Here is a 55893-nt window from a genome sequence, read left to right as displayed (position 1 = left end):
TTTGAGAAAGGCGCCACGGGCGAGCAGGTCCTCAACAGCGCCTTCAGCCAATGGCAATAAAGCTTGCCACGTGAGGCAACAAAAAAGCCGCGCATCACAGCGCGGCTTTTTTCATGGACCGATCTGATGTTCAGGCCGAGGCATCCGCGGATGAAGTCTCGATCTGGGTGAGGTTTTTCTTCACTGCTTCCTGGATCTTCTCGAAGGCGCGCACCTCGATCTGGCGCACACGCTCGCGCGAAACGCCGAACTCGGTGGAGAGCTCTTCCAGCGTGATCGGATCGTCCGAGAGACGGCGCGCCTCGAAGATGCGGCGCTCGCGCGGATTGAGCACGGAGAGGGCGGTGCGCAGAGCGGTCAGCCTGTTCTGGCCTTCCTCCTCTTCCACCAGCACCTGCTCCTGGCTCTGGCCGCTGTCCAAGAGCCAATCCTGCCACTCGCCGCCGCCTTCGCCCTCGTCGCGAAGAGGCGCGTTGAGCGAAGAATCGCCACCGAGACGGCGGTTCATGTCCACCACGTCCTGCTCGGTCACGCCGAGCTGGGTTGCGATCTGCTTGACGTGGTCGGGACGAAGATCGCCTTCCTCGAAGGCGGAGATCCGGCCCTTGGCCTTGCGCAGGTTGAAGAACAGTTTCTTCTGGTTCGCGGTGGTGCCCATCTTCACGAGAGACCAGGACCGCAGAATGTACTCTTGAATCGCCGCTTTGATCCACCACATGGCATATGTGGCCAGGCGGAAGCCCTTGTCGGGTTCGAAGCGCTTGACGGCCTGCATGAGGCCGACATTGCCTTCGGAGACTACCTCGCCGATCGGCAGGCCATAGCCACGGTAGCCCATTGCGATCTTGGCGACGAGACGCAGGTGGGATGTTACGAGCTTGTGGGCAGCATCCCGGTCTCCATGCTCACGCCAGCTTTTGGCGAGCATAAACTCCTCATGCGGTTCTAGCATGGGGAATTTGCGGATCTCGTCGAGATAGCGGGACAAGCCCCCTTCATTGGCAAGCACTGGAAGCGCTGTAGCCATGTCTTTTCCTCCTTTGGCTCCCTCTAACGTGAGGCAAGCCTGAGGCGGCCCCCACAATGGCCGACCGCCCAACTTCCTTATATAAGCAGTTCGACCGTGTCCGAATAGAGGCGTCAGGCTTCAAGACGTGGTGAACGCACGAGACTCGCATGTGTGCCACCGTGACTGAATTTTGCGACGCAATGCCGCCGGTTTCAGTGTCGAAGTGCTTCCAGAAGCGCCGCCATATCGGCGGGGAGGGAACTCTCGAACCGCAGGAATTGGCCTGTTCTCGGGTGTTCGAAGCCCAGAATGGCTGCATGTAGCGCCTGCCGTCCGAGGTTGCGCAGGGCCTCCTGCTGCGCCTCCGTCAGGCGATTGGCCTTGGTCTTGAAACCTGAGCCGTAGGTGAGATCCCCGAGAAGGGGATGGCCGATATGCGCCATGTGCACGCGGATCTGATGCGTGCGGCCGGTCTCCAGCTCGCATTGAACGAGGCTTGCCATGGGCGCCGCCGGCGGCAGGCCTTCCAGCAACTGGTAATGGGTGATTGCGTAGCGCCCACGCTCGTTCTCGTCCGAGACGATGGCGATCTTCTCCCGGTTATGCTGGCTGCGGGCCAGCGCCGCCTCCACCGTGCCCCGGCGCCGGTCGGGCACGCCCCACACGATGGCCAGATAGCTACGCTCGAGCGGGCCTGTTCGCCCATGGTCTGCGAACTGCTCGGCCAGCCCCTGGTGCGCCAGATCGTTCTTGGCGACAACCAGCAGGCCGGAGGTATCCTTGTCGAGCCGGTGCACGATGCCGGGGCGCTTCACGCCGCCGATCCCAGAGAGGCTGTCTCCGCAATGGGCGATGAGCGCGTTGACGAGGGTGCCTGAATCGTGGCCCGCCGCCGGGTGGACCACCAGCCCTGGCGGCTTGTCGATGACGATCACGTCGTCGTCCTCGTAGACGATCACGAGGTCCATCGCCTCGCCGACAGGCTCCGCCGCGACAGGCGGCGGCACGATCAGTCCGATCCGCGCCCCGCCGCCGACCTTTCGGCCGGGATCGAGCACCGGAGCCCCATCGAGGGTCACCTGTCCCGCCTTGATGAGCGCCTGGAGGCGGCTTCGCGACAGGTCGCTCTGGAGCCTGGCAAGCACCCGGTCCAGCCGTTCCGCCGGCAATCCCTCGTCCAGAATCCATTCCTGCTGGGTCGATGCGTCCACAATGTCCTCATTTTGGCCGAGTCCTTCGCTTTTTTCAGCGAAAAGACTTGATGCGATTCAGAAGGGTGGTTATACGAGCGGCCTCCACCTTGCTAGCTCCCTTCGTCTAGCGGTCTAGGACGTCGCCCTCTCACGGCGAAAACAGGGGTTCGATTCCCCTAGGGAGCGCCATCCCTTCCGGATGGTCTTTGATACTGTCGGGCTTTATGGCCCATTTGTCCCAGCTTCTGAACTCCAGAACGAAAATTGGGATGATGGATGTTCAAGCGTTCTCCTCGATCAACTTCGACATTGCACTAACAGCAAGCTCTGGCTTTTGCGCTGCGCAGGTATGGCGCTCGACCTCTTCAAAGGTTCGATGGACGGTAATGGCCATGATCTCGTGAGGGACAGCGCCCAGTTCAGCCAACGGCGCCACCAGCTTCTCATCATACTGCCTCGCACCGGCTGCCGACCTGGGTGCTGTGATCGATGCGTCTGAACTTGGCGTTGCTGTAGCAAACGATGCAGAGCGCCCGGGAAGTCGTGCTGCGACTTCGGCTCCGAGGGCTTCATCTCTAAAGCCCAGATCCACTCTGGCACAGCACATGCCGCTACCACGCATCTAACCGTCTTGATCCCTTCAATCTCGTATTGCTCTTCGCGAAAAGGAGATCCACTTTTTCTCAGGACACGCTAGGCTTTGCGGAGTTCACGATGATCGAGGGATCCTTATGACCGGCTATGGAGATACCTACTACGCACGGACGCTTGCGGACACGTCACAACGCGCTTCGCTTGAGGGCGTGGTGAGTGCCGATGTCGCTGTTGTCGGCGGTGGGCTTGCAGGCCTCACGGCCGCCCTCGATCTGGCGCGGGCAGGTCGCTCGGTCGTGATCCTCGAGGCTGAGCGGGTCGGGTGGGGAGCATCAGGCCGCAATGGAGGATTTGTCGGACCGGGTTACGCAACCAGCCACACCAATATTACCCGCATGGTAGGTTCCGAGAGAGCGCAGGCGTTGCACCGGCTTTCGATCGAGGGCGTGAGCATCGTCGAAGGGAATATCGATAGTCTCGGCATGACCGATAACCCGCGCGTCTACGGCAAGATGAGCGTGCTCCGATACCATGATCCCGACAGCCTTGCCCGCCAGTGCGAAACGATGAAGAGGGAGTTCGATTACGGCCTCGAAGTGATGCCAACTGAAGCGGTAAGAAATGTTCTGCGCTCGCAGAAATATCATCAGGCGATCTATGACCCCGCCTCCTTTCACTTTCATCCCCTCAACTATGCCCGATCCCTGGCAAAGGCGATCGAGTCCCTGAACGGCAGGATCTTCGAAAAGTCGCGGGTGACAGGCTGCGATGTCGAGGGAGCGGAAAAGATCGTCCGAACAGAACGCGGTGAAGTCAGGGTACGCGATGTGATTCTGGCAGGCGGCGGCTATACGGACGATCTGGTGCCCCGCCTACGGCGCAGCATGCTGCCGATTGCTACCTACGTGCTTCTGACGGAGGCGGCACCGGAGAGGATTGCCGAGGCGGTGCGCACGCCGTTGGCAATCAGCGACAATCGGCGCGCTGGTGATTACTATCGCCTCGTCGACGGGGGATCGCGGCTCCTTTGGGGAGGGCGGATCACGACACGCACGACGGAGCCGCGCCGTCTCGCAGACATGATGCAGAGGACGATGATCTCCACATATCCAAAGCTCAAGGGCATGCGTGTGGAGACTGCTTGGTCGGGGCTCATGGCTTATGCGCGCCACCTCATGCCACTCATCGGGCAGCTCCGGCCGGGTGTCTGGTACGTGTTAGGGTTCGGTGGACGCGGCATGAACACAACCGCCATCGGAGGCCGGGTCATCGCAGAGGGCATCCTCGGCACAAGCGATCGATACCGCCTCTACGAACCCTTCGGGCTCGTGTGGAACGGAGGGCCTTTCGGAGTTGCTGCGGCTCAACTCACCTACTGGACCTATCAAGCCATGGATCTTGCAAAGGAGCGGCAGGCGGCTCGCACCGCCTGATCGGTGCTCCCACTGATGCTCAGTCGTGCCCAAGGCGCATGCGGCGTTCCAGGAAGCGGCTGTAGGCGCCCATCCCGTAGGAGAACACCAGGTACACGACGGCCGCGAAGACGTAGCCTTCCAGAACCGCTATGCCCACCCAGTTCGGGTCCGTCATCGCCGTGCGAACGGTGGAGAGGAAATCCAGAAGGCCGATGATCGTGACGAGCGTCGTGTCCTGAAAGAAGCCGATGGAAATGTTCACCAGCGGCGGGATGGCGATCTTCAGGGCTTGAGGCAATACGACAAGGCGCATGGCCTGCCAGTAATGCAGTCCCATCGCGCTGGAGGCCTCGTGCTGCCCTCGTGGGATCGCCTGCAAACCGCCACGGACCGCCTCTGCGATGTAGGCGGCTGCGAAGATGATGATGGCGATCTGCGCGCGGAGCAGCTTGTCCACCGTCATGCCGCTCGGCATGAAGAGCGGCAGCATGACGGATGCCATGAACAGGATGCTGATGAGCGGCACGCCTCGGATCACTTCGATGAAAACGATGGCGATGACGCGAATGGCGGGAAGCTTCGATGAGCGTGCCAGAGCGAGAACCACGCCGAGAGGAAAGCCGAAGGCCAGCCCGACCGCCGAGAGCAGGAAGGAGAGGGGCAGGCCGCTCCACTGGGTTGTCGGCACATAGGACAGGCCGAAGATGCCGCCCCAGAGAAGGATTGCCGTCGATACGATCGTGATGCCCCAGAGAACGAGCAGGTTCCTGTTCCAGAAGCGCGGGATCATCGTGATGCCGATGGCGCCCAGGAAGAGCACCATGGCGAGCAGCACGCGCCAATGCTCAGCGTAAGGGTAGACCCCGAAAACCATGAAACGGAGCTTCGCTTCGTAGAAAGGCCAACAGGCGCCGTTCCCTACCTTACAGGCCTGGGCCCCGCCTTCCGTCACGGCGCGAGTCACGAGCCAGCCGTAAGCCCCTTTCACGCCAAGCCACAGAACCCACAGACAGGCCAGCGTAATGACGGCATTGACAGGCGTTCCGATGAGAGGCTTCAGCGTGCGGCGGAGGAACCGACGCTCCACATCGGTCTCTCTCTTCAAAGGCATCTTCACCTGGGCCTCGGCAATGTCAGTCGCTGTCGTCATCGCCTAGCGCTCCTTCAATGCAACGCGGCTGTTGTACCAGTTCATGAACAGCGAAATGAGGATCGACAGACCCAGATAGACCAGCATGAAGATCGCGATTCCCTCGATCGCCTGTCCCGTCTGGTTCATGGTGGTGTTCGAAACCATGACAAGATCGGGATAGCCGATGGCAATGGCGAGTGACGAGTTCTTGAAGATGCTCAGGTAGCTGCTGGTGAGCGGAGGAATGATGACCCGAAGGCCCTGAGGCAGGATGATGAGGCGCATGTTGAGACCGTCCCTCAGCCCCAATGCGCGCGCCGCTTCCCATTGCCCTTTGCGCACCGACAGGATGCCGCTTCGCACGATTTCGGCGATGCCTGCCGATGCGGAGAGTGAAAGGCCGACGAGAAGCGCGGTGAATTCCGGCGTGAGCTGCGAGCCGCCCGTCAGGCGGAAGCGCCCCTTTTCCGGAATGCTGACCGTCAGATCGGGCTGCAGGATCAGCGCGGCGAGGATAGGCGGTCCCAGAAGCGCGAGGAGAATGAAAGGCCAGTTGGTCCGGGCTCTCCCTGTCCTGATGCGCTCGGCCATTGCGCGGCGATGCAGAAGAAGCGCAAGCGCACCTCCGAAAATCAGCGCCGCGAGAATGAGCATATGGGCGCTCTTCCACACCAGGGACGGCACGGTCAGACCGCTGTTGCTCAAGAAGACGTGAGGCAGAATCTCCCAAGCTTCGCGCACGGCTGGTAGGCTCGTGACGATCAGGGCGTACCAGAGAAAGAGGTAGAGCAGGAGAGGGACGTTGCGGAGCGCCTCGACATAGAGAAAGGCCAGAAAGGCGAGAAGCGGATTGCGCGAAAGGCGGGCGATGCCGACGATCAATCCGAGGATGGTGGCGAGCGCAACGCTCCAGGCAGAAACCCAGATCGTATTGACGATGCCGACCAGAATGGCACGGCCGTATGTATCGGTGGGTTTGTAATCGATCATCGCCTGGCTGATGACGAAGCCGGCTTCACGGCTCAGGTAGCCGAAGCCTGTGGCGATATTCTGCTCGGCCAGTTTTTCCGATACGTTCGAAAACAGATACAGCCCCAGAAGGACGATGCTTCCGATGGCGATTGCTTGATAGAGGATGGCTCGAAAGCGAAGATTGTAAAGGAGCCTTGTCCCGCTCAACGCATCGGCGCGCATGATGACCCTTTCCGGAGACCGCTGAGGGTGAAACGGGCGGACTTTCGTCCGCCCGTCGATCTCAGATTACCGGAACGGCGGCGCATAAAGCAGGCCGCCCTTGGTCCAAAGCTCGTTCGGGCCGCGGGTTAGGCCCAGACGGGTTTCAGGGCCGAGATTGCGGTTGAAGACTTCGCCGTAGTTTCCAAGGGATTTGATGATGTTGTAGGCCCACTTGTTGTCGAGGCCGAGCATCTTTCCGAAATCGCCGTTCACGCCGAGCATTCGCTGAATCTCGGGATCCTCGCTCTTGAGCTGCTCATCGACATTGGCCTGGGTGACACCCTTTTCCTCGGCGCCGATGAGAGCGTAAACCGACCAGTTCAGGATATCGCGCCAGTTCGGATCATTCTGGCGGATCGTCGGGGCGAGCGGCTCCTTCGAGATGGTCTCGGGCAGCACGACGTACAGCGACGGATCATTCGCGATGGCGCGAACCGACGCCAGGTCCGAGCGGTCGGTGGTGATGGCGTCGCAGCGTCCGTTGAAGAAGGCATTGCGCCACTCATCGGAATTCTCGAACACCACGGATTCGTACTTGATGTTTTTCGGACGGAAGAAGTCTTCCAGATTCTGAAGCGTTGTCGTGCCGGGCAGCAGGCAGATCGCCGCATCTGCGAGTTCGCTTGCGCTCTTCACGTTGAGCTTGGAGGGCGCCATCAGGCCCTGGCCATCGTAGAACACCGTCGGTCCGAAATCGAGGCCGAGCGACGCGTCGCGGGAGAAGCTCCAAGTGTTCTGGCGAGAGAGAATGTCCACTTCGCCGGATTGAACCGCCTGGAAGCGCACATTGGTGTTGAGCGGAACATATTCGACCTTGTCGGGATCGGCGAAGATCGCAGCCGACATGGCACGGCAGATATCGACGTCGAAGCCGCGTCGAACGCCCTTGTCATCGGCATAAGAGAAGCCGGGGGCGACCGGTGACACGCCGCAAAGAATCTTGCCGCGCTTCTTGACCGTGTCCAGCGTTGCCTGGGCGGAGGCGGGCGCCGCCGAAAGGGCGGTAACACCAGCGACGAGGCCCATCGCAAGCCAACGGGCCATAGTTTTGGATTGCATCATCTCACTCCCTCTTTCCGTGCGCCTTATCTGGTCGCTAACTCGTTAAGCTAGACCTGAAACAACCGAGGTTTCAAGGACAGATTTTCCCAACGTCATGTGCCTCATATCTTGCAGGTTGACTAAAAGGTATGCAAACTCGACTTTCCTCAACTGCAGCTGATGCTGCACCTGCTTCCTGCTGCGCGAGTGGCCTATGCCCATCCTTCCCAAAGCCGATATCGTCCTTACAAACGGCCGCGTCTTTCGCGGAATTTCAGAACAGGTCACCGAAGCAATCGCCTTGTGGGCGGGGCAGGTGCTCGCGGCAGGATCGTCGGCCGACATGCAGCCTCTGATCGGCCCATCGACACGGGTGATCGATCTCGCCGGCCGTCTTGCCACGCCGGGCCTTTGCGATTCTCACATGCACCTGCTTCCTTACGGGGTAATCATGGGGCATGTGGACGTGCGCGCTTCATCCGCGCCGACCCTCGCCGGGCTTTTGGAAAAGGTCAGGCAGCGCGCCGCCGTCACACCTCCCGGTCAATGGATACAAGGGCGGGGATACGATCAGTTCGAGCTCGATGTCGGACGCCATCCCCTGCGTGAGGAGCTTGATGCCGCCGCGCCGGATCATCCTGTCGCGATCGTGCGGGCTTGCGGACATGTGACGATTTGTAACTCGAGAGCGCTTGAACTGGCGGGCATCGACGAGACGACGCCTGTTCCACAAGGTGGCGCCATCGAACAGCGGGACGGGCGATTGACGGGCCTTCTGGCGGAGACCGGGCGTGACCGTCTCAAGGCCGTCTTGCCGGAGCCTACCGATCAGGAGCTTGTTCAGGCCATCGACGATGCAGGCCAGGCCTGTCTGTCCTATGGCATCACCAGCGTCATGGATGCAGGCGTCGGCATGAGGGCGGGCTACCGTGAGGTCGCGGCCTATCGCACGGCCCAGCGCCTCGGTCGGCTGCCTGTGCGGACGACGCAATGTCTGCTCGGTGGGCCGGGCGGAGTTGTCGAGCAGGCCTATGCTGATGGCGTCGTGACGGGCGTGGGAGATTCCATGCTGCGTGTCGGCCCTGTGAAGATTTTCACCGATGGCAGTGCCGGAGGGCGGACGGCCGCGATGAGCGAGCCCTATCTCGGCGATCCCAGGACCACCGGCCTGATGCTGCTGCACGACAACGAGATGAACGACCTCGTGCATGATTACCATGCCAAGGGTTACCAGCTCGCCGTTCATGCGATTGGCGATGCCGCCATCGAGCAGACGCTTAACGCGTTCGAACGCGCTCTCGAGGCCATGCCGGATCCGGACCGCCGTCACAGGATCGAGCATGCCGGCTATGCCAGGGCGGACCAGAACGCCCGCATGAAGCGCCTCGGCGTTCAGCCGGTGCCGCAGCCTGTGTTCATCTATGATTTCGGCGACCTTTACATTTCCGTCCTGGGTGGGGAGAGAGCAAAACCTTCCTATCCCCTGAAGACCTGGATCGATCTCGGCTTCAAGCCCGCAGCCGGCAGCGATGCTCCCGTCTGCGATATCAATCCATTCCCGAACTTCTTCTCGATGCTGACCCGCATGACCTCGCATGGAACCGTCATGGACGCGCGGGAGATCGTGTCCATCGAAGAGGCGATCACCGCGTTCACGGAATTCGGCGCTTATGTGAACAAAGCCGAACACGAATGGGGCCGGCTCGTTCCCGGCCTTGCGGCGGATGTCGCGGTCTTCTCGCGCGACCTTCTATCGGCGTCGCCCCAGGATATCCTGAACGATACCCGATGCGATCTGACGATCCGTGGCGGAGAGATCGTGTTCGACCGTCACGGAGAGACGGCGCGTTAGCTCAATCCGCTTCAATAGGCACTCGCGATCGATAGGCCCCGAGATTGCCCGGGGCCTTTCGCGTTTGGCGCAACCTCCAAGTTATCCGTTGCGTGTCGGGAACACGCGCGGGCTCAATTCCTCGAGGCCGCGGCCGGCCCAATCGCGCTGAGGCGCGGCCGCAATGGCCTCTGCTTGGCCACGACGCAGCATGTCGAGATCCTCGTCGATGTCGAAATTCAGAACCTCTCCGTTGCGCACGACCTGAAGGCCGTCGACATAGACGTCCTTGATAGCCCTGTCATTCGCCGAATAGACGAGGCTGCGGATCGGTTCATAGTCGGGCTGCATGTAGGGGTTGTTCATGTCGACGACAGAGAAATCCGCCTTGCAGCCTGGTGCGAGGCGCCCCAGATCGGGTCGTCGGATCATGTCGGCGCCGACGGCGGTCGCGGCCATGAAAGCATCCCGCGTCGTGGAAGCGGTGAAGCTGCCCGCAACGATGCGGCCTGCATAGCAAGCCATGCGAAGCTCATCGAGCATGTTGTGCGGAAAGCTGTCCGTGCCGATGCCACAGCGGATGCCGGCCTTCACGTAGCGGCTCAAAGTGTTGAGAGCGATGCCGCGCCGGGCGAACACGACCGGGCAGTGTGCCACCTGGGCGCCGCTGTCGCGTAGCCGCTCGAAATCGTTGGCGTGAGGCCAGTGCAGCCAGGGATGATCATTCAGGAAGATGCAATGGCCGATGATCGTGTCGGGGCCGAGCGCTCCAATCTTGTCCAGCCACTCGATGGGCGTGGAGCCGTAGCGACGCATGATCTCCTGGAACTCCACGATGCTCTGCGCAGCGTGAATCTGGATCGGCTGGTTGCGCTCGCGTGCGGCATCGAGTGCGTCGCGGATCTGCCCTTCCGTGCAGGTGTCGATCTGCGCCGGACCGATAAAGCCCGTGATGCGCCCACTCGGGTGCTTTGAGGCGGCATCCGCGATGTCAATGGCTTCCCGCAGCAATCGGTCGCCCGTGGCAGGATCGAGATCGTATTCCACCGAGTGACCATTCGTGGTTTTCCAGGGGCCCGACCGGAACATCCCCCAAAGCACCGCGCGGATGCCGGTTTCCGCATATTCGTCGGCCCATGTCTCACGGGGCCTGCCGAGATCGCAGATCGTCGTCACGCCGCTCTTCAAGAGTTCCGATGCCGCAACTCGTAGGGCCGGGCGCGTGTATTCAGGGCCGATCTGGAATACCGGCATGAACTCGTAGAGCGAACTCTGGCCGAGGCGCGGGCTGCCGAGTTCTTCCAGCATGCCTTTCCAACCCGGTTCATGACCAGGATGACTATGTACGTTGACGAAGCCCGGAATGATCATCATGCGGCTCGCATCGACTTCATCATCGACCGGGCCGGAATAGCCTTCGCCGACATGGACGATATCAGCGCCCTGGATCACGAAATCCGCATTGCGGAGATAGGTGTGGGATTGAGCGGCTTCATCCCAGGCGACGATCCAGTCGCAGTTCCGGAAAAGGGTCGTCTTGGCGACGCCATCGGTCATTTCAGGCTCCATGAGAGTAGGCAGGGCGCGGTGCAGAATATCTTCGGTCAACTCAGCGGATACGATAAGCGGACATGGCCGACAGCCATGGCGACGGCAGCTTGCGTCGGCTCGACGACGGGAATGCCGACAGCCTCTTCCAGATCCGCGCGAAATCGGGCCATGCCTGCGCAACCCATGACGAGAACATCGGCGCCATGCGTATCTTTCAGCGTGCGCCCGACCTCGATCATCCGGCCGAGAGCCCGATCTTCGTCGGAAAGCTCCGCAACACCCAATCCGATCGGGAGGTCAGCGGCAAATCGATCCATGACACCCATGGCGCCGAAATAACGAAGATGCCGTGGGATAGAGGTCGGCAGGATGGCGATAACGCCGAAGCGCTGGCCGAGAGTGAGCGCATTCACCACTCCGCATTCAGCGATGCCGAAGACGCGGCGGCGGCTTTGTTCGCGCAAGGCGTGAAGACCCGGATCGGAGAAGCATGCGATGACGAAGGCTCCTGCGCTGCCCTCCAACTCGGACGCCTTGCACAACATGGGGCCAATAACACTATCGACATCCCGCTGCGACTGGATGCCAGGCGGTCCATCAGCCAGGGAAAGGCACACGACGTCCGGCCCATCGGCGCTTCTCAAGGGAGCCACTGCCTGATCGATGGCAGAGGTGACGGCTTGCGACGAATTCGGATTGATAACGTAGACCGAAGCGCTCATGGCGGCCTCAAGCTCGACGAGCGAGCGGCAGGGAATAGGGAGCGAGAACGGAGAGGGGACGGCCCTGTGGGTCGTTCTGCGCAGCCCGTCTGCTGGCGCGCTTCTGCGCATCCTGCAATTCACGCACCGCCCCGCCGTAATCCAAGTTGACGACGAGCCTGTCCTTCACGACCGCTTCGCCGTCCACATAGACATCGCGAATGGCGCGCTCGGCTGCACAATGGATCAGGTTGCGCAACGGATCATGGACCGGCTGCATGGCTGGATGGCTCAGATCCACCAGGGCGAGGTCCGCCTTGGCGTCGGATGCCAATCGTCCGATGTCGCTGCGTCCAAGAGCTTTCGCTCCGCCCGTCGTTGCCGCGGAAAACAGGCCGCGGGTATCGAGATCGAAGACGCTGCGGCCTGAAACGCGCGAGCAGATCAGCGCCTCTCGCATCTCTTCCAGCATGTTGAACGGATAGCTGTCGGTGCCGATGCCGACATTGACGCCTGCACGCCGATAGGCGCCAAGACTCTCCAGCGTCATGCCGCTGCGGGCGAAGGTGACAGGACAATGGGCGACCGAAGTGCCGCTTCCAGCAAGCCGCGCGAGGTCGTCTCGGCTGCGCTGCCGGGTCCAGGAATGGTGATCGAGAAAAATGCAGTGCCCCAGGATCAGGTCCGGCCCGAGAACACCCAAACGCTCCAACTTGGCCGGGGCGGTTTCGCCAGTGCGCCGAAGCAGCTCCTCGTGCTCGGCCATGGTCTGCGCCGCATGGATGGTGATGCGCATCCCACGGCTGCGGGCTTCCGAAACCGCCTCCTGAATCAGCTCTTCGGAGCAAGTCTCGATCTGCGATGGCGCAACCACGCCGTCGATACGGCCGCTGGGATGCGTGCGGGCCTTGTCCACGAAAGCCAGCGCCTCGGCATAGCGTTCGCGTCCTTGTGCCGTGTTCCATTCATAGTCGAGGCGATGACTGCCGGCCATGCGCCACTGCGCTTCCCGGAAGCCCGGTGCGAGGTAGGAACGCAAACCGCTCTCGGCCGCCAGGGAAAGCCATTTCGGCGCGGGTGACGCGATATCGAGATGGGTCGTCACGCCGCTGCGCATCAGGTCGCCCAGCATCACCGTCTGGCACGCTGCCTTTGCATCTTCGTCAGCGTCGAGCAAAGCGGAATATTCATAAAGGGCGTTGCCCCAGAGGGCAGCGGTGCCGACATCCTCAAACAAGCCCTTCGCAATCGGTTCATCGCCGGAATGGCAATGGATATTGACGAGGCCCGGCATCACCATGAGGCCGGAACCGGGTATTTCCTCATCGGCACGCCCTTGATAAGACGCGCCTATATGCAGGATGCCTCCTTTGGAGAAGGCCACGTCCACATCCTGCATGTAGACATGCTGCGAGGCATCCTCATCCCATCCAACTACCCAAGCCGCGTTTCGTACAACCCGTATTGTTTCAGTCATGATTTACCGAGCCGGTGAGAGATGGGAGGCGTTGCTCATAAAAGCTTGGCGCCGAAATTGGTTTGAGGATCGAATTCGGGACTCAGCGTCCCGGTGGGCCGCATGGATGCCGAGCAATCCCGCAATTGCAGGCGTCCCGATCCCGGAGCGGCATGAAGCATTCCGTCGGAAACGAGCGTCTCGCCACGGCGCAGGACGGTTTCCGGCCAGCCTCTCAGTTTTGTTCCAGCGAAGGGATTGTAGCCGACATTGTCGTGCAGCCCATCATCGGTGAGCGTCACCTCCCGATCGGGATTCCAGATCGCGATGTCGGCATCGGCGCCGACCGCAACGGCGCCCTTTCGGGGATGGAGGCCGTATATCCTCGCCGGAGCCGTGGCCATCAGCTCCACGAACTTTTCGAGGTTCGAGCGTCCCCGGCTCACCATGGCATCGAAGAGCAGAGGCAGGCGCGTTTCGAGCCCGGGGAGCCCGTTCGCAATCTGCTTGAAATTCGCATTCGATCCAGCGGCGAGCTTGCCGCTCTCATCGAACCGGTATGGGGCATGGTCCGAGGAGACGATCTGAAGGTCTCCCAAATCAAGTGCCCGCCACAGTGCTTCCTGATCCGATACCGCGCGTGGGGGAGGGCTGCACATCCATTTCGCGCCTTCGAGGCCAGGCCGGTCCAGATCCTGCGCGGTCAGAAACAGGTATTGCGGACAGGTCTCTGCAAAGACCTTGATGCCCTCACCGCGCGCGCGACGAATGACGGCTGCGCCCTCGGCTGTGGAGACGTGGAACAGCATGATCGGCTGATCCAGCAACTGGGAGAAACGGATGAGGCGTTCGAACGCCTCGATCTCGCATGCGCGAGGATGACTCACGCCGTGAAATTTCGGCTCGCTATAACCCCGTGAAACAAGCCTGTCGGCCATCCACTTGATCATGCCGTGGTTCTCTGCGTGAGCGCAGACGAGAGCACCATGCTCGCGAGCCACCATCATCACGTCCAGGACCTGCTCATCAAGTAGGCGCACGCGATCATAGGTCATGAATATCTTGATCGACCGATGGCCGGCATCGATCAGCCGGGGGAGATCCTGCTGCAGCGTTTCAGGTGTCGGATCTGAAATCCAGAGATGGAAAGCATAATCCGTGATGGCGCCAGCCTGGGCAAGCCGCGCGTAATTCTCGACCACATCGCGTAACCTGTCTCCGCGATGTTGCGCGGCGAAAGAAATGACGGTGGTGGTTCCGCCGAAAGCGGCGGAGCGGGTTGCCGTTTCGAACGTATCGGCATTCATCAATCCACCGCCGGAGAGCTGCTCGATATGGCAGTGAGCATCCACGCCGCCTGGAAGAACGAGCTTGCCAGCCGCATCGATGGTTCGGCGTGCCTGAAGGTTACGGCCGAGTGCAGCAATCACGCCGCCCTCTATCGCCACATCCATCGTCGAGACACCTTCGGTAGTCGCGACGCGACCGCCTTTAAGGACCAGATCGTACTCAGCCAAGAGCGTTCCCAGAACTATAAGATTACAGTTTTCTTCTTATGATGTGCAGTCGCAATGTATGCGTATGAGTTGAGCCTAAGCAAGGAGAAGGTGGGAGAGATAAGAGGCTAAATCGCCTAACCGCGCTTTCACGTATATCTCAGTGGCTTCTTCTTCTTCGCAGCCTCAATTCTTTTGCACTGCAGCAGAGGCGAGAGGCACTGCCTGCCAAAAGCCGACCCTGTGATGAGATAAGACATGGTTTCCATCGGATCGACTATCGGTTTGTTGTAACTATAATGCATACTCTGACAGCGCTATCCGCTGATGGAACGCAGTCGCGAAGCTTTATTCAAAGGCTGGCAACTCGCGGCGGAAACCATGGTGCTCCCTGGATGGTTCGACAGCGCGCTCAGACGGCTGCGGCTTCAGAAGGATATTGGCGGATCCGAAGGGCCGGTATCGTCACATGGCGTAGCGGGGCGCTTCATTGCGAACGATCGTCCGCTTTAAGACTGGCTATTGTGGTTTTAAATGTCTATATCGCAGGTGTCAGGTTCGCCTGACTATGATCGTAGAGGCATAGTGAAATAGGCGTTTAGGACGCGGGTTCGATTCCCGCCGCCTCCACCACAAGCACACCGGCTGTCCATGTACCGCAAGGCGGATTTTGGGCGATTGGCCTTTCTTCGAGGTCTGACTGCTGACTCGGTGTGTTTGTGATGGGGGCGATATGGGTTCGACTAGGCGCGATAAAGGCTAGGCTGCGATCAGGCTGAGCTACGGCCTCGACAGTGCAAATTCATAAATGCCAACGACAACGTTGACATGGGTGCAGTGCGCCTCGCGGCGTAATCATCCGGGGCTCGGGAAAGCCTAGCAACAGAAGCGGCACCTTCGGGTGCCGTTCCCTTTTCAAACCATCTGCCATTTCAGCAGTTGATCCTAACACCACGAAAGAGAGACGAAGAACAGATGTCGCAGATTCAGGTGGATGGCTACATCCGGGTCCCCAAAGGAACAACGGTCTACCCGAAGGGTGATGGTGTTGAGGCTCCGTCTACACGCGAACAGGTGGTGAAGGTCACGAACATTTTCGATGTGGACGTGAAAAGCGATAACTTCTACCTGCTGCTTCCTGACGATATGCGGCTGCGCTACTTCGACTCCAATGGCGGCAAGCGCCCCATTGATCAGGATATTTTGGACTTTACGGATCGCCTGACCAAAGGCGATTATCGGGCGGTCGAGTGGTCGAGCAAATGGGCGCTGATCGCCGATGTTCAGCATGCCGAGCCTCCTGCCCGCGCGAAGGCGGCAAAGAAGGCGGACAAGCCCACAAAGCAGCCTGTCACGAAGCAGCAGAAGATGGTGACGGGTTCCGAATGGCGTTTCACCGAGGATGCAGAACTTAGCTATAAAGTCCGCAATCCGGCCTATGCCACCATGCGCGAGGATCTCGCGAGCGGCCTGAGGCATCTGCCATCCCATGAGCGGACGCAGGCTGTCGACGCCCGGTTGAACGAGCTTGGCATCAAGGATCATCTTGAAGAGCCATGGGGCATAGTGAAGGCAGGCGAGACCTTTACGGTCCGTGGCAAGCTGACTTCCGGCTTCGCAGGCGGGCAAGATGTTCCGATGCTGTTCCGGGGCGAGAAGTTTACGCTGCCCTATAGCAGCCTCGAGCCCTACATCGAACTGGTGGTCGCACAATAACAGTCGCGAGCCGGGCCAGCCCCATTTCGGCAAGTGGGGTCATGGACCCGGCGCGACACCGCTTTCGGACGCTGGATTTAAGCGGCCTGAGGCCACGAGGATTGTCTCTCCGCCTCGAGAAGTTGCTCCGCCCTGTGCGTGAACTCATGCCCGGACAGACCTGGGGCAATCGGATCGAGATAAGAAACCGAAATTGTCCCAGCTCGCTTATAGGGCCGGCCGGGTCCCCAGAAATGGCCCGAATTCAGAGCCACAGGAAGAACCGGTCTGCCGAGCCTGGTATAAAGCAACTCGACCCCACGCTTGAATTCGATCGGCTCTGAGACCGGCTTCCGAGTCCCCTGAGGGAAGATCAGCACGGAACGACCCTGAGCCAGCGCGGCTTGACTCTCCTCCACCATCTTCCGCACAGCCTTCGAGCCGCTCTCCCGGTCGATCAGGATCATCGGCGAGTTGCGTAGGAAGTAGGAGAAGACAGGAATCGTCAGCAGCTCCTCCTTGGCGACGATAGCCACATCCGGGAACAGTGCCAGGAATGCGAGCGTCTCCCAGGTGGACTGGTGATTGGCGATGATCAGGCAGGGGCCGTCAGGGATATTGTGTTGTCCACGCTCGGCGTAGGTCAATCCAACGAGCCACTTCAAGTTGACGAGGACACCGCGGGCCCACAATCGTGACGCCAGCCGAACACCCCGCTCCGGGGAACCGCACAGCCAGAGAATCGCCAGTACGGGCGCAAACAGTCCCGTCCAGATGGCCAGCACAAAGTCAAAGAATGTCGAGCGGATGCGCTGCACGGCGGATGAACCTTCCAAGGAGTCAGCGGTGAGAGGCTGCCGACGAGGGGACATCATGTCCGGAATCAACGGCGCGGATCTGCGATTCACCGGCAGCGCGTTCCGTCCCGCTTGCGGTGTTCTTGATCCTGTAGGTGAATTCAGAATTGCTCTCAGGCATCAGGCGAGTGACTTCATAAATGCCGCTTGTGCGGTCGGCAAAGTGCGTGCCGGCAGCATGGACCAACTGGCCGATGGAATATTTGTGGCTCAAAAGATGCCTCCTGTGATTAGTTGAGCGATGTCGGCCGAGGCGCTGTGTAAGCCCGGATTGGCCGATGATGCTCGACCTCAGCATCGCACGGCTTGTCGATGGTTCCGGACGGCACCATTCTGCCGTCGTCACGCATCATGTCAGCCGCACGATGAAATGCGCCGCATCATCGAGAATGTCGGCGAATTTTTAAGCCTAGGCTCCGGCTGAGGACCTGCTGAGCGGCGCGCGATACTCCGCGCGCTGCTCGCAAAGCTTGACCCAATACAATGCTTCAGATCGGAACCGATTAAACCTTCGGCTCTGCCGCCGAAGGGCGGGATCCGGGGCCGGAAGCTGCTCCCGGACGGCGTGCTCCGGCGGCAAAGCGAGGCTTGGGCTTGGGGGCAGCGATCAGCCCCTCTCGAATAGCCTGCTTACGAGCCACCTTGCGGCTGCGCCGCACGGCTTCCGCCTTCTCGCGCGCCTTACGCTCAGACGGCTTTTCGTAAGCCTTGCGCTGCTTCATCTCACGGAAGACGCCCTCACGCTGCATTTTCTTCTTGAGCACTCTGAGAGCCTGATCGACATTGTTGTCGCGTACCAAAACCTGCAAAGGATATCCTTTCTGTTCGTTGGGTTAATGCCGCTGCGGCATGTCTCCGATGGAAGTTAAATGAACGGTTCAGAAGACTACGTGCTACGAATTTCGCTCTCACGGACAGCCCGCTCGATCGCACCAGATTTGATTCGGTACGAAAGCTCGCCGGTCTGATCGGCCGGCATAAGCCGCGTGACTTCGTACACGCTGGCGGAACTCGTCTGGCCGTCAGAAAACCCGGGTTGCTTCAGCCGGACCAGTTGCCGGAGTTTGAACTTGTGAGACATCGGTCGATCTCCTTGCTGCTGAGTGAACTGAACTCGGCGCAAGCGCCGGGACGTGATCGGTAGGGGTCACTACTTTCGTGCTTTGCGGGCCGCATAGCGAGCATCACGGGCAGCCTTGCGCTCGGCCTCCAACCTGATGTCGTCTTCCGCCTTTTGGGCGGTTGCGCGTACTTCCTGCTCGGCTTGTTCTGCCGCAAGAGCCTCACTCTCTGCGGCCATGCGGGCGTTATCTGCAAGGCGCTGAGCTTTCCTCTCGGTAAGGCGGGTATCCCGCGCTTCGCTCATGGCAACCCGAGCGGCCCGCCGTTCCGCAACCGCAGGGTCATCAGGGCCGGGCTGCTGACGGAACTTTGCGACCATCGCCTGCTTCGCGTCCCTGGCGGCGTTCAGCCGTTCTCCAAAATCTTTCTGCTTCATTCCACTCATTGACCTTAACTCGTCTACGTTATCTGACTCAGGCCACCATCTACCGGACGCGCCGGATGCTGGTGATGGTGCCTTCCGGCAGCGATCCTTGCTCTTGCTGGGCCCGCGCAACCAAGCCAACGGCCCGCGTGTCGCCTGCCTGTGCAAGATTGTCGATCCACAGATAGGCCGTGCGACCATCGTCATAGCTCACCATGAACATGACCGATTTGGCAGGCGCAGCTCTTCGAAACGTGTTCATCACTTCCTCACTTGGCGACTATCGAATAGTAGAGTTTCCCAAAGAAAAAGCCGCTCCACCCGGGAGCGGCTTCGTGACGGCGCTTATGATGTGCGCCCAATCACCCTCAGGCCTTTTGGATATTGTTGACAGCGGTCTTGCCGGAGCGGCGATCCTCGGCCGTATCGAAAAAGACCTTCTGGCCTTCGACCAAGTCGCGCATGCCGGAGCGCTCCAGGGCGGTCGCATGGACGAACACGTCCTTGCTTCCGTCGTCAGGCTGGATGAAGCCGAAGCCCTTCATGTCGTTATAGAATTTCACGGTGCCCATGATCATGGGAGTACCCTTTTGCGGTCGATGCAGATGCACGTGAGCAAAGGCCCGCAGAGCGTGACCTCAACTCGGTTCGTCGATGGTTTGGAGAGAGTCCGAACGTGCGCCTGGCAGTACCAACAGCGAAACGGCCCGATTGTCCGGCCAAAGTCGATAATAGATATATAGAGAAAATTCAGAATTTTACAAGAGGGGCACCTGAAAACGGCCAAAGACCACGAGGTGGCTAGTAAAATTTACTCTGTTCTGGTGCCAAGAAAATTTCTGAGGGCCGCTGAAATTCAGTCCAGCATAGCGGTAATGACCATGATTGCAGGAAGATATTACTGTGGAGAGACTCATCCACGCTAGACGGGTGAGCGCGTAATCTTCTTGATCGGGATGCGCGGGCGGCCGGCTTTCTCGGCAATAGCATTGTCCTGCTCCTCGATGGTTTTCCGAGCGGGCTCATCGCCGTCAAGCCCGCCGAGAAGCGTACGTGGAACGCGCCGGTTCGAGCTGCGGGAGCCATCCTCGTAGAGAATGTCGAAGAGGGCATAGCCGCTCTCAACTGGCTTTGACTTCTTGCGGGCCAATGTTTGTGTTCCTTTTCCGGCTCGATACCGGAATGTAGTGTCGGCAAAAAAGCGCAGAGGCCGCCTCGGATGAGGCGACCTCTGTTGCAAAATTGGCGGTTAAAGGCCGAATTAAGCCGTTTTCAGGTTTCCAGCGGATTCCTTGCCGGTGCGGCGGTCGGATTCGACCTCATAGGAAATCTTCTGACCTTCAACCAAGCCACGCAGGCCGGCGCGCTCCAAAGCGGATGCGTGGACGAAGATGTCCTTGCCGCCGTTATCCGGCTGAATGAAGCCATAGCCCTTTGTTTCGTTGTACCATTTCACTGTGCCTGTCGCCATAACGAGTTCCTTTCCCTGTTATGATAAGATGAAGCCAAGGTGCAGTGATACCTTGGCTCAAAGTGTATCGATACTTGGGGAGATCGCCCGTGCAGGTGCACGATAAGGCGCAGCAGCTCAGTCGTCGGCCAGTTTCGATGTCGGGGACAATAGGCTGGCTCCGCAGCCGATTCAAGAGACTGACTCAATCTACTTCCACTTATCGCCGGCCTACACGATACCGAGAAGTCTACGCATGAAACCGTGCAGCCCGAGTTCGTGGTCCCATTGGTGCCTTGGGAAACCCTTATGTGGGCTCGTCTACGTTCCGCGTGGTTCGAGCAGCTTATGGTGGGATATCCTGCGCCTGGATCATCGATCGGCATCCACATAAGAATTTATCTCGTCACGCAAACGGCGTGGTCTGTCCCCTGCAGCTTGTATTGATGGGTTCCTTCTGTCGCCGCAGGAGTGTTGCCCTTAAGGAAATCGGCGCCCTAGAGACAAGTCTACATTGCAAACCCTTGCAAGGAATGCCGGATTTCAGCTCAAGCTGTCTCTAAGACATTGATGATGAAGGAAATGTAGCCGGATCTTCGGTTGCATTCAGGCGAAGCTATTCGCGCAAGCGTTGCAGTTTCCCGAAGTGGCGATTATCGTTTCAAGGGACTGAAACTGCGTCGTCAGGGCGATCCGAGGGAGAGGCTATGAATGTATCCGGTCATTGTCATCGGGCTGACGATTGTCTTGCCACTGGCCTCGATCATTGCCGAATCCCTGCTGGGCAGCTCCATCACTCCTGAAATCATTGCGAAATGGTTTGTGTTCTGGGCCGTAGGTGTGAGGTTGTTCGCGGCCGGGCTGCGTCAGGTTCTGCGGCCGTCATTCACGGCGAAAGCGATCTTCAAGATCGGTGATCCCACTGCTGAGAAGCTCGTCATCGAGATCGGCTTCGGCAATCTCTCGATGGGTTCGATTGCCGCGTTGTCGCTCGCATTTCCGAGCTGGGTTGTTCCAGCCGGGCTGACGGGTGTCGTTTATCTCGGTCTCGCGGGCCTCAAGCACATCGCGAACAAGGATCGCAATTCCACCGAGACTATGGCGATGATCACCGATCTGCTTGTGGCCATGATCGTTGCCGGCGCCATTCTCATGCGGTTGTGAGCAACGCGGCGAGAAACTCGGTGGCATCAAGCCTGCTTGGCCAGATGATCGCTGTCGAAATGAAGATAGGTGAGATCGAATTCGGCAGCTCCCTTGAGGCCTTCCCAATCGAGAATGTTGAGTGCGCCACCGCGCAGAACGATGAGGCCGTCGCTCCTGAGCTCCTGGAGAATACGGTTCACATGAACTGTCGATAGGCCGAGGGCGTCGCCGATCTCATTCTGCGTCAACGGCAAGTCATATCCGTTCTTCTCGGCAAGCCCCACGGCACGCAGGCGCATCTGGAGTTCGCATAGAAGATGCGCCATGCGCTGGTAGCCGGAGCGGCGTCCGAGACCCACCATCCATTCACGGAATATCGCCCCTTCGATGAGGCTGTCTCGCCAAAAGATTTCGGCGAGCCTCGGATGGCTACGAAACAGATTGCGCAGGAACGGGTGGGGAATCATGGCGACACGCGTTCTCACAAACGTGCCAAGGTTATTGTCCAGAGTGCGTAGGAAAAGGCTTTGTAGGTCGGGTATGTCGCCCGGGATATAAAACCCCATGATCTGCCGTTTACCGTCAGGCAGAAGCTTATAGCGGCAGGTGAAGCCTTCGAGGATCATGCAGCATTCGGTAGGGCTGTCACCGTCTCGTACTATATCGGTGTCCGCCTCGAAGATCCTGACATTGACAGGCAGATCGAGGATTGCCTGCTTATCTTCTTGGGTCAGGTCGGCGATGCTCTCCAGCTTTCGCAGAACGACGACATGCTCCGCCTGCTGTCTCAAGGGGAGGATCATCACGCCGCATCCTTTCTTACCGCATTGTCCTGTCGTCCGGGACTCAAGCCGACCTTACCCGTTCTTTCCGCCTTCCGCACAATCCAAATGCTCCAAAGACTGAATACGTACATTTGCCAGAGGTGAGGCGTCAGCCAAGCCGCAGGCGCTTCCAGACGATTTAGGGGGGCATTCCGACGTGGCGATATCGTGGATGTCCTTTTTTCGAATCCGGAACCACGTTGTGGAGCGCTGTTTCCAATCCGGGCTTCCGCATGAGGATCGTAGGAAAGAGTGAGCTGATCGGAACTGGAAGGACAGATGTTTTGATAATGCCGTATGAGATTACGTAGAGGATACGGGAAAGGTGTGATGATTTTCCTGAGATGACTATCTATTCGTATAGGATACGAGCCGAAATCGAAAAGTAAGCGAGTGAAAATATAACAATAAATCATGTTGGTCACGATTTTGCCCTATTCGGAATCGAAAAGGGATTCCAAGAGAGCGAACGACAAGTTTGGTTCGCCTTCAGTACTCTTGTTTAAGCATTGAGTTATCCCAAAATTTTCTGAATTTAGTTTGTGTATATTCTCATCGGTCTGACTAAGGTTTGTTCAAACATATAATGAAAGTGCCTGAGAAGACTTGATAAAGAGTCTCGATGGGCGCTCGGGGCAAAAATCATGACTTTGAAAGCCAATGTCGCGCCTAGCGGCAACTTTGACTTGAGTAATTGGAAACTCACTCTCCCGGTCGATTCCTCCGGCAAGATCAGCGGCACAGCCATCGAAGTTAAAGATCTAAGTGGCTACCAGAACAGCAAGTATTTCTACACTGCTGCTGATGGAGCCATGGTGTTCTACGCCGCCGCCGACGGCGCCACTACGAGCGGGTCGTCCTATGCACGCTCCGAACTGCGCGAGATGAGCGGCACGGCGAAGGCCGCCTGGAATCTCTCCACGGGCGGCTTCATGAGCGCGACGCTCGAAGTCGATGCCGCGCCGATGCGCGACGGCCAGGGCAAGAAGATCGTGGTCGGCCAGATTCACGGTGAGGATGACGAGCTGGTGCGTCTCTACTGGCACGACAACAAGCTCTATTTTGCCAATGACCTTTCGGGCTCCGACAACAAGGAACACACCTTCAACTTCAAGGCCGAGGACGGTTCCGCTCCCGATGTGTCGTTGAACGAGAAGTTCTCGTACACGATCAACGCAAAAGGCAATGTGCTCGACGTCGATATCCATGCCGACGGCAAGGTCTATCATTCGCACACGACCATCAACAGCGTGTGGCAGTCGGATAGCTTCTACTTCAAGGCAGGAGCTTACCTCGGTGCGAACGAGACCAATGGTTCGGGCTTTGGCCAGACATCGTTCTATGCGCTTACGTTCAATCACAACGGTGCAACGCCGGCGCCGACAAATCCGGTGCCGGCTGACCCGACGCCGATCCCGAAGCCCGATCCCAAGCCGACGGATCCGACTAATCCCGACACGCCTGTGCCTGAGGTTCCTGGCCGTCCGGTAACCACGAAGACGATCAATGGATCGAACAGCAACAACTACGTGACGGGTGCTGCAGCCAACGAATGGCTCAAGGGCAATGCGGGTCGCGACGTATTGTGGGGCAAGGCCGGCAGCGATGTGCTGACAGGCGGCACGCAGGAAGACACCTTCGTTTTCGATACCGCCATCGGCAAGGATGTCGATTACATCACCGACTTCAATGTAGCGGACGATTCGATCCGCCTGGACAACAAGATCTTCAGCAAGCTGACGAAGACCGGCACCTTGTCGTCGAGCTTCTTCAAGATTGCCGAGAAGGCCGGCGATGCCAATGACTACATCGTTTACAACAAGACCACCGGCACTCTGTCATACGATGCCGATGGCTCGGGTTCGGGTGCGGCAAAAGCCTTCGCTGTGATCGAGAACAAGGCGGCCCTCACCGCTGCCGATTTCATCGTGATCTAATTCACACCATTGCCAATGGCGGTCTCGGCACGCGCTGAGGCTGCTGCATACAAGCGGGCACCCATCCGTTTTCCGGCTCGGGCCGCCCGCTGATTCTGAACGATTGTGTATTTCGATAATCAGGATTTTTTATTTATTGCTCTTCGCAATTAATCCTAAGACCAACATTTCAAAGTAAGCCCCGCCTCACGGCGGGGCTTTTTTATTGCCGATTCCTAGACTCATTCCGCCGGCGTCATCCGCGCGGTGGGCGCAGGCGTCACTGAGTGCGCGGGGCGGAAGACGAAGTAGGCGAAGAGCAGCATGGCGGCGAGAACCATGATGGAGGAGATGCCGGCAATCGGATCGAAGGCATCGTACCCGAGATGAAGAGCGCCGACGGCAATGGTCAGAATGACCGTGCCGATGGTCCAAAGATAAACCTGGATCATGGCGAGGCGGCTCGTATCGAGGGCAGGGCGCCGCTCATAATAGATCCCGAACAGGAACAGCGACACCCAGCCGAGCAGGTTGAGATGCGCGTGTGCGGGCATGAGGGCGTGGTTCTGGGATGCGGCCATCCCGATCCCCATTCCCATTCCGGCGATGACACACAGAACGGCGAGCCTGAAGCTGAGAGCAGATGCGGTCATGGATACCCTCCTGAAGTGTTCCCTTGGCGTTATGCTTGTTTTAGCTTCAAACACACTGGCATCGTCCGATCTGTGAGTAAAATCACACCGCCGACTCTTTAGTATGATGGTGCGCAATACGTTATTTTGTGTCAAATTCTTTTGACTTGAAAACAGAACGGCCCGCGTGAGCGGGCCATTCGTGTTTTGGACAGGTCAGGGAAATAGACTGTTTGTCCGGGACGATTAGGGCTTCCTATTGCCGGATTCTTCCAAGTCTCTGCGTTGATCCTTCTCGCTCAATTGCCGACCGCCCGATGAACCATTGCCTTGGTCTTGAGGGTGGGGATCAGCCTCGGTCGGCGGGACGTTGCTTTGCTCCGCCAAGCCCTTGTCATCATGACCGGATTTCCCGCCCATGACTTCGCTCCAAAAAATCATGTCAAATCACTTGCCGCTATGCGAAGATCCCGCGCCCATGTTCTGTTTGTCCTGCAAGGCATGCTCGCAGCGTTCAACATGGTCGGCAGCCCGCTGATGCACCTGCTCGGTGCTGCGGCAGGGATTCTCGACGTCCAAGTGGCAGAATTGACACTTCATGGCAGCCTCCTTTTCCAAAATATCTGGAGGCCAACGTGAAGAGGCGCGCCGTGTTCCGATCAGCCGCGTGGCCACATAAAGCCGAGGATGGGCTCAGCCGTAAAGATAGGTGGGGAGCCAGAGGCCAAGCTGCGGAAAGATGTAGAACATCGCCATGGCAACGATCACGAGAAGGAGAAAGGGCATCACGCCGGCGAAGATCTCGTTGATCGTTACATGAGGCGGCGCGATGCCCTTCAGATAGAATGGCGCCATCGCCACCGGCGGTGACAGGAACGAGGTCTGGATGTTCAGCGCGATCAGCACTCCGAAGAAGATCGGATCGATGCCGAAATTGTCGAGCAGCGGCAGGAAGATCGGCACGAAGATCACCACGATCTCCGTCCATTCCAGCGGCCAGCCGAGAACGAAGATGATCGCCTGCGTCAGGATCAGGAACCAGAACGGCGAGAGGTTCAGATGCGTGACAAGATCCTCGATAGGCTGATGGCCGCCGAGGAAGGCGAAGATCGACGAGAAGATGAAGGAGCCCACGAAGAGCCAGCACACCATGGCGGATGTGCGTGCGGTGAGAATGACTGATTCCTTCAGTTTGGAGAATGTGAGCGAGCGATAGGCGGCGGCCAGAAGGAGGCTGCCGAGGGCGCCGACAGCGGCGGCTTCCGTCGGGGTCGCGATGCCGAAGAAGATGGCGCCGAGTACCGAGAGAATGAGAATTGCGAGGGGGAAGAACGATGTCGCCAACGACCAGACGACCTTCACAAGCGGCACTTTTCTCTGTTCCGCCGGAAGCTTGGGCGCGAGACTCGGATTGATCATGCAGCGGATGATCACGTAGAGCATGTAGAGACCGGCGAGCATCAGGCCGGGAAAGAGCGCGCCGGCATAGAGCTTCGGCACGGAAACTCCCGCCGTCGCGCCGTAGAGAATGAGCATAACGCTGGGCGGAATCAGAATGCCGAGGCAGCCGCCCGCGCAGACCACACCCGATGCGAGGCGCGTATCGTAACCTGCGCGCAGCATGGCGGGGAAGGCGAGCAGGCCCATGAGCGTCACGACCGCGCCGACGATGCCGGTCGCGGTTGCGAAAAGGGCGCAGGTGAGCAGCGTCGCGACCGCAAGCGAACCGGGAATGCCGCCGACCGCGATCTGGATGGAATGAAACAATCGGTCGAGAATGCTCGCTCGCTCGATCACATATCCCATGAAGACGAAGAGCGGGATGGCGACGAGCGTATCGTTCGTCATTGCCGAATAGGCGCGTTGCACCACGAGCGCGTATACGATGTCACCCATGGCCATGTAGCCGAAGCCGAAGCCTAAAGCCATCAGCGTGAAGGCGATGGGAAAGCCGAACATGATGAACACGATGAACAGGCCGAGCATCAACACGCCCAGCTCAGGATTCCCCAGCCCCCACGACGCCAGCATCAGATACTTCCTTCCTTAATGCCTTCTTGTTCGGCTTTTTCGAGAATGAGTTTTTCCGTTTCTTCGACATCGTGAAGGCGCGGCGGCCACTCGCCGCGACGCAGGCACTCGATGCATCTCAGGACCTCCGCCAGGCCCTGCACGGCCATGAGAACGCCGACGATGGGGATCAGCGCCTTAAAGGGATAGATCGGCGGCCCGTTCGGCGAGTTCATGGAATGCTCCCGCATCATCCAGGACATTTCCGTGAACGGGATGCCCGCATAGACGAGAGCGAAGATGCCTGGAAAGAAGAAGAGGAAATACAGAACGAGATCGAGGCCGGCCTGCCGGCGCGCCGACCAAGTGCGATAGAGAAAGTCGCCTCTCACATGGCTGTTGCGGGCCAGTGCATAAGGTCCTGCCACCATGAAGAGCAGCCCGTAGAGCATGTAGCTTGCGTCAAAAGCCCATTCGGTGGGCGCGCGCAGCACGTAGCGGGCGAAGACCTCATAGCAGACGGCGAAGGTGAGGACGACGATCGCCCAACTCACTGTCTTGCCGATGGACGTGTTGATGCGGTCGATGAAATAGACGAAGCGCATGCGGGAAGACCTTCCAGGTCATTCGGCGGGGCATGAATTGAGGACGGCGCAATCGGCGCCATCCTCATGAGTAAAAGACCTGCGGCGGAGAGCCCCTCAGAGCGTCTTGTAGAAGTGGTCGTAGGCCATCTCGCGCGAAGGCTCGTTCAGGCGCTCATAGGCATAGGTGCGCTGCACCCAGGCCTTCTGGCTGTCGATGACCTTCTTGAAGAACGGATCCTTGGAGAGTTCCTCGATCACCTTGTCCCATGCCTCGAGCTGCGTCTTCAGCACGGCATCGGGTGTCTTCTTCACGGTGACGCCACGGCTTTTGATGATCTCCAGATCCTTCGAGTAGCGGTCGAGAGCCTTCCAGGACATGTCGGCGGATTCCGCCTCGGCCCCGTATTTGAGAATGGCCTTCAACTCGGCGGACAGCGCGTCGTATTTCGCCTTGTTGAAAAGAAGCTCGAACGTCTCGCCGGATTGATGATAGCTCTGGAGCATCAGGTTCTTCGATACGTCGGGGAAGCCGAGCACGAGATCGGAGGAGGGGTTGTTGAATTCCGCTCCGTCGATCACACCACGTTCGAGCGCCGGCACGATCTCACCGCCGGCGAGAATGGTGACGGCCGCGCCGAGTTGGCGGTTGAGGTCGGCGGCAAGGCCTACGGTGCGATACTTCAATCCCTTGAACGCATCCGCCGATGTCACCTCGCTCTTGAACCAGCCGAGCGGCTGCGCCGGCATCGGACCCGAGAGGAAGCCGACGAGGTTGAGCTTGAGGATCTGCTGCTGCAGCTCGTTATAGAGATCGTAGCCGCCGCCGTAGTTCATCCAAGCCAGGAACGAATTGGCGTTCCAGCCGAAGGAAGGGCCGGTGCCGAACAGGGCATAAGCCTTGTTCTTTCCGTACCAATAGGCCGCCACGCCGTGGCCGCCATCCAGAATGCCGGCATGTACCGCGTCCTGAAGCTGGAAGGCGGGGACGACGGCACCGGAGGCGAGAACGTCGATCTTGAGACGCCCGCCCGACATTTCGTTTACGCGCTTGGCGAAGTCGTTGCAGAATTCGTGGAAGATGTCGCGATTGGGCCAGGTGGACTGGAACTTCCAGGTAAGGGTCTGAGCTCGCGAAACCTGGGGGGCGGCAATCGTTGCGGCGGTACCGAGACCGGCAACTTGCAGGAAATGACGACGGGAATGCTTGGACGATCCCGAAGGTATGACCTCTGGGGACTTGCCTTTCTTCATGCTTTCCTCCCTCACCCCCTGATTGTTGTGAAGGATCGCGCTTTTTTCTGAGCGGGCGCGTTAATCCTGAAAGGATGCTGCGGCACTTTGTCATTAAATTCAAGTGCCGCCCACCTAAGGTCTAAGGGATGTGTTAGGAGAGCGCGGTTTTTACTTAAGAGGATCCGCCACGTTGCTTGCAATAGCAGGATGAGGACTCCGCTATCACGCAAATGTGTTGAGGACTAATCCGAATTCCCCAAGGTACGATGCTCCCGGTCAAACATGCTCCAGTGCGGCTGTGAGATCCGCGAGCAGGTCTTCCCAATGTTCCAACCCGACTGACAGGCGCACGAGGCCATCCGAGATCCCCATCTCAGCACGCAGCTCCGTGGTGAAGCGCTGATGGGTCGTCGTCGAGGGATGCGTGACGAGGCTCTTGGCATCGCCGAGATTGTTGGAGATGCGGATCAGTTTGAGAGCGTTCATGAAGCGGAATGCCGCCTCCTTCCCGCCGCGAACTTCAAGCGCGATCATGGTGGATGCGCCCGTCATCTGCTTTCTGATCAGATCCGCTTGCGGATGGTCGGGCCGGCCGGGATAGATCAGGTTTTGAAGCTTGGGATGGTCGTGAAGAGCATCGGCCAGGAAGCCCGCATTGGCCGTCTGTCGTTCGACGCGCAATGACAAGGTCTCCAGCCCTTTCAAAAGCACCCAGGCATTGAACGGCGAGATCGAGGGGCCTGTCATGCGCAGGAATTGCTGCACCTTGGTCTCGATGAACTCCGTCGAGCCCAGGATCACGCCGCCGAGACATCGGCCCTGTCCGTCGATATGCTTGGTCGCTGAGTAGACCACGCAATCCGCGCCCATTGCGAGAGGTTTCTGGAAGAGAGGCGTGGCAAAGACGTTGTCGACGGTGAGCGTCGCGCCAGCCTCGTGGGCAATGGCGGCGACGGCGGCAATGTCAATGATCTGAAGGCTGGGGTTGGACGGCGTCTCCAGAAGGAAGGCCTTCGTTTCCGGGCGCACGGCATCGCGCCATGCCTTCAGGTCCAAGCCATCCACCAGCGTGCAGGCGACACCGAACCGGGGCAGCAGATCCTCGACCACCCAGCGGCAGGAGCCGAACAGACCGCGCGCCGCCACCACATGATCGCCCACTTGGACCTGGGACACCATGGCAGCCGTCACCGCCGCCATACCACTTGCCGTTGCCCGGGCAGTCTCAGCGCCTTCGAGGGCAGCGATGCGTTGCTCGAACATGTCGATAGTCGGGTTGGAATAGCGGCTGTAACTGTATCCGGCCTCTTCGTTGAGGAACCGCCGCTCCGCGCTTTCCGCGCTTTCATAGACGAAGCCTTGAGTGAGGAAGAGGGCTTCCGAGGTTTCGCCGAAGGGCGTGCGGAGCTGGCCTTCGTGGACGAGGAGAGTTTCCAGGCGGTAATTCGGGTCGTGTGGCGATGTCATGGGGTTACTTTAAAATCGTTCTTTAAAAAGAACAATCGTTTTATCTGGAGAAAGTGGCTCAGCTTTCTTCCGGACCCTGGAGCAATCGCTTTAAGCAGGCCGACAGGGATTCCCGCCATGGCGGCAGGTGAATGCCATAGATTTCCGCCAACTTCGTGCAGTCCAGGCGCGAATTGGCGGGCCGCTTGGCGGGAGTAGGATAGTCCGCCGTCATAATCGGGCGAACCTTGGCGGTAGGCCCGCCGAGCTGCGCGGAAGATGCGAAGATCTCCGTGGCGAACTCGGCCCAGCTGGCCGTGCCCGACCCCGCCATATGAAACAGGCCGCGCAGGCGCCGGTCCCCCGGGTTGTCCAGGAGCTTTCTCCCGACCTTCAGAATACCATCCGCGATATCGATGGCGCTGGTGGGCGAGCCGATTTGATCGGCGACGACGCCGATCTGCGCTCTCTCCGCGCCCAGCCGCAGCATGGTCTTTACGAAATTCTTGCCGAAGGGGCTGTAGACCCAGGCCGTGCGCAGGATCACGTGGTCTTCGGCCTCGGCGGCCACAGCCTGTTCGCCCATGAGCTTCGAGGCCCCATAGACCCCGGGCGGGTTGACCGGATCGCTCTCGCGATAGGGACGGTCGAGTGTCCCGTCGAACACGTAATCGGTCGAGATATGGATGACGGGAATCCCCATGGCTGCGGCAGCGCCCGCAACGACGCCGGGGCCGATGCCATTGATGGCCTGCGCCAGCTCCGGCTCCTTCTCGGCCTGGTCGACAGCCGTGTAGGCCGCCGCATTGACGATGAGGTCGCCGCCGGTCTCGCGCAGGATATCCTCGATCCCGGAAGGATCCGCGAGGTCGAGCTTAGGGCGCCCCAGCAGAACGGTTGTCGCGCCGTGAGCTGAAGCGCGCTCCGCCAGAGCGCGGGCAACCTGACCCTGCTGGCCTATGACGATGATGCGCATGAGGATCCTTCTTCTGCCATGCGGATACCGGGAAAAGACGGAAGTGAGCAACATTGCTGCTTCTGAAGAGGAATTTATTGCGATGCAGTATCACAGTCCTGTCACTCTTTGCCTGTAAAGGTCGATTCGTGGACAGAGAAAGATGAGGATGGAGGAGGGTATGTACGCTTACAACTTATTCCGAAGCACCCACCAAGACGGTCTCGTCTGCGCGGTTCCGGAGGAGCGTTCAGTACCATCCTTCGTGGTCGAGCCGCTTTGGCAATTCAGCGGCCGGGTCGACAATTGCGAGACCCCGCTCGGCTTCGACAGGCAAGCCGCCATGACAGGCGTGCGTTTCAATGGTTTCTATCTCTTCGCAAGCTTTCCCAAGGATCTCTCGCATTCGTAAGGATTTCATGAAATCGCCGGTCCGGCGCAGGGCTGCGCCGGACGCATGGAGACCATTTAAGCACTTGATCTTAAGCTTGGGCTGCCATCAATCTGGCTGACCCTGCGCTTGCCGCTTCACCATTCCTGTGTGAGCCGTGAATTCCTCCCTCGTTCTGATCTGGTCGGTCACGGCCGCGACGACCCTGCTCCAAGCCGGCAACGGCCTTCTGCAGGCCTTGATGCCGCTCCGTATGCAGGCCGAAGGCCTTTCCATCACTGCCATCGGCCTCGTCGCGGCGGCTTATGGACTGGGGTTCTCGACCGGCTGCTTCATCGCTCCGGCCTTTATCCGCCATGTGGGCCACATTCGTGCCTTCGCCAGCCTCGCGGCTGTGGCTTCAGTCGTCGTCCTTGCGATGACGCAGGCGCATTCCACCGGGGCCTGGATGATCCTGCGCGGACTTACCGGCGTGACATTCGCCTGCATCTTCACACTGACCGATGGATGGATCAGCGCCCGGGCGACATCGAGCCATCGTGGCCGCATTCTCTCGATCTACATGATCTGCACGAAAGTGACGCTGATGATCTCGCCGCTCGGCATCGGGCTCGGCGACATCAGGACGGACGGGCTGTTCATGGCGGTCAGCGCGGGATTGATCCTGTCGCTGCTTCCGATTGCAGCGACGACAACCAAGGAACCGCCGCCGCCCCAGGGCGTCAAGATCGATGTGCGAGGCCTATTCGCTGCGGCGCCATCGGCTGTGGTGGGGTCTTTCGTCGTCGGACTCGTCAATGGTCCCGTCATTGCCATCACGCCGGTTTTCGGCGTGAGCATCGGCCTGAGTCAGGAAGTCGCGGCGGCGCTTCTCGTGGCCCTTCAGGGCGGCAGCCTCGTGATGCAATGGCCGCTCGGCTGGCTGTCGGATCGAGCCGACAGGCGCATCGTCATTGCGGCCCTTGCAGCCGGCACCAGCGTCGTATCCCTCGCGATCCTTCTGGCCAGCTATATGAGCGCGCAGACGACGGTGATCTGGCTTTTCGCCGCCTGGGGCGGGCTGGCCCTGTGCATCTATTCGATCTGCGTGGCGCATGCCTGCGACATCGTCGATCCGGGCCGCATCATCTCGACCATCGGAACGCTGCTGTTCTCCTGGGCAGTCGGCGTGACCATCGGGCCGCTGCTCGGCGCTGCCGCCATGGAGCTGCTCGGGCCGCAGGGATTGTTCATCTACTCGGCCTTTGCGTCCCTGGGGCTTGCGGCCTTCATCGCCGTGCGCATTCTCCAGGTGCAGCGCCCGCGAGCGAAGGGCGGCTTCGTCGAAGTAGCGCCGACGAGCTCGGCCGCCAGCGTCGTGACCTCCCGTACGGAGGCCGCAGCGGATCAGAACGTGGCGTCCGCCGTCGTCCGCGAGGAAACATCCTCGTAGCGGTTGAGACGCTTGTCGATCATGTCGTCGATCTTGCTGTAGACCTCCGACACGCTGAGCTGACGGGTCTTCTTGCCGTCCTTGGCGAAGAACAGCGACTTGTTGGAACGGGCCGCCGCCGGAAACGCGCTTTTCGCGCTCTTCTTGGGCGTATCGTCCACGAGCGCGATGAAACGGCTCGCGCTGTCCACTCCGAAGAAGTGCGAGAGATAGAACTCGGAACGGCTGAGCTTGCGCTCCAGACGCTTCTCGATCTTGGCCTTGTCCCGCTGCATCATCTCCGCCGCCATGAGAGACGAGATGTAGGGGTTACGGCGCAGGCCGAGGATATGCTCCAGCTTGGCGGGATCGTTGACGGACAGCTTGCCCTGCGGACCCTCGATGGCTTGCGCTTCCATGATCAGGCCGTGCTTGGGTCCGAAGGACCGGACGGCCTCCAGCCACGTGCTCGAGATGAACTGGAACAGGCCGACGGCGGATGAGGTCGAAGCCTTGTTGCCGGGCAGGAAGCTCGATTCCTTGTCGGCCAGCGCCATCATGTAGACCGGGTCGGCCTCGGTGAGCTGCGACGCGCGCAGGATCGTGTCGACGATCCAGATCGGCACGCGCATTTCCTCGAATTCCATGTATTCGGTGATCGTCACGTCGATCTCGTCATCCGCCTCACCTTCCGATGCGGGAGGATTGGTTACGGGGAGAGAGACGACGAATTGCTCCAGGAGCTTGTCGTAGGTCAGGAAGTCGACAGGCTCGGTCGGATTGATGGCTTCGAGCGGATCGCTGGAATCCGTCCGATGCTCGACAGGAGCATTCGGATCGAAGGTACTGGTCGGGTGTGGTTGAAGCGCGAGTGCCTGCGCGGAGCCGGGATTGACTCCCAAGCTGATGAATGCGGTCAAACCCACCCCCGCAACCAGATTGAGGAATGTCTGCCACTTTTGTGACGGCGCATGGTTCAGCCGCGCTGATTGCGCCTCAAGGTCGAGAGTGTCGGTATCCGCACAACACAAAATCGATGACTGGCATGCGCCTTTCGGCGCTGTCAGAGCAACCTGCATTCGGTGTAGCCCCCTGAAATGGCCGCTTCCTGTCTGAGCCAGGTTCGCGGTCCTTCTTCATTGACGAGGGCGAGTATGTGCTAAGTCCATATGTCCAGAATAGGTCAGCTTGGCCTTTCGCTAAGAATTGGTTCCCTGGTGCGACGATGCGCCACCCGCTTACGTAAAGAGGAATTCAAATGAGTTTCTCTTTAATTTAGGGAAAAACGCGACAATTCTACGCAACTTCTATAGGGGCAACTTGCCGCAACGGAATAAAACTTATTGATGATCCAAAAGCGTCAAACAATACATTCCGTTGCGTAATATGGCTGGATAAAGGCAATCCAGAGCATGAAAAAGAGCCGGATGCCTCGGGCATCCGGCTCTTTAGCTTTGTTTCAGCCTTCGTGATCGCGGTTACCAGGTGGCGCGCAGTCCCGCATAGAAGGAGCGGCCCGCCGTGCCGTAATCATAGACCTCCTGATAGCGCGCATCGGTCAGGTTCTCCGCGCGGGCATAGATGCTGAAGGTATCGTTGATCTTGTAGTCGGCATAGACATCGAGCCGGGCGTAGGGAGCAAGCTCGTAGAGCTCTCCCGGCGACGAAAAGCGGCTTCCCACGAACACTACGGATGGCTCGATGGACAAGCCTTGAATGGGCGTCATCACGAAGCCGAGGCGTCCTTCGTCGCGTGGGCGGCGGGCAAGGCGAAGGTCCGTCTCCTCATCGAAGGCTTCGAGATACGTGTAGCTCGCCTTGATGTTCAACCACGAGGGGATGACCTGCATATCGGCGGACAATTCCAAGCCGCTGGTGCGCGCCCGGTTCACATTGATGAAGCAACCATAAGTCTGCTCAGGCTGGCACGTATCGGCGATGCCGTAACCGATCAGGTTTCGGAAACGGTTGGCGAAGAACGTCGCCGAGAGCAGCACGCGATCATCCGCCAAACGCTGATCCACGCCCACATCGAAACCGATGGAACGCTCGGATTCGAGATCAGCGGTGCCGGAGAAGGGATCGAATTTCTGATACAGCGTCGGAGCCTTCGCGCCGGTGCCGAGGCTCGCGCGCAACTTGGTGCCGGTCTCGACGAATTCGTAAGCGGCGGTTCCGCGCCACGTGCCGAAGGTGTCGCCATCTTGAATTGCATCGAGGCGGCCGCCGAGTGACAGATGCAGGTTCTCGAACAGGCTGAACTGGTGGAGAGCATAGAGCGAGCGCGTCGTCTGCGTGGCATCCACCGTTTCGCGTTCCGGCGTCTCGATGGGAAGCACGTTGCGCGTCGTGGAGATGAGCTGCTCCTGTTCCGCTTTCGCGCCGAAGGTGAGAAGTCCGAAGGTGCCGAGCTTCAGATCGCCCTGATATTCGGCGGAGAGCCGGCCGCCCTGATATCCGTAATCGTCCCAATAGAGGCTCGGCAGGCCGTAGGAACCAATGAGACGATAATCGCGATCCGTGCGACTGCCGGACACGAGGAACGTGTTCTTCAGCATTCCGTCGAAGGTATTGGCGGTCAGGCGCGAATGGCCTTCGTACAAGCGCTGCTGCGTCCGTGAAGGCGCGTCCGGCAGAAACTCGAAGGAGGACGAACTGTTGTCGATCTGAGCTCTGTTCGTGTTCGCATAGCCGCCGATTTCGAATTCCACGTCAGGCGAGATCGCAACCGTCACGCGTCCAGCCGCACCCAAGCGTTTTGCGCTGTCAGATTCGAGCGGCGAAGAAAGCGCATCCTCAATGCGGCCGATACGATAGCCGTAGCGCGAGAAGCCCGCCGTATCGAAGCCGGTGGCCGAAAAGGCGTAGGAGACCGCACCGTTGCTGCCTGAGATTGCGGCGCGTCCGGCCTTGGTGGCGTAGCTTCCGCCTTCCACGCCCACGCTGATGCGCGGCGCGCCTTTGCCCTTGCGGGTGATGATGTTGATGACGCCGCCCATGGCATCGGAGCCGTAAAGCGCCGATTGTGGACCGCGCAGAACCTCGATGCGCTCGATATCGACTGCCGACAGGTTGGAGAAGTCGAACTCGCCAGAATCCGAGGACGGATCGTTCACGCGGATGCCGTCGATGAGCACGAGCGTCTGGCCGGCTTCCGCACCGCGGATGCGCACGGTCGTCGTGCCGCCGGGTCCGCCCGTTTCCACGACCGTGACGCCGGGGACGCGGCGCAGCACCTCGACGGGCGTCTTGATGGATTCTTTCTCGATCTCTTCGCCCGTGATCACCGAGATGGCGCTGCCGGCCTGGGTGATCGCAAGGGGAGAGCGCGTGGCCGTGACCACGAAATCGGGAACGGGCGGAGCCTCATTGATGGATTGCGCATGGGCAGCACCGAGGAAGAGCGCGCAAAACGAGACGGATGCCGCAAGCATGCGGCGTGAAGGCAGAGTCATGGAGACCTCCTGCTCGCCCCACCGGCGAGCAAAATGGGTTTGCGTTTTCGACGCCGGCCGGTCTCCTGGCTTGCGGGTCATCGCGAAGCGATCCGCCTTCCCAAATTCTCTTGAGCTTTCGCGCTCAAAGATTCAGTGGCATGAAGGATCGCCGCTCGCCGCTTACAGTTGCGGGGGCAGCCACGGAATAGGACAAAGTCCGCACCGTGTTCCCGTTTCACCTCGATGGTCGAGGCACCAACGTCGGAAACTCTCTTACGGGCTTGTTCCTCATGCCGCAACTGCGCCTTGGCAGGTTTTTCAGATGGATGCCGATGCTCGGCGTCACATTTTTGCTGTCTGCCATTGCGGCGCAGGCCCAAAATCGGCCCCAGCGCATCGTGTCGCTCAACCTTTGCACCGACCAGATGCTGCTGGCCCTCGCCGACAGGGAGCAGATCGCTTCCCTCAGCCCGCTGGTGCGCGATGCCTCGATTTCCTTCATGGCAAAAGAGGCGGGAGGACTGCCCGTCAATGACGGCCGGGCTGAGACGATCCTGTTCAGCGGAGCCGATCTCGTTCTCGCCGGCACCTATACCAGCCAGAGCCAGAGCGCCCTGTTGCGGCGCCAGGGCCTCAATGTCCTCGCCTTCGGCTCGTGGACGAGCTTTGCAGAGGGACGAGAGCAGATTCGTGCCATCGCGCAGGCGGTTGGGCATCCGGAGCGAGGCGAGGCTCTTGTGAAGGAAATCGACGCCGCGCTGGAACGCACGAAGGGGATTGCAAAAACCAAAAGCAGCGTTCTGATTTACGACCGGGGAGGGTGGGTGCTGCCCGCGACCTCGCCCACGAGCGAACTCTTAGGTCATATGGGCCTCACGCCGCATCACGAAGCGCTCGGCCTTCCCCATGGCGGAATGGCGCGGTTAGAGACCATCGTCACCACGCCACCCGACTTTCTTCTCGTCGATGAAGCCGCCGGACGCACGATCGATAACGGCACGGCGCTGTTCGTTCATCCGGCACTCGTCCGGGCGGTACCGCCGGAGCGCCGTCTCGTCCTTCAGAGCAAGCTGACGATTTGCGACGGCCCTTCCACGCCCGCCGCCATCGACGCGCTGGCTTCAGAGATCCGCGCGAAGGTGCGCTGACGCTCGATTCATCGGAGCCGCAGGTTTAAGGGAGGGGATGGCTTGAGCAGCACCGGGCATCCTGCCGCCACGAACACCACGGCCTCGCAGGCTTGCGCGATGAGCTGATTGAGGCGTCCCTGCTCATCGCGGAACGCGCGGCCCAAAGGCGTCGCTGGCACGATGCCGTGGCCAACTTCGTTGGAGACGAGGATCAAAGGTCCTTTTGCGTCCCGCACCGCGGCGGTGAGCACATCCGCTTCGCGCTTCACATCCCGTTCCGCGAGCAGGATGTTCGACAGCCAGAGCGTCAGGCAATCCACCAGCACCGCCTGTCCTGGCACGGCATGCATCCTGATGGCCTGCGCCAATTCCAGAGGTGCTTCCACTGTCCGCCATGTTTCATCGCGCTCGCCCTGATGAAGAGCGATGCGGGCACGCATCTCCGCGTCGAAAGCCTGTGCGGTCGCGATGAGCGTGCGGGATGGAGCGGCGTCTTGCGCCCATTGCAGCGCCAGACGGCTCTTGCCCGAGCGTGCGCCGCCCAGAACGAGAGCGGACCGGTAAGTTGTCATGGGCTTGTTCCTCGGGATCGCGAGTGTCGTTAGCCCGTCAAGCGGTTCAGAGGCAAGGTCATGTGCACCCGCAGGCCCTCCACCAACCACTCCCTGTCCAGGGTGCCGCCCAATTGCCCGGCAATGCTTCTCTGGGAAAGCTGCGTGCCGAAACCTTCGAATTCGGGTTCGCCCTCGATGGCCGGGCCGCCCGTCTCGATCCACAGCAAATCAACCAGGTCGTCTTGGATGGTCCAGCGAAGGGATAAGTGTCCCTCCGATTGTGAGAGACAGCCGTATTTGCCGGCATTGGTTGCCAGTTCGTGCAGGACGAGCGCGAGGCTCGTGGTGGCGTTGGAGCCTACCGGCACGCTGGGTCCCTTGATGTCGATTCTGTTCTCGCCTCCCTGTCGGTATGGCTCGATCACGGCTTCGCACAACTGCACCAGATCGACCTCGGAGCCTATGCCGTGATGCGTGGCTGCCGGCTGCACCAATTCATGCGCGCGTGACAGGGCTCCCAGGCGGCCGCGAAGGGCGTTTGCCATCTCCTTTGGATCCTTCGCCGTCCGGGCGGTCATGGAAACCATGCCGTTGGCGATGGCGAACAGGTTCTTGACCCGATGGTTGAGTTCCCGCGTCAGCAGCTCCTGCGCCTCTTCCGTTCTCTGACGGTCTGTGATGTCGCTCAGAACGCCCGACAATCGGACGGCGCGGCGCTCTCGGCCTTCTTCAATGAAGGAGGTCTGCCCGACCGAGCGGAACCAACGTAATTGTCCGTCGAGCAGGTTGGCGCGGTATTCGCATTCGTAATGACCGTCCCCGTCGGGCCCGCATGCGTGCTCGATGCATCTTTGCACCCGCTCACGGTCGTCGGGATGGACGGCGGCATAGGCTTCATGAAGGCTTGTGGTGTAAAGGCCTTCGTGCGGGGTATGGTGCAGAGCGCAGGATCCTTCATCCCAGGTAACCACGCCCGTTTCCAGATCGATCTGCCAGGTGCCGAGATTGGCCGCCTCCAGGGCAAGGCGGTACTGGGTCTCGAGGCCACGCATGGCCTCTTCCGCCTTCTTCTGGGCGTTAACGTTGGTGCTGGTGCCGAACCAGCGCTCGATCTCGCCGGATGGGGCGTGGGTGGGCATGGCGCGGCTGAGCACCCACTCATACTCCCCGGCTGCATTCCTGACCCGGAACTCGTCCTCGTAGGGGGCACCCGAGATCGTGGCCTGCTTCCATATCTCCAGAACCTGGGGCAGATCCTGCGGATGGACCACGGCCAACCAGCCCTCGCCGAGGAAACGCTCGATCGAAACGCCTGTGAATTCCTGCCAGCGGCGGTTCACGTAATCGATGGTGCCGTCGGGGCGGGTCGACCAGACCAGCTGCGGCAAGGCTTCCGCGAGAACCGCAAACCTGTTTTCCGTTTCATTGAAAGTCACTCAAACTCCCCTGGTCGCTTCGGATGCCCGTTTTACACCAAGTAAACACCATTCTTGTGGCCCTTTTTGGTGCTGACAATCGAAATTGCTCTCAACCTAGGATTTTCGGCCCGAAAGAGTAGCCCCCGAGAGTGGAACGCATTAAGAAGCCGCTCACGTCTGGCGATCTCCGCCATGAGCGCATAGATGCAGGGCAGCCTTCGACCCCGAAGCGCCCCGTATCACGCCGAGGCTGATTGATTTTTGCATGAACGATATGAGCCCCCAGCCGGTTGCTCCGCCCGACATGGCATCCGCTGACGCCCTTCATCCCAGGGAGCGCCGCTCCCGTCGCTTTGCCTGGATCGGCATGGCGGCGAGCCTTCTCCTGTTCGGCGCATCCCTAGTCGTGCTCTGGCACATCGTCTCGGATATCGACATCAATGAGCTGAAATCGGCCTTCACGGCCGCGAGCCTGCGCCAGATCGGCCTCGCCATCCTCTTCACGATCATCAGCTACAGCCTCTTGACCTGCTACGACGCCATTGCGTTACGTCAGCTCAAGCTTCAGATTCCCTACCGCACGACGGCTCTCGCCTCTTTCACCAGTTACGCGGTCAGCTTCACCCTGGGATTCCCGCTGCTCACGGCGGGCACGGTGCGCTACTGGATCTATTCCCCCAGAGGCGTCAGCCCCGGGCGGGTGGCGAGCCTGACCGTCATCACAGGCGTAACCTTCTGGCTGGGCATGACACTCGTCCTGGGCTGGAGCATGATCCGCAAGGCGGACGAGCTGGCAAGCCTCGTCTACACCCATATCTGGATGAACCAGCTCGTCGGCCTCGGCGCGGCGGTTCTGGTCGTCGGATACCTCGTCTGGGTCTCGCTCAAGCGCAGAGCGGTCAAGATCCAGGGCTGGAAGCTGGAACTGCCGGGCTTCCGCCTGTCCCTGGTTCAGATGCTGATTGGAGCAGCGGACGTATGCGCGGGCAGCGCCGTTCTCTTCATTCTCCTGCCGGGAGGGCATAATCTCAACTTCGAGACTTTCCTAGCGGTTTATATCTTCGCCGTCATGCTAGGCGTGGCGAGCCATGCGCCGGGAGGCCTCGGCGTCTTCGAAGCCACAATTCTCCTGGCCCTGTCGAGCTATCCCCGCGAGCCGGTGCTCGGCGCTCTGCTGCTCTATCGCCTGTGCTATTACCTTGTGCCCTTCGTGGTGGCGTTGGCCTTCCTCGGCGGTTACGAGGTCCGTAACCGCATCCGCGCCTCCCGCAGCGCCTTCAAGCCGGACGAGGAGCCTGCCTGATCAAGCGTGGCAGGAGATGACTCTTAGGGTTTCGGGCTTTAGATAGACCCCGAACCCTCCGAGGCCTTCCATGAGCGCTCCCGAAGAGAACCCGATTGACGGCGCTCCCGCCACGGACGCGGTGCGCCGGGCCACGCTGCGAGGCGCCGTTTTGGCGATTTTGCTCGTATTTCTGGTCGCGCTGCTGCGGGGTTATGGCGATATCTGGCTCGTGCTCGCAGCGATTGCCGCTCTGGTGCTGAGCATTATGCTGGGCGGAACGCGACGCCAGCCGAACCAGGAACGTCAGGTCAAGTCGATTGCCGCCGCGCGAAGCAGCATCGCCGAGGCCCTGCTCGCCCATATTCCCGATCCCGTGATCCTCGTGGACAGACGCTCCCTGGTGGTCGAGGCCAATCGGGCGGCCCATGCCCTCCTGCCGGGCCTCAAGACGGGACACCCGCTCTCCTTCGCTCTCCGCAGCCCCGATGTGCTCGACGGGATCGACGAGGTCCTCGAGACCGGGGTGCCCCTGAAAATCGAATATTCCGAGCGCATTCCCACGGAGCGCACCTTCGAGGTCCATATCGGTCCCCTGCAAGGCGACACGGCGAGCATCGGCGTCCAGTCCGGCGTGGTACTGTTCTTCCGTGACCTGACCTCCGCGCGGCGTCTGGAGGTGATGCGGGCGGATTTCGTGGCCAATGCGAGCCATGAGCTGCGCACACCCCTGGCCTCGCTTCTCGGCTTCATCGAGACTATCCAGGGGCCGGCACGCAACGATCCCAAGGCTCAGGAGCGCTTCCTCGAGATCATGCGGGTGCAGGCGCAGCGCATGAAACGCCTCATCGACGATCTGCTCTCGCTCTCGCGTATCGAAATGCGCGCCCATGTCCTGCCCACGCAGCCGATCGACCTCGTGGCCCTGGCCAGGCAGATGGTGGAAACACACGCGACCATGGCGAAGGAACGGGGTGTCACCATTCGCGCGACCATGCCGCCTCAGCCGGTCCACGTGCTCGGCGACCGGGACGAGCTTCTCCGAATTCTCGAAAACCTGATTGAGAACGGCGTGAAATACGGGGAGAGCGGTGGCGCGGTCGATGTGACCATCGAGAGCCCTCCATCCGAGACCGGGCAGGGGGGAGGCCATGTGGTGCTGTCCGTGCAGGATTATGGCCCCGGTATCGCCCCGGAGCACCTGCCGCGCCTGACGGAAAGGTTCTATCGGGTCGATATGGTGCAGAGCCGAGACAAGGGCGGAACGGGCCTTGGGCTCGCCATCGTCAAGCATATCGTCAACCGCCATCGCGGCCATCTCGACATCGCGAGCGAGCCGGGCCAGGGCGCCCGTTTCACCGTCACGCTTCCCGAAGCTCCCTCGATCAAGTGACAGCGTGAATCCTAAAAGTCCCAAGGGGATCCTTTGGGGGTGTCATTTAATTGTCATCCAACTGTCGTAGAGGCGACATGCCTCGGGCCTAGCTGTCCCATCGCGCAGTCTGAACGGGTTTTTGAGCCAACGGCCGCGCTTGAATGAACAGGGAGATTACTCGTGAAGATCATGTCCTTCGCCCTCGCGGCCGGCCTTGCCGTCGCTAGCTTTACCACGGCGTCCGCTGCTGACATCACTGGCGCAGGCGCGACTTTCCCCTTCCCGGTCTATTCGAAGTGGGCTGAAGCCTACAAGAAAGAGACCGGCAACGGCATGAACTACCAGTCCATCGGCTCCGGCGGCGGCATCAAGCAGATCCAGGCCAAGACCGTCGATTTCGGCGCGACCGACGCTCCGATGAAGGGTGCCGACCTCGACAAGAACGGCCTGCTCCAGTTCCCGACCGTGATGGGCGCCGTCGTCCCCGTCGTGAACATCCAGGGCATCCAGCCCGGCCAGATCAAGCTGACGGGCCAGGTGCTCGCCGACATCTTCCACGGCAAGATCGCCAAGTGGAGCGATGCCAAGATCGCTCAGCTGAACCCCGGCGTGAACCTGCCGAATGCCAACATCACCCCGGTCTACCGCTCCGACTCCTCGGGCACGACCAGCGTGTTCACCACCTACCTGTCGCAGGTTTCCGAGGCTTGGAAGACCGAGCTCGGCGCGAACACCACGATCAGCTGGCCCATCGGCCAAGGCGGCAAGGGCAATGAAGGCGTTGCCGCGACGGTGAAGCAGGTTCCGAACTCGATCGGCTATGTCGAGTACGCCTACGCCAAGCAGAACAACATCCCGCACACGCTGATCCAGAACCAAGCCGGCAAGTATCCGCAGCCGGAGATCAAGTCGTTCCAGGCTGCCGCTGCCAGCGCCAACTGGTCGTCGGCTCCCGGCTTCGGCATCTCGCTGACCAACCAGTCGGGCGACGATGCTTGGCCGATCACGAATCCCACGTTCATCCTGGTCTACAAGACCGCCGACAAGCCGGAGCAGATGGCCGAAGTCCTGAAGTTCTTCGACTGGGCCTACAAGAACGGCGACAAGCTCGCCTCCGATCTCGACTACGTCCCGCTGCCGGACAACGTCGTCGAGCAGATCCGCGCCACTTGGACGAAGGACATCAAGGACGGCTCGGGCAAGGCTGTCTACCAGATGTAAGACTGACGACCTGAACAAGGTTTGTCTTTTAAGGAGTGAGGGCGGATGGCTGGCGTGTCTGATAAAATGACCATATCGAACATACAGGCTGTCCGTCGCCGCTCCTCTCCGACTTTCGATCAGGGCTTCCGCAGGGCTTCCTACGGCTCCGCCCTGCTCGTTCTCTCGGTCCTTGCCGGCATCATCGGCACGATGCTTTATGGCGGGTGGCCTGCCTTCAGAGAGTTCGGCTTCGGGTTTCTGACCTCCAGCGTGTGGAATGTCGGGCTCGATCAATATGGTGCTTGGGTCGCCATCTCGGGCACGCTGACCTCCGCGCTCATCGCCCTCGTGATCGGCGTACCGATCTCCATCGGCATCGCGATCTTCCTCACGCAGCTTTGCCCGGCCTGGCTGCGCCGTCCCGTCTCGACGATGATCGAACTTCTGGCCGCTGTGCCAAGCATCATCTACGGCATGTGGGGCCTCTTCGTCTTCGCGCCGCTCTTCGCTCAATATGTGCAAATTCCGTTGACGAACATCGTTGAGGGAATGCCGATCCTAGGCACGATCCTTTACGCTCGCGTGCCGTCGGGCGTCGGCATGCTGACGGCGGGCATCATCCTGGCGATCATGATCATTCCCTTCATCGCCTCGATCACCCGCGACATTATCGATCAGATCCCGACCGTGCTGCGCGAAAGCGCCTACGGCATCGGCTGCACCACATGGGAAGTCGTGCGCCATGTGCTTCTGCCGCAGGCTGGCGTCAGCATCATCGGTGCCGTCATGCTCGGCCTTGGACGTGCGTTGGGCGAAACAATGGCCGTGACTTTCGTGATCGGCAATGCAAACCGCCTGTCGCTCTCGCTCTTCGACCCCAGCTCGACCATTGCATCTCGCATCGCCAATGAATTCAACGAAGCGTCCGGCATGCAGATGAGCGCGCTGCTTGCGCTGGGCTGCGTGCTCTTCATCGTGACCTTCATTGTCCTTGCCCTTGCGCGCCTCCTGATCGCTCGCGTGAAGACCCACTAGAGAGATTGATGATGGATATCGCTCTTCCCCATCCCGCAACAGCGGCGACCGCACCGGCCCCATGGGGGCGCGTGCGCCGCAGCCGCCATATCGCGGATCGTGCGCTGAAGATCATCTGCACATTGTTCACGTGCCTCGGCGCCTTCGTGCTCGGCTGGATCCTCTTGATGCTGATCTATGAGGGCGTCGGCGGTCTCTCGCTCGCGGTCTTCACGCAGACGACGCCCGGTCCAGGCACGGAAGGCGGCGGCATCGCCAATGCCATCGTCGGCAGCCTGATCCTCACCGTTCTCGGCATCGTCGTGGCAACGCCCATCGGTGTGCTGGCCGGCACCTATCTTGCGGAATACGGCAAGACCTCCGTGCTTGCCATGATCATCCGCTTCGTCAACGACATCCTGCTCGCAGCACCCAGCATCCTCATCGGCCTCTTCGTCTACATGCTCATGGTGCAGCCCATGGGCGGCTATTCGGGCTGGGCCGGCGGCGTGGCGCTTGCCATCATCGCCGTTCCCGTGATCGTGCGCTCCACCGAGGACATGCTGCGCCTGGTGCCGGGTTCCTTACGCGAAGCGGGTGCCGCGCTCGGCGCGCCCATGTCTACGGTGATCGTCAAGATCAGTTGGAAGGCCGCCCGCGCAGGCATGGTCACCGGCGTCATTCTGGCGACCGCTCGCATCGCCGGTGAGACCGCGCCGCTGCTGTTCACCGCGCTCAACAATAATTTCTGGTTCAGCCCGACCCTCATGGGCGGCGTCTCGAACCTGCCGGTTACGATCTACCAATTCGCCCTGGCGCCTTATCAGAATTGGCGCGAACTGGCCTGGGCCGGCGCCCTCATCATCACCTTGTCGATCCTGGCGCTGTCAGTCGTCGCGCGCCTGCTCTTGAAGAAGGATAAAGTCCGATGAGCACGATTGCCGTAAACGCAAGCAGCGCCATCGGAAACGCTGCAATCGCCGATACGAGCGCGCCCGTTCGCATCGCCGTGCGCGACCTGAACTTCTACTATGGCGATTTCCGCAGCCTGAAGGACATCGCGCTCGACTTCCACGACCGGCAGGTGACGGCGCTCATCGGCCCGTCCGGATGCGGAAAATCGACGCTGCTGCGCACCTTCAACCGCATCTACAGCCTCTATCCGGAACAGCGCGCCGAAGGCCAAATCCTGCTCGACGGGCAGAACGTGCTTTCGCCCTCCATCGATGTGAACGAGCTGCGCGCCCGTGTCGGCATGGTGTTCCAGAAGCCGACGCCGTTCCCCATGTCGATCTACGACAACATTGCCTTCGGCATTCGCTTGTATGAGAAGCTGCCCAGGGGCGAACTCGACAGCCGCGTCGAGGAAGCTTTGCGCAAGGCGGCGTTGTGGGACGAGGTGAAGGACAAGCTGCGCCAGTCCGGCATGGGCCTGTCCGGCGGCCAGCAGCAGCGCCTATGCATCGCACGCACCATCGCGCAACGCCCCGAGGTGATCCTGCTCGACGAGCCGACCTCGGCGCTCGATCCCATCTCGACCGGCAAGATCGAGGAGCTGATCGAGCAGCTGCGCTCCGAGTTCACCATCGTCATCGTCACCCATAACATGCAGCAGGCCGCGCGCATCTCGCAGTTCACGGCCTTCATGTATCTCGGCGAGCTCATCGAGTTCGGGGACACGACGAAGATGTTCATGAACCCCACCAAGAAACAGACCCAGGACTACATCACGGGCCGCTTCGGCTGATCGAAGCTTCTCAAGGGAGACCTCCGATGGCGGAGCATATCGTCACTTCCTACGACAACGACCTGCAGGCCCTTCGTCGGCGTATCTCCGAGATGGGCGGCATCGCCGAGAAGATGCTCGTCGATGCGATCCAGGCTCTCGTGCGTCACGACACGCCCCTCGCTCAGACGGTGATCGCCGCCGACAAGCGCCTCGACATTCTCCAGCGCGAGGTGGAGGAGAACGCGATCCTCACCATCGCCCGCCGCCAACCGCTGGCCGTGGACCTGCGCGAGACGATCTCGGCGATCCGCGTCTCCGGTGACGTGGAGCGCATTGGCGATCTCGCGAAGAACATCGCCAAGCGCGCGCTCGTCATCGGCAGCGATTTCCAGCCCCAGAAGATCGTGCTCGGCCTTCAGCACATGAGCGACCTCGTTCTCGGTCAGCTCAAGGACGTGCTCGACGCCTATGCCCAGCAGGACACGGTGCGCGCGCTCGACGTGTGGAAGCGGGACGGAGCCATCGACGCGCTCTACACCTCGCTCTTCCGCGAGCTTCTGACCTACATGATGGAAGATCCGCGCAACATCTCCTTTTGCACGCATCTCCTGTTCTGCGCCAAGAACATCGAGCGCATCGGCGACCACACCACCAACATCGCTGAGACCGTGCATTATCTTGTCACCGGTGAGACACTGGCCATCGACCGGCCCAAGAACGACCGTTCCATCGATGCCGCGACCGAGGTGGGAGCCTGAGCATGAGGCCTCGCGTTCTGATCGTCGAGGACGAAGAGCCCTTGACGCTTCTCCTGCGTTACAATCTCGAATCCGAAGGCTATGAGGTGGACAGCGTCGCCCGTGGCGACGAGGCCGAGATCCGCCTGCGCGAACAGGTGCCGGATATCGTGCTCCTCGACTGGATGCTGCCGGGTCTCTCCGGCATCGAGCTGTGCCGCCGCATCCGCGTGCGGCCGGAAACCGAGCGCCTTCCCGTCATCATGCTGACGGCACGAGGTGAGGAGGGCGACCGCATCCGCGGCCTGGCCACCGGGGCGGACGATTATATCGTCAAGCCGTTCTCCGTGCCCGAGCTGCTGGCGCGCGTGCGCGCGCTCCTGCGCCGCACGAAGCCCGCCCATATCGCGACGCTGCTGCGTGCCGGCGACATGGAGCTCGATCGCGAGACCCATCGCGTGCGCCGCGCTGGCAAGGACCTGCATCTGGGGCCCACGGAATTCAAGCTGCTCGAATTTCTCATGCAGAGCCCCGGGCGGGTCTTTTCCCGAGAGCATCTGCTCAATGCGGTCTGGGGACACGACGTCTATATCGATGAACGGACCGTCGACGTGCATGTGGGCCGCCTGCGCAAGGCGATCAACCTGCCGAAGAGCCCGGACCCGATCCGCACCGTGCGAGGGGCGGGCTATTCCTTCGACGAGACCTTCGCCCGCTCGGATCAGACCATGGACGCTGAAGGCTGACAAAGCAAAAGGCCCGCCGAGATCATCGGCGGGCCTTTTGCTTAACGTGCTTTTCGCTTAGGCGCGCGCCAGCTTGCGCTCACGCTTGCGGTCGGCCACCGGCTGGTAGGCGATGCGGGCGTGATGGGTGCAATAGGGCAGGCCCGTGATGGAGCGGGCGCCGCAGAAACGGAATTCCGGCTTCGTGGGATCGCCCATGGGCCAGCGGCACATGGATTCCCGCAGATCCATGATCGTCACGCGCTCGGACATGGGAATGGCCACGTCGTCATCGCCCATATCGACCGGCTCCGGCCGCATGGGCTGAAGCGGGATGGGGGCGATCAACACATTGTTGTGGGCCTGTGGCGCGATGGGGGTAGGGGCGCTGGGCGTGCGGGTGGCCTTACGGACGCGCGGGGTCGCGGAAGCGGCCTTCACGTCCTTCGGGCGGCCCGAGAGGCCGAGGCGATGAACCTTGCCGATAACGGCATTGCGGGTCACGTTGCCGAGCTCGGCGGCAATTTGGCTCGCGCTCATGCCATCGGTCCAGAGCTTCTTGAGAAGCTCGACCCGTTCATCGGTCCAAGTTGCGCCCGCATCTGTCATTTTTAAACTTGCCTCCATCGCCGGCAGCTTCCTCAAAACTCAGAATCCCACTTACCTCGCGGACAGATATTAGTGTCCGACCGCGTTGTGAGGGTCACTCCTGAGGGTGAAAGCCGCCGCACGAAAGTTGTACTCGACTGCCCTGAAGTTACAGGATTGGTGGACTCGGGCGCAAGAGTCCCTGAACACCCCTTGTCGTTTTCCCCAGGGAACTCACCCGCGCATCGTGCGGATACAGAGAGCCAGGTCAGCAAATAGTGGCTCAGTTTCCGCATCTATTGATGTCCTGCTTAAAAAGTAAGCGCCGAATGAGTCCCAAAAATGAATTCCGCCTTTGGATCAGATGCTCTGGCCGAAAAGTCAGAGTGATCAATCGGATCATTTCTCTTGAATTGACAGGGTCTCGCGCCTCGTTAGAATCCCCTCCGTGCCGCCCCGCTTGGGCGGCGCTTTCTTTTTTCGGCCCGGTCGGCCTCTTCGGGTGCGACTTTGGGTCTCTTATATCAGGCGGAGAAGCCCCGTGACATCGCCATTGCTGCCGACCTACGCGCGCGCCGAACTATCCTTCGAGAAGGGGGAGGGCCCCTGGCTCTATGGCCGAGATGGGCAGCGATATCTCGATTTCGGGGCCGGAATTGCCGTGAATGCCTTGGGTCACGCCCATCCGCACCTCGTGAAGGCTCTGACGGAGCAAGCCTCTAAAGTCTGGCATACCTCCAATTTGTTTCAGATTCCGGAGGGTGAGCGCCTGGCGGGGCGGCTGGTGGAGAACACCTTCGCCGATGTGGTGTTTTTCTCCAATTCCGGCGCCGAGGCCAACGAGGCGGCCGTGAAGATGGCTCGCCGCTATCATTATGTGAACGGGAACCCCGAGCGCTTCCGCATCATCACCTTCGAGGGCGCCTTCCATGGCCGGACCCTCGGCACCATCGCGGCTGGCGGTCAGGCCAAGTATCTCGAAGGCTTCGGCCCGAAAGTCGAAGGGTTCGATCAGGTGCCCTTCGACGATCTCGATGCCCTGAAGGCCGCCATTGTTCCTGAGACGGCAGCTCTGCTGATCGAGCCTATCCAGGGCGAGAGCGGCATCCGGACCGCCTCGAACGCATATTTGCGCGAGCTGCGCGCCCTCTGCGACCAGCACGGCCTGCTGCTGATTTTCGACGAAGTGCAGACAGGCGTCGGGCGCACGGGCAAGTTGTTTGCTTATGAATGGACCGGCGTGACGCCGGATATCATGTCGGTGGCCAAGGGCATCGGCGGCGGCTTCCCGCTCGGCGCATGCCTGGCGACGGCCGAAGCCGCGAAGGGCATGACGGTCGGCACCCACGGCACCACCTTCGGCGGCAACCCGCTGGCCATGGCCGTGGGCAACGCGGTGCTCGACGTGATCCTGGAGCCCGGCTTCCTGCAGCATGTGGAGCGCATGGGCCTTCTGTTGAAGCAGCGCATGGCCGAGCTGAAGGATCGCCACCCCTCCGTCATTTCGGAGGTGAGGGGGCTTGGCCTGATGATGGGCCTTCGCACCGTCGTGCCCAATACCGAGTTCATCGCGGCGGCGCGGGGTCACAAGCTCCTCGCCATAGGCGCGGGCGACAATGTGGTCCGCCTTCTGCCGCCCCTTATCATCAACGATGCCGATATCACCGAAGCCTTCAACCGCATGGATGCGGCCTGCGCATCCATTGAAACTGAGCTGAACAAGAAAGCTCAGTCCGGAGCAGCCCAATGAGTACCCGTCACTTCCTTGATCTCAGCGACTTTTCCGGCGCCGAGATCCGCCACATCCTGAAGATCGGTTCGGACATCAAGGCCAAGCGCCGTCAGGGTGAACGCGCGAAGGAGCGTCCGCTCGAGGGCAAGACGCTCGCCATGGTGTTCGACAAGCCGTCCACCCGCACCCGCGTCTCCTTCGATGTGGGCATGCGCGAGCTTGGCGGCGAGACGCTGATGCTCACGGGCAAGGAAATGCAGCTCGGCCGTGGCGAGAGCATCGCCGACACGGCGCGGGTGCTCTCGCGCTACGTGGATGCTATCATGATCCGCACGCTCGATCATGCCATGGTGACCGAGCTTGCTCAGTACGCCTCGATCCCGGTGATCAACGGCCTGACGAAGTCCACCCATCCCTGCCAGATCATGGCGGATGTCATGACTTTCGAGGAGCATAACGGCTCCATCAAGGGCCGTACTGTGGCCTGGGTAGGCGACGCCAACAACGTGCTGGCCTCCTGGGTACATGCCGCGGCGCGCCTGGATTTCAGCCTCAAGATCGCCGCTCCGCCGGAACTTGCTCCCCGTCCGGAGCTTTTGTCCTGGGCAAAGCAGGAGGGAGCGGAGATCTCCGTGACGACCGATGCCTTTGAAGCGGCTGAGGGGGCAGACGCCATCGTGACCGATTGCTGGGTTTCCATGGGCGACGACGATGAGTTCCGCCGTCATAACCTGCTGAAGCCCTATCAGGTCAACAGCCGCCTGATGGGCGTGGCCGCCAAGGATGCCTTATTCATGCATTGCCTTCCCGCGCATCGCGGTGAGGAAGTGACGGACGAGGTCATGGACGGTCCGCAATCGGTGGTTTTCGATGAGGCCGAGAACCGGCTTCATGCACAAAAGGGCATCCTCGCGTGGTGCCTTGGAGCAGCAAACGAATGAGTCCAGCTTCGCTCGACGGACATGACGACGTTATCCTGCCATTCGCGGTCGAGCCTCTCGACGTGCGCGGGCGCGTGGTACGTCTCGGCTCCTCCATCGACACCATCCTTGCCCGTCACGGTTATCCCGACATCGTCGCGCGCGTGATCGGCGAGGCGGCGGCGCTCACCGCCATGCTCGGCGCATCGCTGAAACTGGAAGGCCGTTTCCAGCTTCAGACGAAAACCGATGGCATCATCGACATGGTGGTGGTCGATTTCAACGCGCCGGACAAGCTGCGCGCCACCGCCCGCTTCGACAAGGAGAAGCTCGAGGCTCTCGGTTCTGCAACTCCGAGCACAGGCGGGTTGCTCGGCAACGGCTATCTGGCCATGACTATCGACCAGGGCACGGAGCGCAGCCGCTATCAGGGCGTCGTCGCGCTTGAAGGCCAGGGCTTCGAGGAAGCGGCGCACCAGTATTTCCGCCAGTCCGAGCAGATCCCGACGCAGGTGCGTCTGGCGGTGGCCGAGCAGTTCGAAAACGGCCGCCACACCTATCGCGCCGGCGGCCTGATGATCCAGTTCCTGCCCTCGTCGCCTGAGCGCCTGCGTCAGGCCGATCTCGATCCCGGCGACATCCCGGAAGGACATGCATCGAAGGATCTCTCGACATCATCGGAGGACGATTCCTGGGTCGAGGCTAAGTCTCTGATTGCGACTGTCGAGGACCACGAACTCATCGATCCGGCCGTATCGAGCGAGCGCCTGCTCTACCGGCTCTTCCATGAGCGCGGCGTACGCGTGTTCGAAGGACAGCACGTGCACGAGGAATGCACCTGCTCGCATCAACGCATCATGGGCATGATGCGCCGATTCTCAACCGAGGATCGCCGCGACATGGTGGGCGACAACGGCCGCATCGGCATCACCTGCGAGTTCTGCTCGCGCTTCTACGATCTCGATCCCGCCGATGTGGAAGCCGAGATCGCGAAGTCGGAAGCCCCGCAGGGCTAAAGTGGCCGCTTCATTCACCACATGTCATCACCGGCCTCGTGCCGGTGATCCCGATTGATAAAGCGCCACGCCTTTCGGATCGTCATGGCCGGGACAAGCCCGGCCATGACGAAAGAGGGGTTTTAAAAAGCCTTATGAACTGGCGCAGGTCGCCGCCAAGCGGCGCATGAAGGCCGCGCCTGCTTCAAGCTGGTCAAGCGTGATGTATTCATCCGCCTGATGCGCCTGATCGATCGAGCCCGGTCCGCACACGACGGTCGGAATGCCCGCAGCCTGAAAGTGGCCGGCTTCCGTTCCGAACGGCACCGTCTGCGTGCGGTTCTTGCCCGCGAGACGTAAGGCCAGCGTTTCGGCAAACGAGCCGGGATCGGGTGCGAGGCCCGGCACATGCACATGCAGTTCGGTTTCGATCCTGCCGAAATCGCCGAAGCGATTGAGCCGCTTCAAGGCCACCTCTTCAGCGAACCGTGCGAGCTTGTCCGGGATCTCATGCGGGTCCTGGCTTGGAAGGCCACGAAACTCCCAATCGAACCGGCATGACTTCGAGATGATGTTGCGTGCCGTGCCACCGGAGATCACGCCCACATGCACCGTCGTATAGGGCGGATCGAAGCGCCCTGATGTGTCGCCGCGCTCAATCATCTCGTCACTGACGCGATTGAGTTCGGTGATCAGCTCGGCGGCCGTCATTACCGCGCTCGCGCCGAGATAAGGCTTGGACGAATGCGCCTCCAATCCGTGCACCGTCGTCGTAAAAGTCACGACGCTCTTGTGCGCGTCCACGACTTCCAGCATCGTCGGCTCTCCCACGATAGCCGCAATCGGCAAGGGCAAGTCATGACCGAGCTTGCGGATCGTATCGACGACGCCGAGGCAGGTGGTCTCCTCGTCATAGGAGAGCAGGATATGGATCGGCGTTTTCAGGTTCGCAGCCTGAAACTCAGGGATCAGCGCGAGCGCCAGTGCATCGAACGCCTTCATATCGACCGCGCCGCGCCCATAGGCGCGCCCGTTCTCGACGCGAAGCGTGAACGGGTCCGAGGTCCAGTTCTGGCCGGCCACCGGCACCACATCCGTATGCCCGGAGAGAACCACGCCGCCCTTGTCCTGCGGCCCGATGGTCGCATAGAGCGCCGCCTTGTCGCCGGTGGCATTCGGCACGCGCATGTAAGGCACGTTCCAGCTTTGGAGATAATCCTCGACGAAGGCGATGAGGGGCAGGTTCGATTTCGCGGTTTCCGTATCGAACGAAACCAGCTTCGCCAGCATCTCGAGCGGCGTCAGCCGCTGACCGTTTTGGGACATAAAAACCTCAGTGCAATATGCGCTTTTCGCGCGGCATATCGAGCGAGAAGGCAGGGATCTCGGCGTCGAAAGTCTCGCCGGTGCTGGTTTCCATCACATAGCTTCCCTGCATGGTGCCGCTCGGCGTCGTCAGGGGGCAGCCGCTCGTATAGCTGTAGCTCTCGCCGGGGCCAAGAACCGGCTCCTCGCCCACCACGCCCGCGCCGCGCACTTCCTGCATGCGGCCCTGCTCATCCATGATCCGCCAATAGCGCGAGCGCAGCTGAACCCGCTCCAGGCCCGTGTTGATGATCTCCACCGTATAGGCGAAGAAATAGCGATTGTTTTCCGGCGAGGATTCCTCAGGCATGTAGCGGGGTGTCACCGTCACGCTGATGCCGCGGGTTACGGCCTTGTACATGAGTGGTCCCTTGAAGCCGGTCGTGAAATTCGATCCTGTGGTGGTAAGGCTGCCCGAAGGTTCCGTCAATCGAGGGCAGGGAGAGGTCCGCCCGCTTGGGGCGCTTTCCGCGATGATGCGGATCTTTCCGAGCATGAGCTTTGAAATTCCGGCAAGATCTCTCTGCGCATCGGCCGAGAAGTGTTCCCGGTTTCCAGCACCAGCGATGCGCTGCTCTCAGTATTAAGCATCAGATGAGATCCCAAAAGTGGTTTCCACTTTTGGGTCTGATGCTCTAGAGATACGGTCAGGCTCAAGAACTCGAATGAGGGCCTTCGCCCTCGGAAGACAGACATGGTTGCGTTGAAGGACGGTATCCAATCGGCTGATGCCATCATGCGCCTCGCGGAAGCGGGCGTGATCAAACCGGAGACGCCCTTTGCCTCCGATCAGGTCCAGCCGGCGAGCCTCGACCTGCGGCTGGGCCACCGGGCCTACCGGGTCCGCGCCAGCTTCCTTCCGGGCCGAGGCCATACGGTCCAAGATCGCCTGAACCAGCTGAGCTTTCATGAGATTGACCTCTCCGCCGGCGCGATCCTCGAGACCGGCAGCGTCTACATTGCTGAGATTCAGGAAAGCCTGGCCCTGCCGGACGATCTCTCTGCCGCGGCCAATCCCAAGAGCTCCACGGGCCGCATCGACGTGTTCACCCGCGTCATCACCGACCGGAGCCAGGAATTCGATACCATCGGCGCAGGCTATAACGGCCGGCTCTATGCCGAGATTTCACCCCGCACCTTCCCTGTTCTGGTCCGGACCGGCACCCGCCTCTCCCAGCTTCGTCTCAGGAAAGGAGTGGTGCGCCTGAGCGATGCCGAGCTCCAGGCCCTGCACCAGCGCGAGCGCGTCGTGACCTCGACCGAGCCCTCGATTCAGGACGGCGTGGCCGTCAGCGTGGACTTGGCGGGCTTTGGCCCAGACAATCTCATCGGCTATCGGGCCAAGCGCCATACAGGCTTGGTCGATGTGGACAAGCCCGGCTCCTGCCGGGTCGCGGATTTCTGGGAGCCTCTCTACGCCGATGCCAGCCAGACCCTGATCCTCGATCCGGGCCAGTTCTATATCCTCGCCTCCAAGGAGGCTGTGCATGTACCGCCGGATTATGCCGCCGAGATGGTGCCCTTCGATCCGCTCGTGGGCGAGTTCCGTGTCCATTATGCCGGTTTCTTCGATCCGGGTTTCGGCCATGCCGGCGCAGGAGGGGAGGGGGCCCGCGCAGTCCTTGAGGTCCGCTCCCGCGACGTGCCCTTCATCCTGGAGGACGGCCAGATTGTCGGCCGCCTCGTCTATGAGCGCATGGCGGAGCGTCCGCAGGTGCTCTACGGCTCTGGCGCAGGCTCGAATTATCAGGCTCAAGGCCTGAAGCTCTCCAAGCACTTCCGCTGACCCCCTTGCGGAACGGCCGCCAAGGTCGATATGGTCAGCACGACGCGGGCGTAGTTCAGAGGTAGAACGTCAGCTTCCCAAGCTGAATGTCGTGGGTTCGATTCCCATCGCCCGCTCCATCTATCCCACCCCAAGGCTTTTCCGGGCTCTGCCGTCGAGGCCAACCCGTGGGTGAGGAGGCTTCCCGATGATGTGTAGAAGGCCATGGAAACCGTGAAGGCCCTTTGAACGTCAGGCGCATATGGCCCAATTTCGAAAAGCACTCATGATTAAGGCGGTTGGAACCGCAATCGCAGGCCTGGTGTTCGCGGGGTTCGGGTCTGCGCTGGCGGAGCCTGGTCCTCGGGACAGGCAGTGTATGGTGGGAGAGCGCCGTGTCGACGGCGAATGTCAGCCCATATCGCAAAGCTCGGGCGGCAGGGGAGACCAGGGAAACACGGGCAATCGCGGTGACAGCTCCAGATAACAGGGCAGTCTTTCACTCCGCTTGATCCGTCATCGTCCTGACCAAGAAGACGCCCGCTCTTTAACCTCTCCTTAAGCAAGCATCCCCAGCGCGGTCAAAAAAATATCGCACAGCTCCAAAGGGAGTTGACAAAGCGCCGGCTAATCGACATATCCGCAGCCCCGCCGGATTTTCAGATCCAGGCAGGCTTCATGTCACAGACCTCGGATTGAACGGGCTCCCAGTGGGCACCCTTCACATGCCGGGTCAGATCGGGGTCTCCAAAGTCCTGATCGACGCCACGAGCCGGGCAGTGCCAATCAAAGGTACGTATCCACGGCTCCTCTGACGGAAATTGAAAGACTTCACGTGCCACTAGGCGCTTAGGGTCAAGTAAACGTTGAAATTATTTCATTTCAGCGAACGGTGAAGCTTATCCTGAATACTGAAGCCTTTCGGGTGAAGTTCGAAACTGACGAAAAAACTTCAAAATTGTTGTTGACGTCAGAAACGAGTTTCGGTAGATACCCCTTCATCGACGGCGGCCATTTTGGTGGTTGGCCTGATGGAGACCTCGGGGGTCCTGGCGCTGCAAGGCGAGCGGGATGGCTTGAAGCTCTTTTTCTTGTCCGGGTCGGACGGGATTTGCTCTTTGACAAGTTGAGATGAGGAAGAGAAGCGTAGGCGGCGGTGTCCTTGCGATGACCTTAGGGTCATGGATAAGACAACGACCCGTTCTATGCTTTGGTGAGTACACCGCTTCG

55 protein-coding genes, 2 tRNA genes, 1 other RNA gene and 1 riboswitch (1 of these 59 only partly in view) are annotated in these 55893 nt (G+C 60.4%); of the genes, 26 read left to right on the top strand and 32 right to left on the bottom strand.

Annotated elements, in window-relative coordinates; translation table 11 throughout:
* On the top strand, nt 1–60 hold the end of the coding sequence (locus AB4Y85_RS11220; protein WP_441984979.1) for a histidine kinase. It extends 1137 nt beyond the left edge of the window; the window shows 60 of its 1197 coding nt (coding positions 1138–1197); its start codon lies off the left edge, out of view; the stop codon is at nt 58–60.
* A 70-nt stretch (nt 61–130) separates the two neighbouring features.
* Here AB4Y85_RS11220 and rpoH read toward each other — a convergent pair whose 3' ends face one another.
* Both rpoH and AB4Y85_RS11210 read right to left on the bottom strand, forming a co-directional pair.
* Nucleotides 131–1027, bottom strand: a complete 897-nt coding sequence (rpoH, locus tag AB4Y85_RS11215; RefSeq protein ID WP_441984978.1) for an RNA polymerase sigma factor RpoH — start codon at nt 1025–1027, stop codon at nt 131–133.
* Between the two features lie 194 nt (nt 1028–1221).
* On the bottom strand, nt 1222–2223 hold the full coding sequence (locus AB4Y85_RS11210) for an RluA family pseudouridine synthase (protein WP_441985140.1): 1002 nt from the start codon (nt 2221–2223) through the stop codon (nt 1222–1224).
* A 92-nt stretch (nt 2224–2315) separates the two neighbouring features.
* Between AB4Y85_RS11210 and AB4Y85_RS11205 the strand changes: the two genes are divergently transcribed.
* Nucleotides 2316–2391: transfer RNA gene (locus AB4Y85_RS11205), tRNA-Glu, on the top strand.
* Nucleotides 2392–2482: 91 nt separating this feature from the next.
* Here AB4Y85_RS11205 and AB4Y85_RS11200 read toward each other — a convergent pair.
* A complete protein-coding gene (locus tag AB4Y85_RS11200; RefSeq protein WP_441984977.1) occupies nt 2483–2824 on the bottom strand; it encodes a hypothetical protein in 342 nt (113 codons plus the stop codon).
* Nucleotides 2825–2933: 109 nt separating this feature from the next.
* Between AB4Y85_RS11200 and AB4Y85_RS11195 the strand changes: the two genes are divergently transcribed.
* Nucleotides 2934–4229, top strand: a complete 1296-nt coding sequence (locus AB4Y85_RS11195) for an NAD(P)/FAD-dependent oxidoreductase (RefSeq protein WP_441984976.1) — start codon at nt 2934–2936, stop codon at nt 4227–4229.
* 19 nt (nt 4230–4248) lie between these two features.
* Here the strand turns inward: AB4Y85_RS11195 and AB4Y85_RS11190 are convergent, their stop codons facing one another.
* The 3 genes from AB4Y85_RS11190 to AB4Y85_RS11180 form a co-directional block, all read right to left on the bottom strand.
* Nucleotides 4249–5361: an amino acid ABC transporter permease gene (locus AB4Y85_RS11190; RefSeq protein WP_441984975.1), complete on the bottom strand. Its 1113-nt coding sequence runs from the start codon at nt 5359–5361 to the stop codon at nt 4249–4251.
* A 3-nt stretch (nt 5362–5364) separates the two neighbouring features.
* Nucleotides 5365–6537, bottom strand: coding sequence for an amino acid ABC transporter permease (locus AB4Y85_RS11185; protein WP_441984974.1), 1173 nt, complete (start codon nt 6535–6537; stop codon nt 5365–5367).
* Nucleotides 6538–6603: 66 nt separating this feature from the next.
* A complete protein-coding gene (locus AB4Y85_RS11180; RefSeq protein ID WP_441984973.1) occupies nt 6604–7638 on the bottom strand; it encodes an amino acid ABC transporter substrate-binding protein in 1035 nt (344 codons plus the stop codon).
* A 196-nt stretch (nt 7639–7834) separates the two neighbouring features.
* Between AB4Y85_RS11180 and AB4Y85_RS11175 the strand changes: the two genes are divergently transcribed.
* Nucleotides 7835–9472 carry an amidohydrolase gene (locus AB4Y85_RS11175; protein WP_441984972.1) on the top strand — a complete coding sequence of 546 codons (1638 nt, stop codon included), beginning with the start codon at nt 7835–7837 and terminating at the stop codon, nt 9470–9472.
* An 81-nt stretch (nt 9473–9553) separates the two neighbouring features.
* On the opposite strand, the gene AB4Y85_RS11170 is transcribed toward AB4Y85_RS11175, so the two are convergent.
* Genes AB4Y85_RS11170 through hydA form a run of 4 tightly spaced genes read right to left on the bottom strand, consistent with a single transcriptional unit; the run spans nt 9554 to nt 14676 of the window.
* Nucleotides 9554–11008 (bottom strand): amidohydrolase family protein, encoded by a 1455-nt coding sequence (locus tag AB4Y85_RS11170; RefSeq protein WP_441984971.1) that lies wholly within the window; start codon nt 11006–11008, stop codon nt 9554–9556.
* A 47-nt stretch (nt 11009–11055) separates the two neighbouring features.
* Entirely contained in the window at nt 11056–11724 is a 669-nt protein-coding gene (locus tag AB4Y85_RS11165; RefSeq protein ID WP_441984970.1) for an aspartate/glutamate racemase family protein, read from the bottom strand.
* A gap of 7 nt (nt 11725–11731) precedes the next feature.
* Nucleotides 11732–13180 carry an amidohydrolase family protein gene (locus tag AB4Y85_RS11160; protein WP_441984969.1) on the bottom strand — a complete coding sequence of 483 codons (1449 nt, stop codon included), beginning with the start codon at nt 13178–13180 and terminating at the stop codon, nt 11732–11734.
* A 35-nt stretch (nt 13181–13215) separates the two neighbouring features.
* Nucleotides 13216–14676: a dihydropyrimidinase gene (gene hydA, locus AB4Y85_RS11155; protein ID WP_441984968.1), complete on the bottom strand. Its 1461-nt coding sequence runs from the start codon at nt 14674–14676 to the stop codon at nt 13216–13218.
* A 491-nt stretch (nt 14677–15167) separates the two neighbouring features.
* Between hydA and ssrA the strand changes: the two genes are divergently transcribed.
* Both ssrA and AB4Y85_RS11145 read left to right on the top strand, forming a co-directional pair.
* Nucleotides 15168–15552: a transfer-messenger RNA gene (gene ssrA / locus AB4Y85_RS11150) on the top strand.
* 78 nt (nt 15553–15630) lie between these two features.
* Nucleotides 15631–16371, top strand: coding sequence for a hypothetical protein (locus AB4Y85_RS11145; protein WP_441984967.1), 741 nt, complete (start codon nt 15631–15633; stop codon nt 16369–16371).
* Between the two features lie 77 nt (nt 16372–16448).
* Here AB4Y85_RS11145 and AB4Y85_RS11140 read toward each other — a convergent pair whose 3' ends face one another.
* Complete coding sequence (locus AB4Y85_RS11140; RefSeq protein WP_441984966.1) at nt 16449–17168, bottom strand: lysophospholipid acyltransferase family protein; 720 nt, start codon at nt 17166–17168, stop codon at nt 16449–16451.
* Between the two features lie 55 nt (nt 17169–17223).
* Between AB4Y85_RS11140 and AB4Y85_RS11135 the strand changes: the two genes are divergently transcribed.
* A complete protein-coding gene (locus AB4Y85_RS11135; protein ID WP_441984965.1) occupies nt 17224–17445 on the top strand; it encodes a hypothetical protein in 222 nt (73 codons plus the stop codon).
* Between the two features lie 265 nt (nt 17446–17710).
* On the opposite strand, the gene rpsU is transcribed toward AB4Y85_RS11135, so the two are convergent.
* The 7 genes from rpsU to AB4Y85_RS11100 all read right to left on the bottom strand — a co-directional run bounded on the left by rpsU (nt 17711) and on the right by AB4Y85_RS11100 (nt 20164).
* Nucleotides 17711–18016: a 30S ribosomal protein S21 gene (gene rpsU, locus AB4Y85_RS11130; RefSeq protein ID WP_441984964.1), complete on the bottom strand. Its 306-nt coding sequence runs from the start codon at nt 18014–18016 to the stop codon at nt 17711–17713.
* Nucleotides 18017–18093: 77 nt separating this feature from the next.
* Nucleotides 18094–18288: a hypothetical protein gene (locus AB4Y85_RS11125; RefSeq protein WP_441984963.1), complete on the bottom strand. Its 195-nt coding sequence runs from the start codon at nt 18286–18288 to the stop codon at nt 18094–18096.
* Between the two features lie 69 nt (nt 18289–18357).
* Complete coding sequence (locus AB4Y85_RS11120; protein WP_441984962.1) at nt 18358–18705, bottom strand: DUF6481 family protein; 348 nt, start codon at nt 18703–18705, stop codon at nt 18358–18360.
* A 49-nt stretch (nt 18706–18754) separates the two neighbouring features.
* A complete protein-coding gene (locus AB4Y85_RS11115; protein ID WP_441984961.1) occupies nt 18755–18955 on the bottom strand; it encodes a hypothetical protein in 201 nt (66 codons plus the stop codon).
* Between the two features lie 106 nt (nt 18956–19061).
* Entirely contained in the window at nt 19062–19271 is a 210-nt protein-coding gene (locus tag AB4Y85_RS11110; protein WP_441984960.1) for a cold-shock protein, read from the bottom strand.
* A gap of 344 nt (nt 19272–19615) precedes the next feature.
* Complete coding sequence (locus tag AB4Y85_RS11105) at nt 19616–19843, bottom strand: hypothetical protein (protein ID WP_441984959.1); 228 nt, start codon at nt 19841–19843, stop codon at nt 19616–19618.
* Between the two features lie 111 nt (nt 19844–19954).
* Complete coding sequence (locus tag AB4Y85_RS11100) at nt 19955–20164, bottom strand: cold-shock protein (RefSeq protein WP_441984958.1); 210 nt, start codon at nt 20162–20164, stop codon at nt 19955–19957.
* 690 nt (nt 20165–20854) lie between these two features.
* On the opposite strand from AB4Y85_RS11100, the gene AB4Y85_RS11095 reads away from it, so the two are divergent.
* A complete protein-coding gene (locus tag AB4Y85_RS11095; protein ID WP_441984957.1) occupies nt 20855–21307 on the top strand; it encodes a DUF6790 family protein in 453 nt (150 codons plus the stop codon).
* 26 nt (nt 21308–21333) lie between these two features.
* On the opposite strand, the gene AB4Y85_RS11090 is transcribed toward AB4Y85_RS11095, so the two are convergent.
* A complete protein-coding gene (locus AB4Y85_RS11090; protein WP_441984956.1) occupies nt 21334–22092 on the bottom strand; it encodes a Crp/Fnr family transcriptional regulator in 759 nt (252 codons plus the stop codon).
* A gap of 707 nt (nt 22093–22799) precedes the next feature.
* Here AB4Y85_RS11090 and AB4Y85_RS11085 point away from each other — a divergent pair.
* Nucleotides 22800–24050 (top strand): polysaccharide lyase family 7 protein, encoded by a 1251-nt coding sequence (locus AB4Y85_RS11085; protein WP_441984955.1) that lies wholly within the window; start codon nt 22800–22802, stop codon nt 24048–24050.
* A gap of 221 nt (nt 24051–24271) precedes the next feature.
* On the opposite strand, the gene AB4Y85_RS11080 is transcribed toward AB4Y85_RS11085, so the two are convergent.
* A complete protein-coding gene (locus AB4Y85_RS11080) occupies nt 24272–24682 on the bottom strand; it encodes a hypothetical protein (RefSeq protein ID WP_441984954.1) in 411 nt (136 codons plus the stop codon).
* Between the two features lie 354 nt (nt 24683–25036).
* Between AB4Y85_RS11080 and AB4Y85_RS11075 the strand changes: the two genes are divergently transcribed.
* Complete coding sequence (locus AB4Y85_RS11075) at nt 25037–25300, top strand: hypothetical protein (protein WP_441984953.1); 264 nt, start codon at nt 25037–25039, stop codon at nt 25298–25300.
* Nucleotides 25301–25354: 54 nt separating this feature from the next.
* Here the strand turns inward: AB4Y85_RS11075 and AB4Y85_RS11070 are convergent, their stop codons facing one another.
* The 5 genes from AB4Y85_RS11070 to rfbD form a co-directional block, all read right to left on the bottom strand.
* Entirely contained in the window at nt 25355–26692 is a 1338-nt protein-coding gene (locus AB4Y85_RS11070) for a TRAP transporter large permease (RefSeq protein WP_441984952.1), read from the bottom strand.
* Nucleotides 26692–27276, bottom strand: a complete 585-nt coding sequence (locus tag AB4Y85_RS11065) for a TRAP transporter small permease subunit (RefSeq protein WP_441984951.1) — start codon at nt 27274–27276, stop codon at nt 26692–26694. The genes AB4Y85_RS11070 and AB4Y85_RS11065 overlap by 1 nt, the downstream gene beginning before the upstream one ends.
* Nucleotides 27277–27372: 96 nt before the next feature.
* Nucleotides 27373–28509: a TRAP transporter substrate-binding protein gene (locus AB4Y85_RS11060; RefSeq protein WP_441984950.1), complete on the bottom strand. Its 1137-nt coding sequence runs from the start codon at nt 28507–28509 to the stop codon at nt 27373–27375.
* 258 nt (nt 28510–28767) lie between these two features.
* Entirely contained in the window at nt 28768–29958 is a 1191-nt protein-coding gene (locus AB4Y85_RS11055) for an O-succinylhomoserine sulfhydrylase (RefSeq protein ID WP_441984949.1), read from the bottom strand.
* 58 nt (nt 29959–30016) lie between these two features.
* Nucleotides 30017–30913 carry a dTDP-4-dehydrorhamnose reductase gene (rfbD, locus tag AB4Y85_RS11050; RefSeq protein ID WP_441984948.1) on the bottom strand — a complete coding sequence of 299 codons (897 nt, stop codon included), beginning with the start codon at nt 30911–30913 and terminating at the stop codon, nt 30017–30019.
* A gap of 160 nt (nt 30914–31073) precedes the next feature.
* Between rfbD and AB4Y85_RS11045 the strand changes: the two genes are divergently transcribed.
* Both AB4Y85_RS11045 and AB4Y85_RS11040 read left to right on the top strand, forming a co-directional pair.
* Nucleotides 31074–31304: a hypothetical protein gene (locus AB4Y85_RS11045; protein WP_441984947.1), complete on the top strand. Its 231-nt coding sequence runs from the start codon at nt 31074–31076 to the stop codon at nt 31302–31304.
* A gap of 136 nt (nt 31305–31440) precedes the next feature.
* On the top strand, nt 31441–32715 hold the full coding sequence (locus tag AB4Y85_RS11040) for an MFS transporter (protein WP_441984946.1): 1275 nt from the start codon (nt 31441–31443) through the stop codon (nt 32713–32715).
* Here the strand turns inward: AB4Y85_RS11040 and AB4Y85_RS11035 are convergent.
* The gene (locus AB4Y85_RS11035; protein ID WP_441984945.1) at nt 32670–33614 is read right to left on the bottom strand and encodes a transglycosylase SLT domain-containing protein; all 945 of its coding nucleotides are present in this window, start codon (nt 33612–33614) and stop codon (nt 32670–32672) included. The two genes, AB4Y85_RS11040 and AB4Y85_RS11035, sit on opposite strands and share 46 nt — an antisense overlap.
* Nucleotides 33615–34172: 558 nt before the next feature.
* A complete protein-coding gene (locus AB4Y85_RS11030; RefSeq protein ID WP_441984944.1) occupies nt 34173–36149 on the bottom strand; it encodes a TonB-dependent receptor plug domain-containing protein in 1977 nt (658 codons plus the stop codon).
* 38 nt (nt 36150–36187) lie between these two features.
* Nucleotides 36188–36406: riboswitch (cobalamin riboswitch) on the bottom strand.
* 57 nt (nt 36407–36463) lie between these two features.
* Between AB4Y85_RS11030 and AB4Y85_RS11025 the strand changes: the two genes are divergently transcribed.
* A complete protein-coding gene (locus tag AB4Y85_RS11025) occupies nt 36464–37279 on the top strand; it encodes an ABC transporter substrate-binding protein (RefSeq protein ID WP_441984943.1) in 816 nt (271 codons plus the stop codon).
* Nucleotides 37280–37287: 8 nt separating this feature from the next.
* Here the strand turns inward: AB4Y85_RS11025 and cobU are convergent, their stop codons facing one another.
* Both cobU and AB4Y85_RS11015 read right to left on the bottom strand, forming a co-directional pair.
* Nucleotides 37288–37833, bottom strand: coding sequence for a bifunctional adenosylcobinamide kinase/adenosylcobinamide-phosphate guanylyltransferase (gene cobU, locus AB4Y85_RS11020; protein ID WP_441984942.1), 546 nt, complete (start codon nt 37831–37833; stop codon nt 37288–37290).
* Between the two features lie 29 nt (nt 37834–37862).
* Complete coding sequence (locus AB4Y85_RS11015; RefSeq protein ID WP_441984941.1) at nt 37863–39251, bottom strand: sensor histidine kinase; 1389 nt, start codon at nt 39249–39251, stop codon at nt 37863–37865.
* Between the two features lie 247 nt (nt 39252–39498).
* On the opposite strand from AB4Y85_RS11015, the gene AB4Y85_RS11010 reads away from it, so the two are divergent.
* From AB4Y85_RS11010 to phoB, 8 genes are all read left to right on the top strand, one after another.
* Nucleotides 39499–40536 carry a lysylphosphatidylglycerol synthase domain-containing protein gene (locus AB4Y85_RS11010; protein WP_441984940.1) on the top strand — a complete coding sequence of 346 codons (1038 nt, stop codon included), beginning with the start codon at nt 39499–39501 and terminating at the stop codon, nt 40534–40536.
* Between the two features lie 70 nt (nt 40537–40606).
* Nucleotides 40607–41908, top strand: a complete 1302-nt coding sequence (locus tag AB4Y85_RS11005; protein ID WP_441984939.1) for an ATP-binding protein — start codon at nt 40607–40609, stop codon at nt 41906–41908.
* 171 nt (nt 41909–42079) lie between these two features.
* Complete coding sequence (gene pstS / locus AB4Y85_RS11000; protein WP_441985139.1) at nt 42080–43111, top strand: phosphate ABC transporter substrate-binding protein PstS; 1032 nt, start codon at nt 42080–42082, stop codon at nt 43109–43111.
* Between the two features lie 66 nt (nt 43112–43177).
* Complete coding sequence (gene pstC, locus AB4Y85_RS10995; RefSeq protein WP_441985138.1) at nt 43178–44128, top strand: phosphate ABC transporter permease subunit PstC; 951 nt, start codon at nt 43178–43180, stop codon at nt 44126–44128.
* An 11-nt stretch (nt 44129–44139) separates the two neighbouring features.
* Complete coding sequence (gene pstA, locus AB4Y85_RS10990; RefSeq protein ID WP_441985137.1) at nt 44140–45039, top strand: phosphate ABC transporter permease PstA; 900 nt, start codon at nt 44140–44142, stop codon at nt 45037–45039.
* Nucleotides 45036–45854: a phosphate ABC transporter ATP-binding protein PstB gene (gene pstB, locus AB4Y85_RS10985; RefSeq protein ID WP_441984938.1), complete on the top strand. Its 819-nt coding sequence runs from the start codon at nt 45036–45038 to the stop codon at nt 45852–45854. The genes pstA and pstB overlap by 4 nt, the downstream gene beginning before the upstream one ends.
* 26 nt (nt 45855–45880) lie before the next feature.
* On the top strand, nt 45881–46594 hold the full coding sequence (gene phoU, locus AB4Y85_RS10980) for a phosphate signaling complex protein PhoU (RefSeq protein ID WP_441984937.1): 714 nt from the start codon (nt 45881–45883) through the stop codon (nt 46592–46594).
* 2 nt (nt 46595–46596) lie between these two features.
* Entirely contained in the window at nt 46597–47319 is a 723-nt protein-coding gene (gene phoB, locus AB4Y85_RS10975; RefSeq protein WP_441984936.1) for a phosphate regulon transcriptional regulator PhoB, read from the top strand.
* Between the two features lie 57 nt (nt 47320–47376).
* On the opposite strand, the gene AB4Y85_RS10970 is transcribed toward phoB, so the two are convergent.
* Complete coding sequence (locus AB4Y85_RS10970) at nt 47377–47907, bottom strand: GcrA family cell cycle regulator (protein WP_441984935.1); 531 nt, start codon at nt 47905–47907, stop codon at nt 47377–47379.
* Nucleotides 47908–48427: 520 nt separating this feature from the next.
* Between AB4Y85_RS10970 and AB4Y85_RS10965 the strand changes: the two genes are divergently transcribed.
* From AB4Y85_RS10965 to AB4Y85_RS10955, 3 genes are read left to right on the top strand one after another with little or no spacing between them, the layout of a single operon-like run.
* On the top strand, nt 48428–49636 hold the full coding sequence (locus AB4Y85_RS10965) for an aspartate aminotransferase family protein (protein WP_441984934.1): 1209 nt from the start codon (nt 48428–48430) through the stop codon (nt 49634–49636).
* A complete protein-coding gene (argF, locus tag AB4Y85_RS10960; RefSeq protein WP_441984933.1) occupies nt 49633–50559 on the top strand; it encodes an ornithine carbamoyltransferase in 927 nt (308 codons plus the stop codon). The genes AB4Y85_RS10965 and argF overlap by 4 nt, the downstream gene beginning before the upstream one ends.
* Nucleotides 50556–51554 carry an Hsp33 family molecular chaperone gene (locus tag AB4Y85_RS10955; RefSeq protein WP_441984932.1) on the top strand — a complete coding sequence of 333 codons (999 nt, stop codon included), beginning with the start codon at nt 50556–50558 and terminating at the stop codon, nt 51552–51554. The genes argF and AB4Y85_RS10955 overlap by 4 nt, the downstream gene beginning before the upstream one ends.
* Nucleotides 51555–51686: 132 nt before the next feature.
* Here the strand turns inward: AB4Y85_RS10955 and argE are convergent, their stop codons facing one another.
* Together argE and apaG are read right to left on the bottom strand one after the other, a co-directional pair.
* Entirely contained in the window at nt 51687–52859 is a 1173-nt protein-coding gene (argE, locus tag AB4Y85_RS10950; protein WP_441984931.1) for an acetylornithine deacetylase, read from the bottom strand.
* Between the two features lie 7 nt (nt 52860–52866).
* Nucleotides 52867–53259: a Co2+/Mg2+ efflux protein ApaG gene (gene apaG / locus AB4Y85_RS10945; protein WP_441984930.1), complete on the bottom strand. Its 393-nt coding sequence runs from the start codon at nt 53257–53259 to the stop codon at nt 52867–52869.
* Between the two features lie 333 nt (nt 53260–53592).
* Between apaG and AB4Y85_RS10940 the strand changes: the two genes are divergently transcribed.
* The gene (locus AB4Y85_RS10940; RefSeq protein ID WP_441984929.1) at nt 53593–54684 is read left to right on the top strand and encodes a 2'-deoxycytidine 5'-triphosphate deaminase; all 1092 of its coding nucleotides are present in this window, start codon (nt 53593–53595) and stop codon (nt 54682–54684) included.
* Between the two features lie 44 nt (nt 54685–54728).
* Nucleotides 54729–54803: transfer RNA gene (locus AB4Y85_RS10935), tRNA-Gly, on the top strand.
* Nucleotides 54804–55893: the final 1090 nt, after the last annotated feature.

It is taken from the genome of Microvirga sp. 2YAF29 (genome assembly GCF_052114605.1).
Classification (GTDB): domain Bacteria; phylum Pseudomonadota; class Alphaproteobacteria; order Rhizobiales; family Beijerinckiaceae; genus Microvirga.
The sequence above is the reverse complement of the archived record's forward strand: the minus strand, read 5'-3'. Positions and strand labels throughout refer to the sequence as shown.

Bases quoted from the DNA above. Each gene is read 5' to 3' on its own strand.
- rpoH (WP_441984978.1), bottom strand. From the start codon at position 1,027: ATGGCTACAGCGCTTCCAGTGCTTGCCAATGAAGGGGGCTTGTCCCGC.
- AB4Y85_RS11200 (WP_441984977.1), bottom strand. From the start codon at position 2,824: ATGCGTGGTAGCGGCATGTGCTGTGCCAGAGTGGATCTGGGCTTTAGA.
- AB4Y85_RS11195 (WP_441984976.1), top strand. From the start codon at position 2,934: ATGACCGGCTATGGAGATACCTACTACGCACGGACGCTTGCGGACACG.
- AB4Y85_RS11190 (WP_441984975.1), bottom strand. From the start codon at position 5,361: ATGACGACAGCGACTGACATTGCCGAGGCCCAGGTGAAGATGCCTTTG.
- AB4Y85_RS11185 (WP_441984974.1), bottom strand. From the start codon at position 6,537: ATGCGCGCCGATGCGTTGAGCGGGACAAGGCTCCTTTACAATCTTCGC.
- AB4Y85_RS11180 (WP_441984973.1), bottom strand. From the start codon at position 7,638: ATGCAATCCAAAACTATGGCCCGTTGGCTTGCGATGGGCCTCGTCGCT.
- AB4Y85_RS11175 (WP_441984972.1), top strand. From the start codon at position 7,835: ATGCCCATCCTTCCCAAAGCCGATATCGTCCTTACAAACGGCCGCGTC.
- AB4Y85_RS11170 (WP_441984971.1), bottom strand. From the start codon at position 11,008: ATGACCGATGGCGTCGCCAAGACGACCCTTTTCCGGAACTGCGACTGG.
- AB4Y85_RS11165 (WP_441984970.1), bottom strand. From the start codon at position 11,724: ATGAGCGCTTCGGTCTACGTTATCAATCCGAATTCGTCGCAAGCCGTC.
- AB4Y85_RS11160 (WP_441984969.1), bottom strand. From the start codon at position 13,180: ATGACTGAAACAATACGGGTTGTACGAAACGCGGCTTGGGTAGTTGGA.
- AB4Y85_RS11145 (WP_441984967.1), top strand. From the start codon at position 15,631: ATGTCGCAGATTCAGGTGGATGGCTACATCCGGGTCCCCAAAGGAACA.
- AB4Y85_RS11135 (WP_441984965.1), top strand. From the start codon at position 17,224: ATGTCCGGAATCAACGGCGCGGATCTGCGATTCACCGGCAGCGCGTTC.
- AB4Y85_RS11125 (WP_441984963.1), bottom strand. From the start codon at position 18,288: ATGTCTCACAAGTTCAAACTCCGGCAACTGGTCCGGCTGAAGCAACCC.
- AB4Y85_RS11120 (WP_441984962.1), bottom strand. From the start codon at position 18,705: ATGAAGCAGAAAGATTTTGGAGAACGGCTGAACGCCGCCAGGGACGCG.
- AB4Y85_RS11115 (WP_441984961.1), bottom strand. From the start codon at position 18,955: ATGAACACGTTTCGAAGAGCTGCGCCTGCCAAATCGGTCATGTTCATG.
- AB4Y85_RS11110 (WP_441984960.1), bottom strand. From the start codon at position 19,271: ATGATCATGGGCACCGTGAAATTCTATAACGACATGAAGGGCTTCGGC.
- AB4Y85_RS11100 (WP_441984958.1), bottom strand. From the start codon at position 20,164: ATGGCGACAGGCACAGTGAAATGGTACAACGAAACAAAGGGCTATGGC.
- AB4Y85_RS11095 (WP_441984957.1), top strand. From the start codon at position 20,855: ATGTATCCGGTCATTGTCATCGGGCTGACGATTGTCTTGCCACTGGCC.
- AB4Y85_RS11090 (WP_441984956.1), bottom strand. From the start codon at position 22,092: ATGATCCTCCCCTTGAGACAGCAGGCGGAGCATGTCGTCGTTCTGCGA.
- AB4Y85_RS11080 (WP_441984954.1), bottom strand. From the start codon at position 24,682: ATGACCGCATCTGCTCTCAGCTTCAGGCTCGCCGTTCTGTGTGTCATC.
- AB4Y85_RS11070 (WP_441984952.1), bottom strand. From the start codon at position 26,692: ATGCTGGCGTCGTGGGGGCTGGGGAATCCTGAGCTGGGCGTGTTGATG.
- AB4Y85_RS11065 (WP_441984951.1), bottom strand. From the start codon at position 27,276: ATGCGCTTCGTCTATTTCATCGACCGCATCAACACGTCCATCGGCAAG.
- AB4Y85_RS11060 (WP_441984950.1), bottom strand. From the start codon at position 28,509: ATGAAGAAAGGCAAGTCCCCAGAGGTCATACCTTCGGGATCGTCCAAG.
- AB4Y85_RS11055 (WP_441984949.1), bottom strand. From the start codon at position 29,958: ATGACATCGCCACACGACCCGAATTACCGCCTGGAAACTCTCCTCGTC.
- rfbD (WP_441984948.1), bottom strand. From the start codon at position 30,913: ATGCGCATCATCGTCATAGGCCAGCAGGGTCAGGTTGCCCGCGCTCTG.
- AB4Y85_RS11045 (WP_441984947.1), top strand. From the start codon at position 31,074: ATGTACGCTTACAACTTATTCCGAAGCACCCACCAAGACGGTCTCGTC.
- AB4Y85_RS11030 (WP_441984944.1), bottom strand. From the start codon at position 36,149: ATGACTCTGCCTTCACGCCGCATGCTTGCGGCATCCGTCTCGTTTTGC.
- AB4Y85_RS11025 (WP_441984943.1), top strand. From the start codon at position 36,464: ATGCTCGGCGTCACATTTTTGCTGTCTGCCATTGCGGCGCAGGCCCAA.
- cobU (WP_441984942.1), bottom strand. From the start codon at position 37,833: ATGACAACTTACCGGTCCGCTCTCGTTCTGGGCGGCGCACGCTCGGGC.
- AB4Y85_RS11010 (WP_441984940.1), top strand. From the start codon at position 39,499: ATGAACGATATGAGCCCCCAGCCGGTTGCTCCGCCCGACATGGCATCC.
- AB4Y85_RS11005 (WP_441984939.1), top strand. From the start codon at position 40,607: ATGAGCGCTCCCGAAGAGAACCCGATTGACGGCGCTCCCGCCACGGAC.
- pstS (WP_441985139.1), top strand. From the start codon at position 42,080: ATGTCCTTCGCCCTCGCGGCCGGCCTTGCCGTCGCTAGCTTTACCACG.
- pstC (WP_441985138.1), top strand. From the start codon at position 43,178: ATGACCATATCGAACATACAGGCTGTCCGTCGCCGCTCCTCTCCGACT.
- pstA (WP_441985137.1), top strand. From the start codon at position 44,140: ATGGATATCGCTCTTCCCCATCCCGCAACAGCGGCGACCGCACCGGCC.
- pstB (WP_441984938.1), top strand. From the start codon at position 45,036: ATGAGCACGATTGCCGTAAACGCAAGCAGCGCCATCGGAAACGCTGCA.
- phoU (WP_441984937.1), top strand. From the start codon at position 45,881: ATGGCGGAGCATATCGTCACTTCCTACGACAACGACCTGCAGGCCCTT.
- phoB (WP_441984936.1), top strand. From the start codon at position 46,597: ATGAGGCCTCGCGTTCTGATCGTCGAGGACGAAGAGCCCTTGACGCTT.
- AB4Y85_RS10970 (WP_441984935.1), bottom strand. From the start codon at position 47,907: ATGACAGATGCGGGCGCAACTTGGACCGATGAACGGGTCGAGCTTCTC.
- argF (WP_441984933.1), top strand. From the start codon at position 49,633: ATGAGTACCCGTCACTTCCTTGATCTCAGCGACTTTTCCGGCGCCGAG.
- AB4Y85_RS10955 (WP_441984932.1), top strand. From the start codon at position 50,556: ATGAGTCCAGCTTCGCTCGACGGACATGACGACGTTATCCTGCCATTC.
- argE (WP_441984931.1), bottom strand. From the start codon at position 52,859: ATGTCCCAAAACGGTCAGCGGCTGACGCCGCTCGAGATGCTGGCGAAG.
- apaG (WP_441984930.1), bottom strand. From the start codon at position 53,259: ATGTACAAGGCCGTAACCCGCGGCATCAGCGTGACGGTGACACCCCGC.
- AB4Y85_RS10940 (WP_441984929.1), top strand. From the start codon at position 53,593: ATGGTTGCGTTGAAGGACGGTATCCAATCGGCTGATGCCATCATGCGC.